The organism is Calditrichia bacterium (assembly GCA_020634975.1).
Lineage (GTDB): Bacteria > Calditrichota > Calditrichia > RBG-13-44-9 > J075 > JACKAQ01.
Genome location: JACKAQ010000005.1, coordinates 57672 through 115342 on the forward strand (window position 1 = coordinate 57672; position 57671 = coordinate 115342).

Below are 57671 nucleotides of genomic sequence, written 5' to 3' on the forward strand. Positions count from 1 at the left end.
GGCATGCGCGGTGGCAAAGGCGGACACGGTCGCGGAATGGGGCAGGGAAGAGGCTGCCCGAACTGTAATTAAACTGACATCACATCTGCAATAAAAGAAAAGCCCGGCAATTTACCGGGCTTTTTTATTGAGATACGCAAACTTCAGAAATTATTGCTGCGTAAAGTTGCGCAGCCTGATTTAATTCGTCAATCTGCACAAATTCTCCGCGCCGGTGGGCGGAAGTTAAACAACCGGGTCCGCAAATATACGGATTCATTCCGGCATCTAAAAACATCCTGGCATCGGAGTGGGATCGAAAAGCAGACGTATTTAGCGGCAGATGAGATGCATCAAAAGCAGTGTTAAATTTTTTCCAAATAGCTGTTTTTTCAAGATGATAGCCCGCGGACCAAAAGAGCATATCGTGCTGAAAATCCACTTCCGGGTGATGCTGTTGGACTTTTGTTTTGGCAGATTCGATAATGGCGCTTACGGAAGCCGCATCCGCTTCCGGCGGCAGATGAAAATCGAGCAGCGCCTCGCAGTTTTCGGCAACCACAAAATCCGGTTCGCCGCCATGTATTTCCCGGGGATTGATTGCTAATTCCCTGTGAAAGGGCAGTGTTTTTCGCAGGGTAAAAATTTCGCTCAGCCACGAGAGCATTGCTTCGATGGCATTTGCGCCAACTTCCGGCAACGCCGCATGCGCCCGTTTGCCTTTGCTGTGCAGCCGGCATTCCAGATAGCCAAAATGTGACGGACACAATTGCAACTGGGTGGGTTCGCCAATGACAACTTCCGGTGCAAAATACTCTTTCACCAATGCTTTGGAACCATCGCCGTATTCTTCCTCTCCGACAACCAGCGCCAGCGTAACACCTTGTTTTAATTCAACTTTGCTGTTGGCAACCGCAATAATCGCTTCCGTCATTGCGGTGCAGGCACTTTTCATATCTGCGGCGCCAAGCCCGTATAATTTGCCATTGGAAATGCGGGCGTGATGCCCTTCGTCGTGCCACAACGCAACGGTATCGATATGCCCGACCAGCATCAGCGCGGATGGCTGCGGTCCGAGTGTGACGATCAGATTGGCGCGTTTATCGCCGGCAGTTACGGGAACCGGTTGCCGGCCAACCGCGATATTTTCACGAATCAGGGCGTTTTCGAAAACCATCGCGGCGGCATTTTCCGCGTATGTCGGGCTGTATTCGTCAATAACGTTAACGGCTAAATTGAGCAGCCGTTGGTAATCCAAATTAGTTTGTATGATCTGGTGGCTTTTCATCAATATTCCGGGGGGAAACTTTGGTTTTGCGGTGGGTGGTTTTCCGCCCCTTCTTTTTCAGATATTGCGGGTGATTAGAGAGGTTGCGCGACAAATAAATTTGCCCGATTTCATTTTTGAAACCATGTTTGCGAAAAAAATTGAGCGCCGGGTGGTTTTCTTCTTCGGTGTCCACCAGCATCATCCGGCAGCCGCTTTCGATAAATAGCTCGGTAAGCCGATTAAACAGGCGCGAGCCCAAACCGCTGCGATTCAGCGCGGGTGAAACGCCCAGCCATTCCAGATAACCGTATCGCCAGGAGTTGTGGCGTTTTTCGATCAACGATCCGAGGGCGAATCCCACAATCTGATCATCTTTTTCCGCAACCAGACAAAATTCGCCGTCGCCGGCGAACAAATTGACCAATTCGTACTGATCCCAGGTGCGGTATAAATTTGGCCATTCGCTGGCGGTAAACAATTCTTCGCCCAGCGAATAAACGATGGGCAAATCTTCCAATTCCATTTCGCGAATCAGAATATTGCCGCCATTTTGTTTCGGAGTTGTTGCATTTGGTTTCATCGTTACGCCACCCAAAATGCAGCGGCAATTTTTGCCGTGTCCAAATATGTTTGACATCGTTTGATTTTTTGGTCTTTCAATTCAAAAATCATTGTCCATTCACTTTCGAATTCGTTTTCTGTTGAAATGGAATAGCCGCGAATAAAACCGGTTACGGCAACGCGTGTATCCTGTGCAATAAAGTCTTTTGTCGAAAATTCCAGCGTTTCTACAGAGCTGGCCAATCGTTTGAAAAATTCCGGTACAGCGGCTTTTCCGGTGAATGTTCCGGCGTAATAAATATCCGGTTCGCCGGGATAAATCCACTGCACGTCATCGGCCATTTCCTGCATCATGGCGGTTCGGTTGCCTTTTATGAAATTCTCGCAGAATTTTTTTACAATTTTTAAACTCTCATCCGTTTTCATCAATTATCCTCTTAAAATTTGGTCAAATTTAGTATAAATGATTTGCACAAAACAATACTATTTTTTTGTTCGGAACAGTAAAAATCCGACCCGAATTGGAAAAACAGCCACACTATTTTCGGGCGTTTTGTGAATGATATGAATGCGGATTTGTTCCGGGGAAAAAAATATTTGCGGTTTTGAAAAATGAGGATCAAAACATAGGGAACGGTGATTCCCAAAATGTGATCTTTTTATTGGACTGAATTTTGAGTGGCGATGTAAACAGCTGTATTTATAGTATTTATGGATTAACGCCGATAGAATAATTATCGCCATCGATCAGCGGAATGGTGCCGGTCCACTGCGCGGCAGATTCCCGCATATCATCTGCATCTTGCGGAAAACGATTGTCGTCGGGCAGCATTTGCCAGATTTTTACAAAATTGTCGCCATTCCAGGTTATAATTTTTTTGCCGCCATCCACAAAAAACGCGCCGGTTAACTGCTGCACCACTTCATCTGCCGGTAAATGTTGCAGCACTGCCGCCGGTTGCTCAGCTGTTGCGGATGCATCCCAAATCCGGAACGCGCCGTCGCTGCCGCCGGTTACCAGCCAGCGGTTGTCCGGCGAAATCAGCCCGAAAAATATGCCGTTGCTGGCTTCCGATTTGCTGTTCCGGTGGCGCATATTTCCGGCTATGGCTGTTGGCGGATTAACTTGCCAGAGCCGCGCCGTGTTGTCAAATCCCCACGAAAAAATGCGATTGTTCGCATCGTCGAGGATCGCGCCGAGCACCCAGCCATCGTGCGAAAATGGCGGTGTAATCGCATCACCGGTTTGGGAATCCCACATCCGGAGGGTTTCGTCGCTGCTCCACGATAAAATTGCCGCACCGTCGCGAACGTAGGTTGCGCCCAAAACGGCATCGTTGTGGCGCATGGTTTTGGCAAATTTTTGCTGCCCGGGCAGCGCCCATTGTTGAATGCTGCCATCTGTTGCCCAAATGAGCACGCGTTTTCCCGACGGATGATATTGCCCGCCGTTGAGCGAACCGGAATGGCGCATCGGGCGGGAAATTGGCGTGCCGCTGCGCGAATCTTCGCGAATTGCGGTGCTGTCGTCACTCCACATCAGGAATTCCTCACCGTCCGGCGAAAACGCGATGCCGCCGATCCAACCATCCTGCGGCGATTCGCTGATCAGTTTACCGGTTGAAATATCCCACAATCGCGCGGTGAAATCGTCTGCGGTTGTCACCAGTCGTTGCGCATCCGGCGACAGGTGTGCCTGCAAAATGCCCGATTGATCGGTGAAAATAATCTCGCTGTTGCCGGTGGTCCGGCTTGTCCGGCGAACCTCGCCGTTGTTGCTCCAGCTCAAAATGGCATCGCCATCGGGCAGCCACGCCACACCGCTGATTTTTTCGGAATGGGTGATGGTTGCGGGGCTGTTTTTTGCGGATTTGAGCTGCCAGATTTGAGCGGTGTTCCCGCCCCAAATCAGCAAATTGCTGCTGTCCGGCGATGGCAAAACGCCGGCAATTTGCGCCGGATGTTTGATGGTTTGATCCAATTTTGCAACCGGCCAAATTTCTTTTAATTGGCTGCTGATTTGCGCTATCAATCCGGATTCGGGCGACTGGTCGTACGCTGCCGCCAGCAAATGCAGCCGTAACAGCGGGTTGTTATCGAGCGTTGCCACCCGGCTTTCGTTGAGCAATTGTTGCGCGCGGGCGTTATTTAATTCCTGAGTAGCAGTGGCGCGTTGCTGCAACCACCAAAACAGCGTCAAAAATACCAGGCTCAGCGCGGCGCCGATAATCAGGCTCATGCGCAGTTTTTTGCTGCGATTTTGACGTTTTAACTCCAAATCAGACAATGTTTTAACATCGATAGTTGATAACCGGGAAAGCAGCGTCAGCCACGATTCAAACGTGCCGGCATCACTCGCGGGATGGGCCAGTTTTTCGATCTGCCGAATTACAACCGGACGGGTGGAAATACCGGCGTCCGCCATTGCCTCCGGCAACACATTTTCGCTTTCTCCGCTTTTTGCGAACAGAACAGGGACAATATCCGCAGCATCGCGAACAGCCAAAAAATCGCGGATTTGTTGATTCATTTGCGGATCGCGGCGCGTTTCCGGCGAATAGGCTGCCAGAAATTTTTTGGAATGTTGTAACGGTTGGGTAAAAATTTCTCCCTGATACATTTTGGCAACTTCCGGCGAATCCAGAAATATGCGCAAATGGCGATGGGCAAATCCCATTTCCGGGTGTGGTGCATAATTGGTCAGCGCGGTTTCGAGTATCTCGACGGCTTCCGCATCTGCGTCGCTAAAGCAAATATAAACATCATGTTGGAATTTCATTTCCTGCGGGTTCCCTGTTCTCAAAAATATTTTTTTGCTTTCCAAAACTTCGCCTCAAAGATAATCAATCCTTGAGCGAAAAAAAATACCGGTTTGTTAAACTAAACCGGTATTTTTTAAAATTTTAAACGATGTGATTTTTTGCGTTCCGCGATTGGAATTACTGCGTGCGACCGGGATAAACCGCCAGCGCTTTCGCCAAAATTTCCATCGAGCGGCGCATTGCCGGGGCATTCAGCACAAATGCGATGCGCACTTCGTCGGTGCCAAGTCCGGGCGTGGCGTAAAATCCGGCGGCGGGCGCCATCATCACGGTTTCTTTGTTATCGTGAAAATCGCTGAGCAGCCATTTGCAGAAATTGTCGGCGTCGTCCACCGGCAGTTTTACAACGGTGTAAAACGCACCGCTGGGTTTGTGAGCAAACGCGCCGGGAATTTTGGCGAGCCCCTCAAAAACGGCTTCGCGGCGGGCGAGGTATTCGCCCATCACTTCGTCAAAATAGGATTGCGGGGTATCCAGCGCGGCGGTTGCGGCAATCTGCTCCAGCGTCGGCGGGCAAAGCCGTGCCTGTCCGAAGCGCAGCGCGGTATCCAAAATCGCTTTGTTTTTAGTAACGATGCAGCCCACTCGTGCGCCACAGGCGCTGTATCGTTTGGAAATGCTGTCCACAATAATGGCGCGTTCGTCCATATCTTTCAGGTGCATCACCGAGTGGTGCTGTTTGCCGTCATACACAAATTCGCGATACACTTCGTCGCCGATCAAATACAAATCGTTGTTGATGGCTATATCGCGCAAAGTTTCCATTTCTGCTTTCGAATAGACGTATCCCGTGGGATTGTTTGGGTTGCAAATCATGATCGCTTTGGTTCGACGGGTAATTTTCTGTTCGATTTCCGATGCGTCCGGTAATTTGAAACCGTTTTCCGCGCTGCAGGTGAGCGGCACAACCCGTACGCCGGCCTCCACCGCAAAACCCAGATAATTGGTGTAAAACGGCTCGGGAATGAGAATTTCATCGCCGGGATCCATGCAGGCCAGCATCACAAAAATGATGGCTTCGCTTCCGGCGGTGGTCACCAGCACTTCGTCTTTGCTGACGTTGATGCCGTTTTTCTGGTAGTATTTCGCAAGCCCTTCACGATATTCCCACAAACCGGCGGAGTGTCCGTATTCCAGCACCGTGATGTCGTGATTGCGAAACGCATCCATCATCACTTTCGGGGTGGGAATATCCGGTTGACCGATGTTGAGGTGATACACTTTCACCCCACGGGATTTGGCGGCTTCCGCAAATGGCACCAGCTTGCGGATGGGCGAAGGCGGCATAATTCGGGCGCGTTCGGAAATTCCTGGCATGGTTGCACTCCTCTCATATTAAAAATTGAATATTGTAAATTTAATAATCACAATTATTTATGAATATAAGTCAGCCAATGGTCATACACCTGATGCTGACCGCGAACAATCTCGCCGTAAAGCGTGGCCAATTTTTGGGTGATTGCGCCGGGCTTGCCATCGCCGATGGCGTAGGTTTGCCAATCTGATTGGGGAATATCGCGATCCCGCGAATCAGTGATGCGGGAAATGGGCGTTACTTCCGCTGCTGTTCCGGTAAAAAATGCCTCGTCCGCGCCCAATAAATCGCTCACGGTGATCGGAGCGATTTCAGTGTTGTATCCCAAATTTTGGGCGATTTCCAAAATACTGGTTCGGGTAATGCCTTCCAGCACAGATTCGCTGCGGTCGTTGGTGCGCAGTGTATCGCCGTTAATAATGATGATATTTTCGCCCGGACCTTCGGAAACGCGATCTTCCAGATTCAAAAATATCGCTTCGTCAAACCCGCGTTTTCTGGCTTCAGTCGCAAATACGTTGGATTGCACATACAGCCCGCCGATTTTCACGGATGCATTGATCTGGCTCGGATGTAACCGTTTTTGCGGCAGCAGCAATGCATGAATCCCGTTTTGCAGCGACGCCTCGCCGAGGTAGCGTCCCCATTCCCAGCAGCCCACGGTCAGCTCTACCGGACAGGCTTTTGGCGTCAGTCCGAGATTGCCGTAACCGTAAAATAAATTGGGGCGAATATATGCGCTATCTAATTGATTTTTCTCAACTACCAGCCGGCATGCTTCCATGATTTCCGGATGAGAAAACGGCACTTTCATGTTGATGGCGTCGGCAGATTCGAAAAACCGGTCGATATGTTCTTTTAGCCGGAAAATGGCTGCGCCTTTGGGCGTTTTGTACGCGCGGATGCCTTCAAATACGGAACTTCCGTAATGCAAAACGTGCGCCATCGGATGGATGATTTGTTCTTGCCAGTCGTGAATTTTCCCGTTGTGCCAGTAACATGTTGCCCCGGGAAAGTGATCGTTAGAAATCATTTAACCTCCAGTTGTTTTGCTGATTCCGCAAATAAATTCTCAACAACGGAAATCATTTTCAGGTTAGCAAAGCATATTATTTTTTTATCGATATCAAGTCAAGCGGTTTTAACAAAAAGCAGTGCGATCCGTAAATATGGTTATTTTTTTCGATAAAATTTAATAACCGGAGGAATGAAATTTTGAAAACAATTGAATAAATTCGTCAATTTTTGATATATTTTCAGTGTTTCAATCGGTAAAACCGTATGGCTTTAAAAGGAACAAAATTGTTAATCAACAGTATTTTTGAAAAACATTGAAAAATGAGGTATCGAATGAAGACGTTTATAATTGCATTGCTGGCTATCGGTGTGGTTGCCTGCAATTCCGGCGAAAAAAAGCCGGCAGAAACAACCAAAACTACCGCTGAGGGCGAATTTGCTGTCCGCTTTGTGAACGGAAATTTTTCCGAAGCGCAGGCGCAGGCAAAATCCGCCGAAAAAATGATGCTGGTGGATGTGTTTGCCGATTGGTGCGTGCCCTGCAAAAAACTGGATAGAGCAGTTTTCAAAGATCCGGAATCGGGAAATTTTATTAACCATCATTTTGTCAGCGTAAAAATTGATGGCGAAAAAGGCGAAGGCCCGGAAATCATGGACCGGTTTAACATCACTGGTTATCCCACTATTCTGGTTCTGGATGCGGATGGTAACGAGATTGACCGCATCGTTGGGTTTGGTGAAAAACAAGAATTTTTGACCATTTTAAATGATTACATAAATGGCGTAAATACAATAGCTTATTGGCAGAAAAAAGCGGACGAAAATCCGGAAGATACGCAGGCACTGATCGTTGTTGCCGAAAAATTATGGGAAAAAAGCGATTTTGCCGCCGCCGTTCCGTATTACGAAAAGCTCGCATCCGTTACCAAAGATGACGAGCAATTGCAGGTTACCCAATTACGGTTGGCAGAATATGCACTCACAAATGATGATGTTCAGCCGTTCAAAAAATTGCTGGCCGGCAATACGCTTAATGAGGATTACCGGAAAAGAGCCAATCTGCGCATGTTGAGCTATTATCGCAAAAAAAGTGATCAAACCAACATTCTTAAAACGTATGATACGTTGATACAAGAAAATCCCGGCGATATTAGCTTGCTCAATAACTACTCATGGTATATTTTTGAAAATGAATTGACTGACAAATACGTGTTCGGTATTGAAATGGCACAAAAGGCTGTAAAAATTAATCCACAGGCAGATTACATTTGGGATACGCTGGCGCAATTACAGTTTGCAGCCGGAAATGTGGACGATGCGATCAAATCCATGAAAGAGGCGATTTCACTCAATCCGCAAGAAAATTCATACAAAGAATTACTCAATAAATACGAAGCTCAAAAATCCGCTGCGTAATGCATTGCAAAATTTTTAGTTTATCGAACGCCGGCTTATTCAGCCGGCGTTTTTTTTTTTCAGCCGTCAAAAGTGCTTCGTTGTTTTGTTAAAAATTGCGGATTTAGACCGGATTTCTGCCCGGACTTTTTTTTTCCAGTTGGTTTCGTGAATTTGCATCGCGCGTTTGCGGCAATGCTCGGCATTTTTTGTGTCGCCCAAACGGTCGTAAGCAATCGAAAGAGCTGTCCACGCCGGTTCGTAATACAAATCAATATTCAGGCATTGCTCAAATTCCTCGATGGCTTCTCGGAGAAATTCTTTTTCCAGCAGCTCGTTGCCTTCCGCATACAGCGATTGCAGGTCATTACGCTTTGCTTCGGTGATCACCTGAATCGGCTCATCCTGTTTTTCAACGATAAACGAACATGGCAGTTGCCGGGTAACTTTTTCCGCAACGCTGCCCAACAGCAACCGGGAAATGCCGACTCGTCCGGTGGAACCCATTATCAGCAAATCCGGTTTGTAACTGTCAATCGTTTCCAGAATGCTGGCGAAAGCCGGACCGCGTTTCAGCATGTGGTGCCACTGAATATTGAAGAAATCGAACTTCTCCAAAAATTCCAGAAACTGCTGCTGTTCCGTTTCGAAAATGTCATCCTGATCTTCTTCAAAAGCGATGCCGCCGATAAATCCGCCGGTTATCGGTTCAACAACATGGGTAACCAGCAATTCCGATTCAAAATTCCGTGCGAAATGAATGGCGTTTTGCAGTGCCTTTTCAGAAACTTCGGAAAAATCGACCGGGCAAATGATGCGCTGAATGCCTTTTTCCGGGTAATTTTTGACAACCCAAACCGGTTTCGCCGATTTCCGGACCACTTTTTGGGCGGTCAAGCCGAGCGGAAACGGCTCGTTTTTGGCAAAATCGCCGCTGCCGATGATCACCAGATTAACGTTGTAAAAATCCGCATATTTGATGATTTTGTCGAACGGAACGCCGTTGAGCACAAATTTGTGCGGTACTTTGATACCGTTCTGATGGAGGTCATAACCGATTTTTTCGAGTGCTTCGATCGCAGCAGATTTTACCATATTCAACGTCAGATCGGGCAGATGCCCGTTTTCGATAACGTGCAGCAAAAAAACCTGCGAACCGAGCGTTTTGGCAACATCGATGCACATCGATAGCGCCTGCGCCGATGATCGCGAAAAATCGGTCGCGAATAAAATATTCTTTAACAATTTCATTTCGCACCCCTTTCCGTTTAAATCTTGAACAATGCTTTGGCAAACGTCATGCACGAGTTGTGGCGTTTTACCGCCAAAACCGGCACGTTGGTGGTCTGGATCAGCCGTTCGGTGACGCTGCCCAACAAAATTGCCGCGCTGGGTGTGCGTCCCCGTGCACCGGTGATGATCAGATCGATATCATTTTGCCCGGCATAATGACGGATTACTGCCGCAGGATTATTGCCCAGCCGGTAGTGCATATGCACTTTGATATCGCCGAATTCGATTTTCCGGATAAATTCGCGGTAATCCGAAATGGCGTTATTTTTCATGATTTGCGCGAACTCCGTATGCGATTTTCCGGTGCGATGATAACCGGTTGGCACCGAATACACATTCAGTGCATGGATTTCCGGTAACCCGAACGCTTGCGCGAGGGCAATGCCCTGGCTGAGCGCATACGCCGAACACGGCGAAAAATCTACCGGCACCAACATGCGATCAACTTTCGGCGGAGAATTTACCGGAACAATCAGCACGGCGCAGGTTGCCTTGCGGGTGAGTTTGAGCGGGAGTTGCCGGGTTTCTTTTTCGTTGTGCTTCCGCCCCATGATGATCATATCAACATTTTTTTGTTGGGCGCGGCGCAGCAATTCATCGAGCGGGTTGCCTTCCACGACATCCACATCAATCATGTCCGGCAATTTTCTACCGGCGCTCTGTTTGATGGACGCCAGAATTTTATCTGCGGCGTATTCATCCGGCGGGCGCAACATGGTCGGGTAAGCCTTTGCGATTTTGGGAGGGATTGCAAGATTCCGCGTGACATGCATACAATACAGCCGTTCACCACCTGCCAGGCTAAAAACCATCGCCGCATAGGCGATTGTCGTGTGATCCATCTCGCTCAGGTTCAGACCAATGAGTATTTTTTTGTACTCGGACATGATCGAAACCTCCTGTTATAGGGTAGATTGATCTCTATATAAAAAGGGTAGGAGGGATGAACGGACAACTTATTGGCACAAATTACAGACGATCGACGGGTTGGCGGTTATCCCTCGGACCGCTGATATTCCATAACAGAAGTTCTCCAACAACTGCGTTTATAAATTCTGACAGCGACAACCGGGCGATCGCCGCTGTCGATATTTTCAACAAAAACAGATGTTTACGGCAAGGCTGTCATCGTGAACACCATTACAAACAGTGCCACTGTTTCGATCACACCCAAAACCATAATGTAGTTACCAAAGCCTTTACCGGTTTCCGCCAGTGCATCGGCCGCTTTTGCGCCGGCTTTGCCCTGCATGTAAGCAGATGCGCCCATTGCCAATCCGGCTGCCATTCCCAACACCATTTGGTAGGGATAGCTTTCCGGCGGCAAGTTCGCAGCCTGAATCGCGTTGCGTAAAATCATTCCGTAAATCGTTTGAGAAAGCGGTGCGCCCACAAACGCAACCAGAATAAAAGGTGCAGCCTTGTTTTGCGAAAATGCTTTTTTCCACGCGCCAACCGCAGCCATTCCAGCAAATCCGGTTCCGAAAGCGGAACCAATCGCGGCAAATGCCAGCGACAGGCTCATATCGCCTAAACCTTCTATCATTTTTAACTCTCCTTCATTTGGTTCAGTTCGCAAAAATTTTCCGAAAGATAATTTTTTTCGATCATTTAGCCGCAAACCGGCTCGAAAGCATTTAACGATGCCTGAATCATTGTTCTTTCTGTGATTCCCCGAACGGGCGATACGCTTTTCCCGACCACTGCATGCCCAAATGCCCGGAAAATTCCAGCATATTCAGCCGGATGCCATGCACGACCACCGCCATTAGCGCCAAAATAATGTTCAGCGCATGCCCGGCAAACAGCACTAGTGCTGCTAAAATGCCGCCGACAATTGTGCCCGCACCGATTGCGATGGCCATCTCGTTAAAACTTTGCGCAACGATAACCGTTGCCAGCCCCACCGCAAACAGCCGTATGTACGAAACCACATCCGAAAACGCGCTGATCATATCCAGAGGCAGGCTGGTAAGTGTTTGCAACATTCCTTTGAAAATATTTTTCTGGAAATTGCTGAACAGCAGCACCAGCAGTGCGCCGGAGGTGAGCAACATCAGCATGAAATCCGGCAGTGGATTGCCGAGCACCAGATTTCCGGCGAGAAAAAACAGCGCCCACAGCACGCCAATCCAGCCAAGTTGGGCAATCGCCTGCGGCGAATTGAGGCGGCTGAGTGCGACAGTCAGGTGCGCAATCGTGAGATGTACAACGCCGATCACAAAGCTGAGATACATGATAAATGTCTGATTTTCTGCAACATAGCTGTTTAATTGTTGAACAATCAAACTGCTTAAAACGGGCAATTTCGCGAAGGCCTCATATCCGAACCATGTGCCGGAAATAGCGCCCCAAATAACGGTGGCAATGCTCAACACTACCATCAGCACAAACGGCTCTCTTGGCGCATCGGGCATTTTCCGGCGAATGAAAAATGTGCAGATCAAAAAGATGATTCCGTATCCCGCATCGCCGATGAGCATGGCAAAAAAGAGGCTGAAAAACAATAAAAACCAGAAACTTACGTCAAATTCACGATAGCCGGGAATGGTGCCCATAAATTCAAAAACGGGATTGATAATCCGCAGCCATTTGGGAATTCGGATAAGTGTCGGCACGTCGTCCAACGCGTCCGGTTGTTCTACCAGATATGCCCAACCGGCGTTTTCGGCAGCTTTTTGCAGATTACCGGTTTCTGAAACCGGGCAAAATCCCTGCAGATACGCCACAGAATCGGCATTTGCCAGACTGCTTTTAACCGTTTCAAATTCCAGCCGCCGTGCCAGCGTTTGCCGAAAATCTGCCAGTTTTTCAGTTGCGCCGGCGTAACTCTCGAGCGTTTTTTGTTCCTCGGCAATTGCCGTTTTTGTTTCGCGAAGTTGTTTTTCGAGCGAATCGACATCCGTTTCCGGCAGAAAAACTTCCGGCAAATCCAGCCGCTCATCGGCGGATTCCGCAAAAAGCGCCAGATGGGCGATTTGTTTATTCTGTCTGGCGATCTGGATATTTTTGTCTGTCGGCAAATTTGCCAGCGCATCTTTTGGCGCAATGTAAAATCGAACGTAAACACCTGATTTTTCAAGCGTTTCCAGTGACGATTTCGAGATATGTCCCCACTCCTCGTACCACTGAAATTGGGTGGTTAATTCCTGCAATCTGCTTTCCAGCCGCATGATTTCCCGGCGGACGGTGAGCACATTTTGAACAATGTTTTCCGGTGAATCCGCTGGCGAACCGGCGTTTTTATCCAATGTTGAAATAATTTGCGTCGCTTCATCCAGCCGGGCGATCTCCGTTTCCAAAGCTGTTGCGCTGTCCGATGTGGTTTGCGGCAATTCCTGAACGTGCAAAATGCCCAAATCCCGTAAATTTTCGAGCGCGGCATCGCGATCTTTGGCGCTGACGATCAGGGTAATTTTGTCCATTTTGACAATCATTTTGCCTCCGCCGCCTGTTTTTTCTGGACAATTTTGGCTTTAGCGATTTTTCCGCGAACCACTTCGGCGGTCATCTGGTCGCCCAAAAAAATCTGGATAACCCGGATATTTTCCCGCGCCTGCGGGATTTTCACTTCCTCAAATAATTTGATACGCTGGATGGTCACGCGCAATTCTTCGCGCAGAATGTTGGTCTGCTCCGCCAAAACCCGGTGTTCCGCCCGTCGGGAAACTTGCGATTTTAGCACGTCGATGGCGCTATCTACCCACAATGGCGTGGTTTCCAGATCGTAATCGCTGATGCGGCAGCGCACATCGCGGAAAACCGGGATCGCTACACCGGCGATGTTGCTATGGTCGGTGATCACTTGCTCAATTTCAAACAGCGATTCCCATTCAACCGGTTCGCCGAAAACGGCTGCCCACTGACGAACCTGCCCGTCGGTTTGCTCGATCGCGCGGGTAACCTCGTCCATCTCGCTTTGCACCCGCTGGATTTCCTGCAGCAATTGGCGCTTTTTCAGCTCCAGCGTCGGCAAATAGCGCTGAAAACGCTTCAGGTCGTCTTTTTGCTTTTTGAGCTCGTTTTTGGTGTATTTGATTTTTGCCATGATAATTATTCTTCCGTTTGCGCGGTTTCCGCTGTTTTCGGCCAAAATTCTTCGATCAGATCGGAGCGCAGCCCGGTTTCGTCGGGATCAAAGCAATCGGCGAGAATTTGCCAGCCGCGATCCAGCGCCGCTTCCAGCGGAATATTCACGGACAAATCCATCATGTTCGCTTCGAACTGTTTGCCGTAGCTGAGCAATTTTTTATCCCAGTCGCTCATGCGGAAGCCCATCGCGCGTTTTTCTTCGGTGGTTTTGTAATCGGCGTAAAGCCGGATCATCCCGTCCATTATCGCACGGTGATCGTTCCGGGTTTTGCCGTTCACCAACTGTTTGAGCCGGCTGAGGGAGCCGAACGGCTCGATGTGCCCGCCGCGCAAATAAAATTGTCCCTCGGTGATGTAGCCGGTATTGTCCGGCACCGGATGGGTCACGTCATCGCCGGGCATGGTGGTTACCGCCAGCAATGTGATGGAGCCGGAGCCTTCGAAATCTACCGCTTTTTCGTAACGCGCGGCGAGCTGGCTGTACAAATCGCCGGGATAGCCGCGATTGGATGGCACCTGTTCCATCGTAATGGCGATTTCTTTCATCGCATCCGCGAAGTTGGTCATATCGGTGAGCAGCACCAGCACATCTTTGCCCTGCAGCGCGAACTTTTCCGCGACGGCGAGGCAGAGATCCGGCACCATCAATCCTTCCACAACCGGATCGGAAGCGGTGTTCACAAAAAATATCGAGCGATACAACGCGCCGCCGTTTTCCAGCGATTGCCGGAATCCCATATACTGGTCGTATTTCAGCTTGATACCGCCCAAAATGATCAGGTCAACTTCCGCCTGCAGTGCGATTCGCGCCAGCAATTCGTTATACGGCTCGCCGGAAACGGAGAAAATCGGGAGCTTTTGCGATTTCACCAACGAGTTGAAAACGTCGATCATCGGAATGTTGGTGCGGATCAAATCTTTCGGAATAATGCGCTTTACGGGATTCACGCTCGGTCCGGCAACCTCGATCAGCGATTCGTCGAGTGTCGGCCCGCCATCGCGGGGATTGCCCGCGCCGTCAAAAATCCGCCCGAGCAGATTTTCGGAGAACGTCACCTGCATCGGGTGACCGAGAAAGCGCACTTCGTCATTTACAGAAATGCCGCGTCCGCCGGCAAACACCTGCAGCGATACATTATCGTCTTCCAGTTTGATCACCTGCGCCAGCGATTTGCCCTGCGCCGTGCTGATTTCAGCCAATTCTTCGTAGGCAATACCCGCCGCTTTTACAGTGATGACGTTTCCGTTCACCTGATCAATTTTGGTATATATTTTTCGCATGAGTGGCAATCTCCCGTTTTTCAGGCGTTTTCTTCCAGATGCGACGCCAGCAACTCCTCGATCGCTTTTTCCTGTTTGCCGAATTCATCACTGTCGAATTTTTTGTAATTCCAGTCGATGAACAACTGCCGCAACCGGTTGAAAAATGTGCGGCAATCTTCTTTGCCGTCGAATGAAAATTCTTCTGTCAAAATTTGGTGAAGTTTATTAAAAACATGGGTTTGGCGTTCTTTCGAAGACGCCGCGTCCACATCGTCGAAGGCATTTTGCTGGAGGTAAACGCTGTCCAGAAATTCGCCTTTGAGGTAGGTTTCGAAATCTTCCAGCGATGTGCCTTCCTCGCCGACAACCATCATCATCTGGTTGATATCGTTGCTTTTGCGGAGGATTTCGCGGGAATCGTCGATTAGTTGATCGGCAATATGGCTATCGTATCGCGACCAGCTTTCCAGCGGATGAATGGAGGGATAGCGCCGGGCATTTGCGCGATCGCGCGATAATCCGAGAAATGCACCGACCACTTTTAGCGTTGCCTGCGTCACCGGTTCCTCAAAATTCCCGCCGGCGGGACTTACCGTTCCGCCGATGGTCAGGCTGCCGATGTTGCCGTCCGGCAATTCCACCAGACCGGCGCGTTCGTAAAATTCGGCAATCCGCGATTCCAGATAAGCGGGAAATGCTTCTTCGCCGGGAATTTCTTCCAATCGTCCGGAAAGTTCGCGCATCGCCTGCGCCCAGCGGGATGTGGAATCGGCCAGCAGCAGCACGTCCAGCCCCATCTGGCGATAGTATTCGCCGAGCGCCGCAGCCGTGTAAACGGACGCTTCGCGGGCGGCAACCGGCATGGAGCTGGTGTTGCAAATGATTATCGTTCGCTCCATCAGTGAGCGACCGGTGCGCGGATCGGTGAGTTCCGGGAATTCGCGGAGCAGTTCCACTACTTCGCCGGCACGCTCGCCGCAGGCTGCGACGATGACCACATCCACTTCCGCATAACGGCTGATGATGTGCTGCAACACGGTTTTCCCCGCGCCAAACGGTCCGGGCACGCAAAATGTGCCGCCTTTTGCCACGGGAATCAGCGTGTCGATGATGCGCACTTTGGTGCTCAGCGGTTCGACCGGCACAAATTTCTCGCGATATGCGGCGATGGGAATTTTCACCGCCCACGCGAAATTCATGGTAATATCGACGCTGCGGCCGCGGTCATCTTCGAGCGTTGCCATCACCTCGTCGATACTGTATTTTCCTGCTTTAGCAACGGATTTCACCGAAAAATCACCGGAAAACCCGAACGGCACCAAAATATTATGTTGAAAAATACCTTCCGGTACGTGCCCGACGGGCATTCCGGCGCGAACGGTATCGCCCGGTTTTGCCGTTGGCGTGAATTCCCATTTGTGCTGCGAATCCAGCGCCGGACGATCGACGCCGCGCGGCAGAAAAAAACCGAATTCCTCCGCCAAAACCGGCAACGGATTCTGCAATCCGTCATAAATTTGCCCGAGCAATCCCGGACCCAGTTGAACAGAAAGCAGTTGCCCGGAGAATTCAACTTCGTCACCAACGCGAACGCCTTTGGTGCTTTCGAAAACCTGCAAATTTGCCACGCCGTTGCTGATCCGCACGACCTCCGCTTTCAGCTTTTCCTCTGCTAATAAAATATATCCTACTTCATTCAACATCACTGCGCCGTTGAATGCAACCGTTATCATGTTGCCATTTATACCGGTAATTTTTCCCTTGTTGCCAATCATTTACTTTTCTCACTTAACAAGTTGTTTATTAACAGCTTCCGGAAAAAGAGAAACTAAATTTCCACGTTCGTTTGGCTGCGCTGTTGGTAAGTTTCGAAGCCTTTTTCTTTGTCGAACAGACTGAGCCGTTCGAGCAATTTGAGTTTCAGCGCGTAAATCACCAAAAAATCGATGTCGAAATGATGCCCGCTTTCCAGCGAATCCAGAAAATCCCATTGCAATCGAATGAGTTTTTGCTCGATTTCCAGCGGATTACCTTCTTTCAGAAAAGTTGCCGGGAGGTGCGCCGGTTTGTAATCGTGATTGGCGCGGCGTGCTTTTCGCCAATGGGCGATATCTTGCCGCAAATCCGCTTCGTACGCCCGAAATAGGCGGAATGCTGCGGAAGATTCCGACGCATCCCCATTTTCCGCGATGGAAAGCAGCAGTTGCCAATCGTTGCCTTTCACCCATTTTTGCGCCTCAGCAATAAAACCTGTCAGCCGAAGCGCCGGTTTTTCACCAAAAAAAAGAGTGGGCAATTGCGCAACCAGATAAAAATATTTATCCATCGGAGGCGTCCATAATTTTTTTCAACTGCGGATTGAGGAAAATTTTCAGCGCCTCGGTGATACTCTCATCGCTGAAATCGTAGGTCAGCGCATCTTCAGTTTTGTTGAGGCGAAAACCGCCGGTTAAATTCGGATTGATTTTTATGGTAATTGATTCATCCTTTTGGTGCTTTAAACGGGTTAGGAGCATGTCGTTTAATTCGGATGCATTTTTTTCCGAAAGGGAGATTTCGAACGCCCCGTCTGGTTTCCATTGGTTGACAATCTGTGCAATAATTGTGGTTAAAAATTCAGGACTGAGTTGGGTTTGCACTTCCCGGAGCAAAACGCGGTCGAACAATTTTCCGAGCTGTTCTTTTACCAGCAAACGGGTGTTTTGTGCAGCGTGCTTCAGTGCAGTTTCCCCATTTTCCTGAAATTTTTCGGCGTCGGTTTTTGCTTTTTCGCGGACGGCATCTGCTTCTTTTTGGGCATTTTCCACAATTGTGCGGGCTTTTTCGCGGGCTTCCTGCAATAGTTTATCTGCGGATTGCTGTGCTTCTTCAACACCATCCCGCTTTATTTTTTCAATCAAGTGATCCAGTTTAGCATCCATCTTTCGCGTTCTCCTTTTTGATGAACCATCGTTTGGCTACGGTGAATCATTGCTACTTGCTGCACGGCAACCGGAAAAAATAGCTGAGAAATTGGTAGTGTGAGTCAGAATGGGGTAAATACAACGGGGATATGAGTAAGGGTATTTTTACAACACTACCAAAAAATTAATGATCATTAATCTGCTGATCGAACAATATTTTTTAAGAAAATCTTCACAAATTATTTGAAACAAAATATGATAAATATAGCACTGAAATTCAACCATTTTATGGATTTTATACTAATCGATGTGAAATTTTGGGGTGAGCTACAGATATCCGACGTCGCTTTTTTCCACTTTTAAACAGAAAAATCGCGAGTGAATTTGTTAAAAATAACGGAACCCGGATTGTCTAAAAAAACAATGTCGGGTTCCTCAAGTCCGCAAAATATAACGCTCAAACGACGATAAATTCCCGACACCAAATTACTTGCCGCATCTGAAATTTGCCGCATAAACTATTGTTTATGTGGCTTTTGTGTTGCCAAATGTTCGGATCAGCTTTCCGGTATCGTGGCTGAATAATTTAACGGTCACTTCGTCGATCAGTGTTACTTCGTATTTGGTGCCATCGGGCAGAACAACAATAATCGCAACCGGTTTTTTAGCAACCAATTTTACGATGGCTTCAACCTTGTCATAACGTTCCATATCCGACCAGGCATACTCGATGGTTACATCCACATTTTTGTAAATCGGGTAACCTTCTTTGGTCGTATCCTGTTGGGCCCCCTGGGCATAGGCCGGATTAAATAAACACGTGCCAATTGCCAGGAAAATAAATGCAATGAAAAATATCGATTGTTTCATGACACAATCTCCTGTTTTACACGAAAAATTTGCACCGTTATTCGGGCAATTATCTAATTGCAAATTCGCACATTTTATGCAAGTGAAAAATGATACTTAATAGCTTTAAATATGATTTAGATCAGTTTGTTCGCTGATCCGCCTCATTGAACGACTATGATATAAATGCCTATTTTTCAAATGGTGTAATGTCACCAACAACATATCACGAAGGAGGTCTTATGAAACGCGACAGACTGCCTTTGGCAAAATGGACCTACCAGATTCCCGAAGGGGAAATTCGCAGATTACTCAAATATCAGGTCAAGTATTACTTTGGCGGCGGGTTACCCGGAGCCCTTCCCGTAGAAAAATTAGCCACAATTGTCCGGGATATCGGTGAAGATTTGCTTCGGGAAATTGGTAACGGGCAAACTGCAACCGCCAACCGGCTGTTCAATTATGCTAAATCTCCGGGATCGGACAGCTTGCGCAAACTATTGTTAAAACAATTGGTTAAGCGTCAGGAGCTGGCATTCGATCCGGAGAGTGATTTCGAGAAAATGCTCATTACTGCCGGCGCACAGCAGAGCATTTACGGGCTTCTGGATGCCACGGTTAATCCCGGTGATTACATCCTCTCTGCCGGTCCTAGCTATTTGGGATTTGTGACGCCTGCAGTAAAAATGGGCGGAAAAGTGGTGCTTTGCCCCAGCGATGAAAACGGATTAACGGTCGATGGGGTTGAGCGGGCTATCCGTGCTGTCAAAAAACAAAGCGGTGCAGCACCCAAAATGCTGTATGTGATCTCAGACAGCGATAACCCGAAAGGCACAACCCTGCCGTGGAACCGGCGCAAAGCGTTGTTTGATATCGCGGAAAAAGAAGGCATGCTCATCGTTGAGGATGCAGCTTACAAAGAAATCCAGTTTACCCGCCAACGGGTGAAGCCGATCAAATCGCTGGATGTGGACAACCGGCGCGTTGCCTACCTTTGCTCCACCAGCAAAGAAGCCGGCGTCCTGCGGCTCGGTTACAGCATTTTTCCGGATTATATTCGCCCGAATGTGGAAAAAGCCCGCGGATTTTATGATTTGTGCTCACCCACAATCACCCAGGAAATTGCCGAGCGGTATTACAGCCTGAATATCGATGAAATTTTAACCGACGTGCTGACCACCTACCGCAAACGCTGCACAACAATGACAGAAGCCGTCGGATTTTATTTTCCGAAAGGTGAACAAACACACCCGACCGGCGGATTTTTTGTGTGGTGGGAAGCCAGCCATCAACCGGATTTCGATGCCAAATTGTTTAACGAAACCATTGGTATTCCCAATGAAGTTCTGTTTGTACCATCCCGGGCGTTTTATCCGCCGGAAGGCTGGATTGTCGGGGCTGACGAAAAACTCCACGCTGTTGCCCCGCGAAACAACGGAATGCGGCTATCTTTTTCTGCTGTACCGCCCGAAAAAATTACCGAGGGAATTCAGCTGTTGGGCAGTTTGTTAAAATCGCATCTCAATTCATAACTGAAAAATGATTTAAAACAAGAAAAGACCGCAAGTTAACTTGCGGTCTTTTTCGTTTTTTTACCCGTAACCATGGAGGTGTTATTTACAATAATCCTGCAATTTGTTGCAGTTGAATCGGTTCCAGCAAGCGGATGCGTTTGTCATTTCTGTCAATCAGGTGCATTCGCCGAAAATCATTCATCAACCGGGACATGGTTTCGCTGGTTACGCCGGCAAAATCGGCTAATTCCTGTAACGTCAGCCGCACGTTGAGGTAGGACTCCGGATCTTGTCCGAACAAATTTTCCAGTTCCAGCAACATTTCCGCCACCCGTTCCCGGGCTTTTTTGCTGGCAAGCCGGTGCATTCGTTTTTCAGCGCATTTGATGTCTTCGCACATGCTGCGCAAAATATCGATAGAAAAATTGAAATTGCGCTCCAACAATCTTAACATTTCATCTTTGCTGATAAATGACGCAAAAACCGGTTCCAGTGCAATAGCGCTGGCATTGTAGCGGATATTTTTCAGATCGTCCAGCCCCAGCCAGTCACCCGCTTTTTTGAGCCGCACGATATGCGGTTTGCTGTATTTTCCCCGTCGCATAATTTTTACTTTACCTGCATGCAGTATATATATGCCCTGCATTTGAGTGCCTTCACGAAACAGGTATTCCCGACGTTGATATTGGAGCAATTGACCATCTGAAATGCCGATTGGTGCATTCATAGTTTGATCCACCTTATTTTCAACGATACTACTCATTCGATCCAAAATGCCAAAAATTGACGGCTAATAATTCATTCGTGGATAAATTATAGCCGAAAATCGGGGCAAAAAATGATCTTAATCAGCATTTTCTATGATATTAAAAAGGTTTGATGCAAATACGGAAGGACAATCAAACGGCAAAAAAAGCGACAATTGTTAATTTTTTTTAAGCGGATAACCCGTTTTTCACGGGTCAGACACTGTTCAATGCTGCACAACTATAGTTCTTGTAAACCTATAAAAAATAGTTGTTTAATCAAAATATTTTTATTCGTAAATGTTGGCAACCTGCGTCAGTTTTCGGTTTTGCAAAATTTTAATGGAACGCCCGTTTACTTCAATCAATCCTTCATGTTTGAATTCAGAGAGAAAACGGATCGCTGTTTCGGTGGTTGTGCCAACAAGATGGGCAAAATCCTCACGTTTCAGCCGAACATCGAGTGTTTCGCCATCATTTTCAACGCCAAAAACATCCTGCAGCACCAGCAGCGCCTCTGCCAGTCGTTCGCGAACCGGTTTTTGAGCCATCTCCGCCAACCGGCGTTCGGCAGATTTTAGTTCTTTGGATAGCCGGATCATCATCTGCATGGAAAGCTGACCGTTGCTGGTTAACAATTCCAGAAAAACGCTGCGGGGAATAAAGCAGATTAGCGAATCTTCCAGTGCGGCGGCAAATGAGGCATACAATTCGTTGCTGACAACCGAGCGATAACCCAAAATATCGCCATCTTTCGCCAGCCGGACGATTTGTTCATTGCCGGTGTGGTCAATTTTGTAAATTTTTACTTTGCCTTTGTGTATGCAAAAAACGCCGGACGGTCGTGTCCCCTCGAAAAAAATATGTTGGCCCCGTTTGTAGAAATTGCCGCCTTTGTTGTCGGAAATTTTATCCTGCTCATCGCAACTGAGCACGTTGAAAATCGAGCATGTTTGCGCATTACAATCCTTGCAACTGGGAATGACCGTTCTTTGCCTCATGATTTTCCTCTTAATTTTTCATTCAATATATTGCAAACAACCTGCCACTTTTTTCTTTCAACTTAAACAGTGTATTTACAATGATTTGGAATAGCTCCTTTCGTCATCATCCGTAAAAAGCACTGCCACACATTGGCGTTTTATCGCAAAAACGAAGGTTTAATATGATAAAAAACATATATTTACAGATATTATATCTTTGTGGCAAAATGCGGTTTTGTGGCAGGCGTTTGGAGCGATTTTCGGTTGTTTTTAAGTCAAATTAGCTTTTTATCAACAATTACCCTGATACAGATCATGTTTTGTGCTGATCTGCCTCATTTTTGCAAATGACCGTATTCCCTAAATTATTTTTGCGGATACCTGAAAAGGTTATGGCATGCCTGATTTGCAGTTGAAACTACCTTGCTGCAAAAGTGACGTGCCGGTTTGTCGAACAAACATTAATTTTTTCACAAACAGTGACGAAGGAGGTCAGTATGGATCTCACAACAAGATATATGGGATTGACGCTAAAAAACCCCATTGTCCCATCTGCCTCGCCGCTTTCTGCAAGTCTGGATATGGCTAAAAGACTGGAAGATGCGGGCGCATCCGCAATCGTGATGTATTCCCTTTTTGAAGAACAAATTATGCGTCATACGCAGGAGTTGGATTATTATCTGACAACTTATAACGAAAGTTATGCAGAGGCGAACAGCTATTTTCCTGAACCGGACAAATTTTTTAATTACGACGCCGATGGCTATTTGGAGCAATTGCATTTACTTAAAGAGTCGCTGGATATTCCGGTAATTGCCAGCCTTAACGGCGTTTCTGTGGGTGGCTGGATGAATCAAGCCAAAAAAATTGAGGAAGCCGGTGCAGACGGTTTGGAGCTGAACATTTATTATGTGCCAACAGATCCGACAATTAGCGGGTTGGAGGTTGAACGCATTTATCTCGACGATTTGACGCATGTAAAAAGCACTATCGATATTCCGGTGGCGGTGAAACTGAACCCGTATTTCAGCGCAATTGCCAATATGGCGATGAAACTGGACCAGGGCGGGGCAAATGCGCTGGTGCTGTTTAATCGTTTTTATCAGCCGGATATCGATTTGGAAGAACGGAATATTGTGCCGAATCTCAAACTCAGCCAATCGTATGATATCCGGTTGCCGCTGCGTTGGATCGCAATTTTATATGGCACGATAAACGCAAGCCTCGCGGCAAGTTCGGGTATTCATAACGCAGAAGATGCCCTAAAACTAATCATGGCCGGCGCAGATGTAACAATGTTGACATCCGTGATCTATAAAAAAGGTCCGGAGGTTATCAAAATTATGTTGGAAGAAATGCAGCAGTGGATGGACGAGCACGAAATAGGCTCGTTAAAAGAGATGAAAGGTTCGATGAGCTATTTGTCTGCGGCTGAGCCGGCGGCATTGGTTCGGGCGAACTACATCAAAACATTGCAAAGCATGAAATAATAGAGGTTAAATATGTTTGTGCCAGCCCTTTCCGATTCAAATGATCTGCGGAAGGGGAAACGGTTGCAACGAAAACACATCAACTTTGTGGTTGACGCGCTCGGATTTGCGCTGTTTACCTTTCTGATCGGAACAGGTTTTTTGTTGAGATACGCCCTGCCGCCCGGCAGCGGTGGCGAAGCCGGCAGCCACGGTGGCGAGCGTGTCGTGAAAGTGCTGTGGGGATTAACCCGGCATGAGTGGGGCAGTATTCATTTCTGGATATCTGTCGGGCTGATGGCTGCGATGGCGCTACATCTCATTTTGCACTGGCGCTGGATTGTCGCCATGGTTCAGGGCAGAGCCGCTTCGGGTTCCGGTATGCGCGTTGCCTTCGGCATTCTCGGCGCTGCCGGAATTATTTTTTTGGCAGCGCTCCCTCCGCTTTCTGATGTTCAGAAACTGACCTTCAATGAATTGCGCGATATGCGCAAAGCTGAAAGAGAATCGGCAAATCCTGCTGTATCGTCTCATAAAGCTGATCCAACACATCAACAAACAATTTCAAATAAAACACAACAACACATTGCGGATTCACAATCTATCGACACGGAAGTGGATGTTTTTACAGAAATTGACGGCTCTGCGACCATTGTATCCATTCACCAAAAATACGATGTGCCGATCGATTATCTGATCCGCAAATTAGGGGTAAACGCATCGGACGCGGAAATTCAACTTGGGCAATTGGGCAAAACCAACGGTTTTACAATGGTTCAGGTTCAGGAATTCGTGCGTCGGTATGCGGCAAAATCCCATCACTGATTTCTAAAAAAATAATTTGGAGGGCTCCAATGTCAACTGTCAAAATAAGACCTAAACCAGTGGTAATTCCCGAATTATGCAAAGGGTGCGGACGCTGCATCGATGCGTGCCCAAAGCATTGTTTTCATTACGGAACGGATATCAATCCGCTTTCCGGGTTGATCCCGGTTGAGGTGGATCTGGATATTTGCAACGGCTGCGGGCTGTGTTTCGAAGCCTGTCCCGAGCCGTTCGGGATGCAACAGATGTTCGATTCCCAAAAAGGGTATGAAAACGGCGAAGTTTACAAACCCGCCACCAATCACCGCGAAATGTTAAAACCGCACACCATTCCCGACGAAAGAATTCCGTTGCCGGAAATGCCGCCGCTATTTATCAAAGGCACTTACGCTGCCGCGATTGGCGCGTTGATGGCCGGCTGCCGCCATTTTTACGGCTATCCGATTACGCCATCCACCGAAGGTGCGGAGCTTATGGCAAAATTGCTGCCCAAAATGGACGGCGTGTTTGTGCAAGCCGTTAGCGAGGTTGCCACGGTAAATATGATGTATGGCTGCGGCGGAGCTGGTTTGCCGTGCATGACTTTTACATCGTCACCCGGATTTAGCCTGATGTTGGAAGGCATTTCGTACATGATCGGTGCGGAAGTGCCGGGCGTTTTTGTGAATATCATGCGCGGCGGTCCCGGATTGGGCAATATCGGCCCGGAACAATCGGATATCAAGTTGGTGTGCCGGGGATTGGGACACGGAAATACCCACGCCATTTCGCTGGCGGCATCTTCGCCGCAGGAAATGATGGAATTGAGCATTTTAGCGTTCGAGCTCGCGTTTAAATATCGCAATCCGGTGATTTTGCTCGGCGATGGTTACCTCGGGCAAATTTCCGGAAAAGTGAATTTACCGGAATATCTCGTAAAACCCGGACTGCCGGAATGGGCAGTTTTCGGCGATGCCGAACATCGCGGTAACCTTATTTGCTCCATTGCCATTTCCGAAGCGGAGCTGGAACAGCACAACCGCGATCTCAATCGCAAATACCGCGAAATGAGCGAAAACGAACAACGCGCCGATCTGTTCTGCTGTGACGATGCCGAAGTGCTGATTGTCGCGGCAAACACGCCCGCGCGAATGGCAAAAGGCGCGGTTCAGGCGTTGCGCGAAAAAGGTGTGAAAGCCGGATTGTTCCGCCCGATAACCATGTGGCCGTTCCCGATCGATTTTCTGGTGCCGCTGTTGGATCACGTTCAGGAAATTCTGGTGGTCGAAGCCAGCAACGGTCAACTGGAAGACGAGCTCCGGCTGGCGTTAAGCCACGCACATGTGCCGGATACGCCGTTTATCGATGACATCCGGCATTTTGGCGGCGTGCTGCCGCAGAAACAGGAAATCATCGATAAAGTGCTGCACACGTTTATTCCTGTTTCCAAATGAGCGAAAAACGGCTGCCGCAGTACCTAATTTATTGATGAAAAAACGAAAACATTCGCCGGATTTGATGCCGGCGGGAGGATATAAAATGAGCGTCTATTATGAAAAATTTTCCCGGCACGCCAGCGGACAGGGGCTAAAAGGGCAAACCACCCATTATTGCCCCGGTTGCGGTCACGGGTTGGCACATAATTATTTATCGGAAACCATCGAAGAACTGGATATTCAGGATCGCACTGTGGCCATTTCGCCGGTGGGTTGCAGCGTTTTCCTCTACTATTATATGGACGTCGGCAATACGCAGGCGGCACACGGTCGAGCTCCGGCAGTGGCGATCGGACACAAAACGGCGAATCCAAATTCCATCGTTATCAGCTATCAGGGCGATGGCGATTTGGCGTCGATCGGGCTTGCGGAAATTATGCAAGCGGCGCAAATGGGAATCCCGATAACCGTTATCTTTATCAATAATGCAACTTACGCGATGACCGGCGGACAGCTTGCGCCAACCACGCTCACCGGAATGAAAACCGCAACAACGCCATACGGTCGCGACCGCTTCACCGGACAACCGCTGAAAATGGCGGAACTGATCGCCCAACTGGAAGGCCCGGTTTATGTGGAACGCGTGGCGCTGTTTGATAACAAACAACGCAATCGCGCCAAAAAAGCGATCAAAAAAGCAGTGCAGATGCAGGTGGAAAATCGCGGATTTGCATTTGTGGAAGTGCTTTCCGAATGCCCGACACACCTGAAACTATCGCCGGCCGATTCCCAAAAATGGGTGAAAGAAAATATGGTGCCGGTGTTTCCGCTCGGTGTAAAAAAGGATGTGGAAACGGAACCGTGGTTCGATTTGAAACCGCCAAAATTCGATCCGCAACTGATGGTCGATAAAATTTGCTGGGACAAAGAAACGCCCGAAAAATTTGCCGAAAAATTCCCGGATCACATCGACAGCGAAGATATTTCGCTAAAACTGGCCGGTGCCGGCGGCGACGGTGCGCAAACGGCTGCATCGCTGATCGCCCGCTCCGCGGTGAACGAGGGATTCGACGCCACTCATATACCCAGCTACGGGCCGGAATCGCGCGGCGGCACATCGTACGCGGATGTGCACATCGCCAAAAGCGAAGTGCTTTCGCCGTCTGCTTTGCATCCGCATATTTTGCTGGCGTTCAACAGCCCCAGCATGATGAAATTTGGTCCGCAGGTTCGGGAAAACGGCATTATTATTTACGATAGCTCGGTTATTTCCGATTTGCCGGCGCTGGAAAAAGGGGTACGCGCTTTCGGCGTGCCGTTCTCACAAATTGCCAAAGACCTCGGCAAAGTGATGGTGAAAAATATTGTGGCGCTGGGCGCGTTGCAGGCGGTTACCCAAATGTTCCCGAAGGAAACATTTTTGAACACTGTCCGCAGTGCGCTGCACGATAAATGTGCCATGATTCCGTTGAACGAACAGGCTTTTGAATCCGGTCAGCAGTTTATCGCGAAATCGAAATTCAGCGAAAATTAATTTTTTCCGTTTCACCCGAAATCGATTTTTAAACCACAAAGTGCCATCCGAACCGGGTGGCACTTTTTTTTCAATCTGCTATTGCCGCTGCTTCTTTTTTCACCCGGATGCACAACCGTCCCTTCTCATCGGTCAGCGAGAAATAACAGGTGCCACAATTTACATAAGCATCATCTGTTGTTTCCGCAATTAACAGTTTGATTTTACGAAGCTTAACTGATTTTTTTTGATGATTTCGGTAGAAATGTGGCAGGTATTCAAAAAATAAAGACATGAAAAAAATACAGATAAGCTACTGTTTAATTTGTGTTTATGGATTCACAAAATATGTGGCAAATGTTTTGCTAACACATCAGGTGCTTTAACAATTAATGAGAAACAAAATGCAAAAAGAAACACATACTACACACAGCAGCATAAAAGACGACCTTGCAGGGTTAAACCCATGACACTATTTATTACATCTGTAACTGCTTTGGGCGGGTTAACCGTTCTCCTCGCGATCATCCTGATTTTTGCCAATAAAAAACTCTTCGTTTATGAAGATCCACGAATTGATGTTGTGGAGGATATGTTACCGCACGCCAATTGTGGTGCTTGCGGTTTTCCCGGCTGCCGCCCGTTTGCGGAAGCGTTGGTGAAAAGCGAAGCGTTGCCCGGAAAATGCACCGTCAGTTCCGATGAAGGGCGCGAAAGTATCGCCAAATATTTGGGCGTGGATGTCGGTTCGGCAGAAAAAATAGTTGCCCGGTTAGCTTGTGCCGGCGGCATCAACGTTGCCCGCAATCGCGCAAAATACGAAGGCATGAATTCCTGCCGTGCGGCTGCGGTGGTAACCGGCGGCGGCAAAGGCTGTTTTTGGGGATGTTTGGGACTCGCCGATTGCGAAGTTTCCTGCGATTTTGGCGCGATAACGATGAACAAATTTTCGCTGCCGGTGGTGGATGAAGCCAAATGCACTGCCTGCAACGACTGTGTGGAAGTTTGCCCGAAAGGGCTGTTTTCGTTGCAGCCAGCCAACCGCAGATTGTGGGTGGCCTGCAAAAACGAGGAATTCGGCGACGGCATTCTGGAGGATTGCGAAGTGGGCTGCACCGCCTGCGGACGCTGCGCAATGGATGCCCCCGGCGATCTCATCGTAATGAAAAATAACCTGCCACATGTTGATTATAGCAGAAATCACAACACCCGCGTGCCCATCGAGCGATGCCCGACCGGTGCCATCGTTTGGCTGGATAAAGAGAAAGGTCCCCAAAAGGGAAGGGAAAGCAAAAAAGTGATCCGCAAAGAAGCCATGCGTCCGGGAACAACATAATTGCAACGGCGCAGCCGCCAAAAAAATCGGCTGTATTTGATATAAATTATTGAAAAATAGATAGATAAATCCACTGATAATATTTCATAAGGATGGGAACCATGTTCAAAAAATCCAAAGAAAAACAAACGTTTAAATATCCGGGAACGCGTGCTGCGATGGATGGCAACACTGCCGCCATTATGTGCGAGCGGGAATCGACCGATGCTGCTGGCGCGTATCCCATCACGCCATCCACCCAAATGGGTGAATATTGGGCGGAAGAAACCGCAAAAGGGCACATTAATATATCTGACCGTCCGCTGATTTTTGTTGAGCCGGAAGGCGAACATGCTGCCGCAGCTGTAACCGCCGGTTTATCGATGACCGGATTGCGGGCATCAAACTTTTCCTCCGGACAGGGTATTGCCTACATGCACGAATCGCTGTATGCCGCGGTTGGCAAGCGCCTCACTTATGTGCTGAACATCGGCGCACGCGCCATGACCAAATCGACATTAAACGTGCACGCCGGTCACGATGATTACCACTGCGTGGACGATACCGGATTTTTCCAACTGTTCGCCAAAAATGCCCAGCAGGTTGCGGATTTGAACATCATTTCGCACCGTGTTGCGGAACTGGCGCTAACGCCCGGCATTATTGCGCAGGATGGATTTTTGACGACCCACCTCATCGAATCGCTGATGATTCCCGAACGCGAACTGATTGCCGAATACCTCGGTCGTCCGGATGATATTATTGATACGCCGACAGCCGCTCAGCGCATCATTTACGGCCCGCAACGCCGCCGCATTCCCGAACTGTGGGATGTGGACAATCCGGTGATGGCCGGCATCGTGCAAAACCAGGATTCGTATATGCAATCTGTTGCTGCACAACGTCCGTTCTTTTTCGATCACATTCAGCAATTGACTGATCAGGCGATGGAAGAATTCTACGCATTGACCGGCCGCGATTACCGACGGGTAATGACCTATCGCACGGAAGACGCGGATTATCTGATTCTCGGTCAGGGCAGCGTTGTTTCCAGCGCCGAAGTGGTTGCCGATTACCTGCGCGAAACCCGCGGACTGAAAGTGGGCGTGGTCAATATGGTCATGTTCCGTCCCTTCCCCGGCGATCTGCTCGGTGGCGTTCTCAAAGGTAAAAAAGGCGTTGCCGTTCTGGAACGACTCGACCAACCCTTGGCAGTAGACCTGCCGCTGATGCGCGAAATTCGCGCCACGGTCACCAAATGCCTCGAAAATGGTCAGGAAAAAGGCAAAAACCTGCCGTATCCCGAACTGGAAGTTTACAAATCATCCGCCGATGCACCGAAACTCTACTCCGGTTCATTCGGTATGGGCAGCCGCGATTTGCAGCCGGAAGGTCTGATCGGCACTATCGAAAACATGCTGCCGGACGGCAAACAGAAAAAATTATTCTACCTCGGCATTGATTTTATCCGCGAAACAGCGATGACGCCGAAACAGGAAATTTATCAGCAAACCATCGAAGAATCGTATCCGAAAGTGAAGGAACTGGCGATTCGCGGCAGCGAAAATCCCAACCTGATTCCTCCCGGCGGCATCACCATCCGTTTGCACTCTGTTGGCGGTTGGGGCATGGTAACCACCGGTAAAAACATGGCGATGACCTTGTTTGACCTGCTCGGCTATCACATCAAAGCCAATCCCAAATACGGTTCGGAGAAAAAAGGCCAGCCGACCACATTTTATCTCTCCGCAGCGCCGGAACCGATCCGCGTGAACTGCGAATATTACTTTGTGGACGTTGTGCTCTCGCCGGATCCGAACGTGTTCCATCATACCAACGCGCTTTCCGGATTGAAAAAAGGCGGCGTGTTCATTATCCAAAGCGAATACGAAAACGCAGACAAAGTGTGGTCGGAAATCCCGGTTCACTATCAGAAATTTATTGTTGATAACGATATTAAAATTTTCTACATCGACGCGTTCAAAATTGCCCGCGAAGAAGCATCCGATCCGGAATTGCAATTCCGGATGCAGGGTAACGCCTTCCAGGGCGCATTTTTCGCTGCATCACCGACCATGGAAAAAACCGGTTTGAGCGAAGAAACATTGTTCAAATCGATTGAAGAACAATTGAATTACAAATTCGGTGGCAAAGGTCGCCGGGTTGTGGAAGATAACTTGCGAGTTGTGCGTCGCGGATTTGACGAAGTGCACGAAATCACCAACAAAACCGTTGGTGCCGGTGTTGCTGCCAACGGCAACGGCAAAGCATCCAACGAACCCGCATTGCCGATGATGCTGAAACACATTCCGCAAAGCGAAGCGCCGACCACCGATATCCATCGTTTTTGGGAACAAACCGGCAGTTTTTATGCCCGTGGCATGGGTAACGATGTGATTACCGATCCGTTTATCGGGCTGAGCGTAATGCCGGCGGTCACCAGCGTTTTCCGCGATATGACCGGTATTCGTTTCAATCACCCGGAATGGGTGCCCGAAAATTGCACCGCTTGCGGCGATTGTTACACGGTTTGCCCGGATACGGCAATTCCCGGTTTGGTCAACGAAGTCGGCGAAGTGCTGGATACGGTCGTCAGCCGGGTGAAAAAAGCCGGTCACAGCGTCAAACACCTGCCCAAAGCCGTGCGCAAAATGGAAAGCAAACTGCACGAAATTCTCGGCGAAGCCTCGGAAAAAGACAACGTTCGCAAAATGATTTCGCAGGCGATCCAAAGCACGATTAAAGACAGCGGCCTGAGCGGCGACGAACGGTCGGAATTGCAAAAAGAATTCCAGTTGTTCGAAGAAATGCTGGGCGATTTCCAGTTCAGCATCACCCGTCCGTATTTCACGCTGTATGAAAAGAAACAGAAAAACAGCGGTGGATTGTTCAGCATCACTGTTAATCCGTATACCTGCAAAGGCTGTATGGAATGCGTTCAGGTATGTAACGACGACGCGTTGCGCGCTATCCCGCAGACCGGAACCACCGTCAAACGTATGCAGGATGAATGGGATTTCTGGATGGATCTGCCGAACTCGGCGAAAAAATTCTCCCGCATTGATGATCTGGAAGAAGGCGTTGGCGCACTGCAAACCCTGCTGATGGACAAAAAGAACTACACTGCATTCGCCAGCGGCGACGGTGCATGTTTGGGTTGCGGCGAGAAAACCGTGGTTCACCTGTTTGTCGCAACTGTGGAAGCGCTCATGCAGCCGCGCGTTGCCAAACATATCGAACGCATCGATGAACTGATTGGCAAACTGGAAAAACACATCCAGTTTAAACTCGTGCAAAATATGGATGTTAGCGATGCATCGGCAATGGGCAAAATAGTCGAAGAATTGCAAGATGGCGACATCACGCTTGCCGGTATTGCCAGCAAAATGGAAAAAATGCGCGGCAGCAACCCGATCGATCAGGATTGGTTGCGCCGGGTTACCCAGCTTATCGCCAAACTGAAAAACCTGAAATGGAAATATACCCAGGGCACGGTCGGCAAAGGCCGTTCAAATATGGGTATGCTCAACTCCACCGGTTGTACCTCAGTTTGGGGCGGCACCTATCCGTTCAACCCGTATCCGTTCCCGTGGGCAAACCACCTGTTCCAGGATGCCACATCGGTTGCGTTGGGTATTTTCGAAGGCCACATGGCTAAAATGGCGGAAGGCTTTAAAGCTGTTCGCATGGCGGAATTGGAACTTGAGGGCAAATTCAAAGCCGAAGAGCATGAAAATTATTTCCGTTATTTCAACTGGAAACAATTCAGCGATGCCGAATGGCTACTCTGCCCGCCGGTAGTTGCATTGGGTGGCGACGGTGCGATGTATGACATCGGATTCCAGAACCTTTCCCGCGCGTTGATGTCCGGCAAGCCGATTAAAATTGTGGTGGTGGATACGCAAGTATACTCCAACACGGGCGGACAAGCCTGTACCTCCGGCTTCTTCGGACAGGTTTCGGACATGGCGCAATACGGCAAAGCCATTCAGGGTAAACAGGAAATTCGTAAAGAAATCGGGCTGATTGGTATGGCGCACCGCACCTCGTATGTGATGCAGGCAACTGCCGCCAATCCCAACCACATGATCGAAGGATTTGTGCAGGGATTGATGGCTCGTCGTCCGGCACTGTTCAACCTGTATACGCCTTGCCAGCCGGAACACGGTATCGGCGACGATATGTCCGCACATCAGGCAAAACTGGCTGTGGAAAGCCGGGCGTATCCGTTGTTCCGTTACAATCCTGATAAAGGCAAAACGCCGCAGGAATGCTTCGAACTCGACGGAAACCCGGAAATGGACAAAATCTGGCCGAATTACACCCTCAATTATGTTGACGGTGGCCGCGAAAAAACGCTGGAAGTGCCGATGACGTTCGCCGATTTCGCACTGACCGAAGCACGTTTCCGGAAGCATTTCCGCAAAGTGCCGCAAGATGCATGGAATGAAAACATGGTTCCGTTCAGCGAATTTCTGGATATGGACAAAGACGAACGCGAAGGCAAAGTGCCGTTTATCTGGGCTGTGGATCGCAAAAAACACCTCAGCCGGGTGATGGTCGCCAGCGCGATTGTGGAATCCGCAGAAGATCGCCGTGATTTCTGGATCATGCTGAAAGCAATGGCCGGCGTTAAAGAAGCGGAAGCTCCGGCAGAAAATCTGGAAGAAAAGATTCGCAGAGAAGTTGTTGGCAACATTGCAGCCGGTTTGATGAAAATGGCCGGCGGCAGCGGCAACGGTTTTGAAGCTTTGGCAAACGGTTCTGCGGCATCCGTCGCACCTGCGGAAGCTGCACAGGCAACCAACGGGGAGCACATGTCTCCATGGATTGATACCGACGAATGCACCTCCTGCGATGAGTGCATCAAGCTGAATAACAAAATCTTTGCGTATAACGAGAACAAAAAAGCCTTTATCAAAGATCCCAACGCCGGTCCGTATCAGGATCTCGTGAAAGCGGCGGAAAAATGCACCGCGCAAGTGATCCACCCCGGACTGCCGGCAGATCGCTCCCAAAAGGACATCGAAAAATGGGTCAAACGGGCTGAAAAGTATAACTAAAGAAGCTAAACAGCGGGGCGGCCAAACCGGTCGCCCCAATTATTACGGAAACTGAAACGAACGACGAAATGTCTGTAAATACTAAATTTAAATCATTTCCTCACGGTGTTCATCCGCCGGAAGCGAAAACGGAAACCAGCGCAATGCCCATTCGCCGATTCCCGTTCGCACCGGTGATGATTATCCCGCTTTCGCAACACGCCGGTAAACCGGCAAAGCCCATTGTCAAGGAAGGGCAGGAAGTGGCACGCGGACAAAAAATTGCCGAACCGGACGGTTTTATGTCCGTTGCGATGCATGCACCGGCTTCCGGAACCATCAAACGGATCAACTGGGCGCCCGCTTCCAATGGCAAAATGGTGATGAGCATTTATCTCCAGCCGTTTCCCGCATCCGGACAGGATGTTGCGGAAGGCACGCCCTGCGATTGGAAAACCGCAACGCCATCCGAAATTCTGAACGCGATTCAGGATGCAGGCATCGTGGGGCTCGGCGGCGCCGCGTTCCCGACCCATGTGAAGTTAAAAATTCCCGAGGGGAAATCGGCGGATACGGTGATTATCAACGGCATCGAATGCGAACCGTTTCTCACCACAGATCACCGGGTGATGCTGGAGCAAACCGACGATATTTTTATGGGCATCCGCTATCTGATGAAAGTGACCGGTGTGCAGAAATGCATCATTGGCATTGAATCCAACAAACTGGATGCCGCCGAACGGCTGAGAAACGCGATTCCTGCTGACCTCGCCGGGAACACGACTGTTGAAGTTCTGACCGTAAAATATCCGCAGGGCGCAGAAAAAATGCTCATCAAAGCATTGCTGAATCGCGAAGTGCCATCCGGCGGTTTGCCGGTGGATGTGCAGGCGGTGGTTATCAACGTAGCCACGACTGCGGAAATCGGGCGATTACTGCCGCACGGTCGCGGTATTCAGGAACGCGTGATCACGATTACCGGTCCGGGCATTACCAAAAAAGGCAATTATTTGATTCCGATCGGCACGCCGCTGCGTTACGCGCTGGAGCAAGCCGGCGTGAAAGCGGATGTCAGCCGGGTTTTTCTCGGTGGCCCGATGATGGGGCAATCTGTTTCCAGTCTCGATATTCCGATCACCAAAGGCACATCCGGTGTGGTTGCGTTCACCGAAGCGGAAACAGCGAGCACTCAGCAAAAAGTATTTCCGTGCATCAAATGCGCTTATTGTGTGGATGCATGCCCGATTTTCCTCAATCCATCGCGGTTGGGGATGCTCGCCAAAAACGGCGATTACGAGAAAATGATGGAAGAGTACCACTTATTCGACTGTTTTGAGTGCGGCTCCTGTTCGTATGTCTGTCCGTCGCATATCCCGCTGGTGCAGTATTTTCGCATCGCCAAAGGCGTTTTGCGCGAGAAAAAGGCATCCTGATACGTTCAGTCGGGGCATGGCGTTGACATACCCAAATGGCGTTTACTTGCTCAACAAATAAAATAGGGTAGTTGAGCGGCGCCTCAATACAATTTTGATTCGGTAATAGCACAAAACGAAAAACTAATTATGAGCATCAACAAAACACTGGAAATACACACTTCACCGCATATCAGCAGCGGATCGAGCACCGATGTTATCATGCGCAATGTCGTTTTCGCGCTGCTGCCGGTTGCCGGATTTGCGATTTATGCATTCGGGTTGGTGGCGCTGTTATCGCTGACGATGGCAACGGCATCCGCTGTGCTGACAGAACATTTTTTGTGCAGATTTAACGGCAAAGAAAGCACAATCGGCGATTGGTCAGCCGCTATCACCGGATTGATTTACGGGTTGACCCTGCCGCCCGGGCTGCCGCTGTGGATGGTCGCGTTTGGTGGCATTATCGCAATTGCGCTGGGCAAATTTTTGTTCGGCGGACTTGGCATGAATATGTTCAACCCGGCGTTGGTAGGGCGGGCGTTTTTGCAGGCTGCTTTTCCGGTAGCGATAACCACCTGGCATCCCGTTTTTGCGGCAGATCGCTTTACATCGTTGCCCAGTTCAACATTCACATTTCCGTTTACCGTTCCGGTTTACGATGCAATTACCGGCGCAACGCCGCTTTCTGCAATGAAATTCGATCACCAGTTTGCCACGGCATACGATCTCGCTTTTGGATTGACCACCGGCTCACTCGGCGAAACCAGCGGACTAATTATTTTACTGGGTGGTATTTATCTGGCTGCCCGGAAAATGCTCAATTGGCGAATTCCGGCATCTATTTTTGTGACGGTGGCAGCGTTGAGCGGGGTATTTTATCTGATCAATCCGGAAATTTATCCTTCGCCAATGTTCATGTTGTTCTCCGGCGGATTGATGTATGGCGCTGTTTTTATGGCAACGGATATGGTAGCATCGCCGGTTACAACGCCTGGCGTAATTATTTACGGTGCAATTATCGGGCTGTTGGTGGTGGTAATCCGGCTGTGGGGCGGTTTGCCGGAAGGCGTGATGTATGCCATTTTGTTCGCCAATGCAGCGTCGCCACAAATTGACCGGTTGATTCAACCGAGGGTTTACGGCACAAAAAAAGTTGCCAAAAGGGCGTAAGCCAAATTTTATTGAAATTTAAAAATGCGATTAACTGCAGAATAAATAATAGGTTAAAACATGAGTCAACCAGACTTGCAAAACATGACGGATCAGCCAAACACCTGGCATATGTTGCGGGCGATGGGCGGCGTGGGAATTCTGTGTGCGGTTTTGATTGTGTTCACTTTTCAGGCGACACTCCCGGCAATCGAAACCAATAAAGCTGCTGCATTGGAAAAAGCTATTTTTGCCGTAATTCCTGGCGCTTCAACAAAAATTGCCTTTAAGCTGAATGAAAACAAACAGTTCGAAGAAGTTGAAAAAGCCGAAAAAGGGGTGCGTGTTGTTTACGCCGGATACAATGATCAAAATGAATTGGTTGGTGTTGCCATCGAAGCCAATGGTCAGGGATTTCAGGATATTATCCGGGTTATTTATGGCTACTCGCCCGAATCGCAAGCCATCATCGGGTTTCAGGTGCTCGAAAGCAAAGAAACACCGGGCTTGGGTGATAAGATCGAAAAAGATGAACATTTTCTGCAAAATTTTGACGGATTGGATATTTCTGTAACGGATGATCAAAATGCCATCAAAAATCCTATTGTGCCGGTCAAAAAAGGTGAAAAGGTGAATCCGTGGGAGATCGATTGCATTACCGGTGCAACCATTTCATCTAAAGCAGTAGCCAATTTGCTGCGCAATAATACCGGCGAATTAATTCCGTTGCTGGTCCAAAATATCGAAACATTGAAAAAAGCCAAAACCGCAACGGATTTATCCGCGGTTCAGCACTGAAAAACAATCAGGTAATGACATATGAATACATCGAAAGACACATCCACCCTTTCCACAGATGAATTTATCAAAGGGTTGTGGCGGGAAAACCCGGTATTTGTCCAGGTGTTGGGCATGTGCCCGACTCTCGCGGTTTCAAACTCCGCTATCAACGCGCTGGCAATGGGGCTGGCAACTACATTTGTTTTGTTGATGTCAAATATTCTGGTTTCTGCGTTGCGAAAATTCATCCCTAAACAGGTACGGATTGCAACCTACATTTTGATCATCGCGACATTCGTAACGATTGTTGAATTCGTTATTCAGGCGATCAGCCTGGATATTCACAAAGCATTGGGCGCGTTCATTTCGCTGATCGTGGTGAACTGCGTGATTTTGGGACGGGCAGAAGCTTTCGCATCCAAAAATACCATCGGCAACTCGGTGATGGACGGTTTGGGAATGGGACTTGGTTTCACCTTTGCGTTGTTGTGCCTCGGTGTTGTGCGCGAAATTTTGGGCAGCGGCAGCCTGTTTGGTTTCCCGGTTTTTGCGGAAAGTTTTGAACCGTGGATAGTCATGATTTTACCCGGCGGCGGATTTTTTACGCTCGGCGCATGGTTGCTCTTTTTTAACGCGATGAAAGAACGCAATGCCAAAAAACAAAAAGCAGAATTGGCAGCGAGCTAAATTTAAGGTTCATCGAAATTAAATTTTGAAAACATACAGGACATATCATGGTTGACGAATCGTTAGGTTATATTTTTCTAAATGCCTGTTTAATCAACAACTTCGTGCTGGCATATTTTCTCGGTATCTGCCCGTTTTTGGGGGTTTCCGGCAAAATTGAAACGGCTTCGCGAATGGGCGGCGCTGTCATTTTTGTGATGCTCGTCAGTTCCGTTTGTGCGTATGGCATCCACTCGCTGCTAATGGCGATCAACGCGCCATATTTGCAGTTGATTTCGTATATCGTGGTGATCGCTTCAACCGTGCAATTGGTGGAAATGATCATCAAAAAAATCAGCCCGGCGCTGTTTCGCGCATTGGGTATTTTTCTACCGCTGATTACCACCAACTGCGCCATTTTGGGGTTGGCACTGTTTCAAACCAGCAAAGGCTATAGTTTTGTGCAGTCCATCGTTTATGCGCTGGGTGCCGGCGTTGGATTCACATTGGCGCTGGTGCTGATGGCCGGCTTACGCGAAGAACTCGAATTGGCAGAAGTACCCAACGTCGTAAAAGGCACAGCGCTTACGCTGATGCTGGCGGGTATCCTCTCTTTAACGTTTATGGGTTTCGCCGGATTGGGCGGTTGATTTTTCAAAATGAACAATAATTAAACATGAGTTTTAAGTTATGATAATGCATTATTTGTTTGCGATTTTGGCAGTATTTGTAATGATGGGAATCTGGTTAATCGTGCAGAAAGCATGGCAAAAAAGCTTCTCCGATTATTCGACAGATGAGGACGCACTCGCCGGACGCGGTGGTTGCCAGGGCTGCAGTTGTTCGCTCATTTGCGAAAAAAAATTAACGGTAATCAATACAGAAAATGAATAAATCAAAATAACGATACCTAGCCCTCGTTAAATCTACGGAGGAAAGAAATGAAGAGTTTATCAGATTATAGTACCGAGAATCAATTCAAAGCCAAAATTAAAAAATCTACGCGCATCACGCCTTACGATACCGTTGAAGTGCGCGATTTGATTCTTGAAGTGAGCAACGGCGATGTGGAATTTGAAGCCGGTCAAAGTGTTGGCGTTCTGGTTCCCGGACCGCACGCCTATGGCAACGATGTGCATTTCCGGTTGTACACCATTGCGGATTTACCCAAAAAGTTGAAATCCGGTAAAACCGAGTTGAACCTCTGCGTCCGGCGTTGCAATTACATTGATGAATTCAGCGGCGAAGAATTTGCCGGTGTAGCATCAAATTATTTGTGCGAACGCGGCGTTGGGGAAGAAATCACCCTGTCCGGACCCTACGGATTGCCGTTCGAAGTGCCGGAAGATAAATCATCCAATCTGTTGATGATCGGGATGGGAACCGGTATTGCGCCGTTCCGGGCGTTCACCAAACATATTTACAACAATGTTGGCGATTGGAAAGGGCAAGTTCGTTTGTTCTACGGTGCCCGCACCGGTTTGGAACTGCTTTACATGAATGACAAAAACGACGATTTCGCCAATTATTACGATGAAGAAACCTTTAAAGCATTCAAAGCGCTCAGCCCGCGCCCGCATTGGGATGATCCGATTGCACTGGACTATGCGATCGAGGAACGCAGCAACGAAATTTGGAAGATGCTAAACGATTCAAAAACATATGTTTACATTGTTGGATCGGAAAAAATTCGCGAAGTGCTCGAATCTGTATTTTCGCGAATGGCGGGTTCCAAAGAAAAATGGCAACGTAAACATGCCGAACTGGTCGCCGGAAAACGGTGGGCGGAAGTCCTGTATTAATCCAAAAATGTGAATCCAAAATTGCGTTATCAGCCTTCAGGATGCCTTCGCCATCGGCGTCTTCCTGAAGGCTTTTTTTATTTTGGCCGGAGAACTTTTTATCCAGCTTGCGCTTTAGTGCGGTGTCGCGTAAACTACCCACAAACTTAGAAAACGCTTGTTCAACAGCTGTTTTTGAATTTTATTTTTTGGGAGAAAACAGCTAAATTTTGTTATAAAACACTCATTTTACAGAAGGATCCAGCCATGAAAGATGCCATAAAAGGGCTTAAGCCGGAATTAATGTGGGAACATTTTTATCAAATCAGCCAGATCCCGCGCTGCTCCCGGCATGAGGACGCAGTGCGCCAATATGTGATCAGCGTTGCCGAACGCAACGGATTGAGCTACAAATCAGATCGTGTGAAAAATATCGTCATCAGCAAACCAGCAACCGCCGGCTGCGAAAAAGCGCCAATTGCCGTGCTGCAAAGCCACCTCGATATGGTTTGCGAAAAAAATAAAGATACCCAACACGATTTCAGCAAAGACCCGATTCGCCTGCTCCGCAAAGATGACTGGATTACCGCAGACGGCACCACCCTCGGCTCGGACAACGGCATCGGTGTGGCGGCGGCACTGGCAGTGCTGGAAAGCACCGATCTGGTGCATGGTCCGCTGGAATTCCTGTTCACCATCGACGAAGAAACCGGGCTAACCGGCGCCATCGAACTTGGCGATGATATGCTCGAAGGTCGTATTCTGATCAACATGGATTCCGAAGAAGACGGCGATATTTACATCGGTTGCGCGGGCGGGAAAGATACCGAACTGTTTATCGATCTCGAAAACGAAGCCGTGCCGGCAAATTATAGCGTCGTTCGCGTTCGTGTCGGCGGATTGCAGGGCGGGCACTCCGGTTTGCAAATTGATGCCGGACTTGGCAACGCCATCAAATTGATCACCCGGTTGTTGAAAGATGTAGATGATACGCTTTCGCTGCGGGTGATGCACCTCGATGGCGGCAGCAAACACAACGCAATCCCTCGCGAATGCGATGCAATTGTTGCGTTGCCCACCGCAAAACTGGGCGAGCTGAAAGCCGCCGCAGCCAAATATCAGGATATTTTCCGCGATGAATTAAAATTGACCGATGCCGGTGTTTTTGTTCAAATCGCCGAAAACGGTTTCGAAAAACCGGGTGAAATGCTCACCCAAAAACAGCACAACACCTTGCTGAATATGCTTTACGCCATGCCACATGGCGTTTTGGCGATGAGCCACGCCGTTCCCGGTTTGGTGGAAACATCCACAAATCTGGCAGTTGTCAAAACAAACGAAGAGAATATCAGCGTTTTAACCAGCCAACGCAGTTCTGTCGGTTCCAGCCTTTCCGGTATCGCGCAAAGTGTTTCGGCGCTCGGGCAATTGGCCGGCACCAGGATTCATCAGGGCGGCGGTTATCCTGCATGGCAACCCAATCCCGATTCCCAATTATTGCACATCGCAAAAGAAGTGTATCGCGAGCTGTTCAACACAGAAATTCATGTAAAAGCAATTCACGCCGGACTGGAATGCGGTATCATCGGCGATAAATATGACGGAATGGATATGATCTCGTTTGGCCCCACAATTCTGGGTGCGCACTCTCCGGATGAACGGGTGCAGATTTCCACGGTCGAAAAATTCTGGAAATATCTCGAAGGCATTTTAAATCATCTGGCGAAACAAAACAGCAATTAATCGAGGAAAAACAAATGTTTACGAAAGACACGCTTTCCGGAAAAAACATTCTGGTCACCGGTGGTGGCAGCGGATTGGGTTTGGCAATGGCAACCCATTTTGCCGAACACGGCGCAAATGTGGCGATCTGCGGTCGCACCGAAGAAAAGTTGAAAACCGCCGCCGCGCAAATAGGGGAGAAGGGCGGAAAAGTTGTTTACAAAACGGTTGATGTGCGCGATTACGAGGCTGTCGGAAAAATGATCGCCGAGCTTTCCGAAGAATTTGGTGAGCTGAACGGGCTGGTCAACAATGCGGCGGGTAATTTTTACTGCCCGTCGGAGGATCTCTCCGCCAACGGGTTCAAAACTGTGGTGGATATCGTGCTGCACGGCACGTTTAATTGCAGCCAGCATTTCGGCAAGAAATTGATTGAAAATAAAACCGGTGGCTCTATTTTGAACATCGTGACCACTTACACGGAAACCGGCTCCGCGTTTGTGCTGCCTTCCGCTTGCGCCAAAGCAGGCGTTTACGCGATGACCAACACATTGGCATTCGAATGGGCAACTTACGGTATTCGTGTAAATGCGATCGCACCTGGACCTTTTCCCACAGAAGGCGCATGGCAACGGTTGATGCCCAGTCCGGAAATTGAAAAACATTATCTCAAACGATTACCAACCGGACGTTTCGGGAAATCGGAAGAACTGGGAAATTTGGCAGTGTTCATGATGTCCGATATGTCGCCATATTTAACCGGCGAATGTGTGACAATTGACGGTGCGGAAAAGTTACAGGGCGGGCAGTTTAATTTTGTGGCGCAAATGATGCCGCGAGAGCAGCTAAAAGGCATGTTCGCGATGATTCGTCCGAAAAAATAGCGCTGTTATTTGCGCTGATCCAACTTTTTTTTCATCGCTTCTTCAATCAGCGGTGGCACAAAATATGAGATATCGCCTCCAAAAGAGGCGATTTCTTTTACAATGCTGGAGTTGAGGTAGGTATATTTTTCATGCGGCATCAAAAAAACGGTGGTGATGCCGTTGGACAGCCGCCGGTTGACCAGCGCCATCTGAAATTCATATTCAAAATCGGAAATCGCACGCAATCCGCGAATAATAGCTGTCGCGTTGACTCTTTTTGCATAATCAACAATCAATCCATCGAAACTTTCCACTTCCAAAACAGCTTTTGTGTCTAACTGATTTATCACTTCCCGAATGAGTTCGATGCGTTCGTCTGTGGGAAACAGCGGTGCTTTGGAGGTGTTTTTTCCGACCGTAACTACAATTTTATCAAATAGTTTCGTGGCGCGTTCCAAAACGTCGAGATGCCCATTGGTTATCGGATCGAAAGTCCCCGGATAGATTGCCGTTCTCATTCAACAATCCCTTTTCGGCTGAAAAAGCTGATGACCGTTCGGTCAAAATGTTTTTGGCGAAGCAATTCCCATTTATCGCTATTTACCGGGAGCTCTACCGTTTTTTCGCATTCCAACACAAATAATCCTGTTTCGCTGAGGTTGGTTTTTTTGAACATCATCGAAAACAGACGATCAAAATCGGCCCATTGATATGGCGGATCGGCAAAAACCAGGTCGAATGGCTGGCGATTGCTTTTCAAAAACATGAGCGAATCTTTTCGTAGAATTTTGAATGGCTCTTCCACTTTCAGAATGCCGATATTTCGGCGCAATACCCGCAAAGAAGACTGGGCGCTATCCACAAATGTCACATTGCTTGCGCCACGGCTCAACGATTCCAGCCCTAAACTGCCGGAGCCACAAAATAAATCAAGTGCAACGGATTCGTTAACAAACCCGCCGATAAGCTCAAAAATATACTCTTTGATTTTGTTTGTTGTTGGTCGGATGGATTGGTCTTTCGCAGACTGAAGTTGCCTGCCTTTGTACTTACCGGATATAATCCTCATAAAACTCTCGTATTTAAATTTGTATAAAATAGCGAATTATTTTCGTTCACTTTCGGCAAAAAACAGCATGCAAAGCGGGTGACATTCCCGGAACAATTCCATCGTTTACCAAGGTTGAAAAGTTAACAAATTGCAGCCGTATAACAAAAGGCTAAACAAAATTCATTTTGCCTTCCGTTGGCTCAGGAAAAGCGATACGAAAATAAATTAGGTTGGGAAAATGAACCACTCAAATTCCCGAAGGTGCCGATTTATGCGAATCGGCGCCCCGGATTGTGTATCAGAAACTTATCGAACCGGTGAATAAAATACCAGTTCCAGATTTGCAGTTACGGCGTTGCTGTTAATGGATGTAGCATTGGGTGTAAATAACGACATTTTTAGCAGGTTGACTGAGGGGAATTGTTTTGCCAAATCACCAATAAAAGCGGTAACGGATTTTTGTGTACCGCTGATCCGCACATAATAATTGGTTGCCGTTAACGTGCCCTGACGGGATTGATCGCCACGTTTCAAATATGTGATTCGTGTATTGTGCTGTTTGCCCAATGCTTTTGTTGTTGCGTCAAAATTCTGGTCGTTTAAAACGGTGTTAAAAGATTGCGCCTGCGGCGAACCGGATGTTTCGGATAACCGCATCGAGAAATTGGCGATCACTTTCGATCTTCCGGAAACCGTTGTTGCTTCGGTGCTTTCCAGTTTTGGTGAAATATTACCGCCCAACGTGCTTTTGAGGCTGGTGCTGTAGCGATTGGCGGCATCTCGCGAGTCCGCCAGAATGCTGGTGTAGGCGTATCCATCCGTAACCACCACCATTTGGTGGTTGCCGCCGGTTGCCCGCGATTCCAGCAAACGATTCGCAAGATTGATCCGATAGCTGTTTTCTGCCGAATTCAGGCGATATTGCGCAGCAATTTCCGGCGGAATATTGGATTGCGGCTGAGTAGGTGTTTCGGTTGCAACCGGTGTTTGTGTTTCAACGGTTTGCGGCACTGTTTCAGGTTGGGGCTCATCTCCGCCTGTTATCAGCGGTAAAACAGCATAATAGAGTATCGCAAGTAGCAATATAACAGCCGCTGCGATGCCCAGCATTTTTACCCAAGACCCCTTATTTTCATCTGTTTTTGGTGCAAAATCTTCATCGAAAGATTCCACATGTTCTTCGGTAGTTTTTAATGTTTTCGAAAATGAATCATCAACCGGTTCCGAGTCTATATCATCGATTGCAAATAGTTGGTTGTCGTCAACGGTTTCCTCCGGTCTGGGCTGGAATGTTTCTCGCTCGGATTCAAAAAAATCCAGCGATTCATCCAAAAGGGTTACGTCACTATCTGTTTTTGGGCCTGTAAATTCCGGTGCTTTTTGACCCTTCGGAATATCCAGTAAGTTGAGATTTATCATAGTTTTTCTCACATTTAAAGTGATAATGTGCGGATAGCATTTGTTAGCATGCTATCAATTTACATTATTGCATTTGCCAAAGGTTCGATAAAGCGATAGAGTTCGTCTTCCAGATTCTTTTCGTTCAAAATTATCTGCCAGTCGTTGACTTCCATTGGATTTAGGATTCGGGTAGTCGGAAGGTTTTCTGATTGCAGGGCATCTACCAGTTTTTCCCGGAGATGTGTGCCAAACAGGTAAATTTGGGAAATCGAATACAGCGGGAAATCTACCGAACCCGGACGTTGGATGTCGTCAACCATTGCAACAAAAAAATCGGTAAGTTGTTGATCATCCAGTTCATCAATTTTTTGCAGCGATTTCGTATACGGTTTGAAAGCATAATTCAAAAAATTGCTCTGTGCGGAAAGCGTAACTTCTACACCGTGTTCTGTAAAATTTGCCAGCATGGTTTCGCCAAGCATGTTAGGGTAAAGGCGGCGGAACAGTGCATCCAGCGCAAATGTATTCAGGTTGATCTGGGTCAGGCTCATTTTTGCATTTGCGGCAACATCGCGGAACAGGGCAAATAATTTTTTCCGGAAAGCGACTACCAGCCGTTCCTCCAGAAAATTATTTTCCCGGGAATATTGTGGCGTATAAATCAGGTAATCATCCAACGGCGAAACCAGTGTTTCAGATAGCTCGCTATGGATGATCTGCTCGTGCACAGCCTCTGGAACATATTGATCCAGCAACACTTTTTTAACCAGCCCGAAACGGGCAGGTAACAAAAATCGCACATTCTCGGTGGTCATTCCGTTTCTGCTGGCCAGCGATGTTAAACGATTGGCAATTTCGAGCGCAGCGGCGGGTTTGGTGAGGTTTTCGTAACTAATAACAAAGGGTAGTGGTGCTTCCACTACCCTTTTGATGTGTATAGACTGATCGGAATCTGCTTCTGCGAGCAGCCAAATGAGGTAATTATCTTGAAAACTTATGCTATTGACTAATTCTGCCATTCCAGCGTTTCTCCTGTTCCGTCGTCCGGCGGTTCAGTATCAACACAACCGTGTTAATTACAGTAAGTTATGATTTTGGCAAATATAAATTAGGATTTAAGCCCAATCTACATTTTTTTCATATTTTCGTAATTAACGCAGCAGAATTATGCAAAACTACTACTCAGCTTCCCAACTTTTCTGACCGTTTTCGATATACCCATGATTTTCATGAGATTTGCTGAAAACATAATGCACGGTTTCATTCTGTCCGTTGAGTGTTTCCAAAAGTGCTTTTTCAATTTCTTTTGCCGAGGCAACCATCTGGTCTGCATCTGCAGCATTGAAAGAGGATTTCATTTCTTCAATAATGCTGTACACGTTTTGGAAAGAGGCGGAAAATGACGGCACGTCACGCTTAACCCTGGCGGGAATTTTATTGTTGTTCTGAATCAGCGAATCCAATTGTTTGGTTTTGGTATCAAAATAATTCATTCGTTCCACCAGATCGCTGACATCTTTGGTTTTGATCCGTGCGGCCAATGTATCCATTGGATTAAGGATATCTTCGATAACCGGTTTCATCACGGAAAGGCGTTTTTCGTTATTCACTTTATCCACAAAATTTTTGAAATTGGTGACATAACGATAAAACTTAATGTTACCCAAATCCTTCATTTCTGCAGATACTTCTTTGATTCCCAACAAAATATCCGTGCTGTAGCGGCTCAATCGATATTCGTTTTTGGCGTCATCCATTACTTTGATGGTGCTATCCAACGAATTGTGGATCTGGTCGATATATTGCACAAACGGAATATTCATCAACGGCTGCGATGCGGATTTCAATTCATTTTGGAAGTTGTCCAGCAGATTCGGTGATTCAACTGTCAGGTTGGAGCTGCCTTCTTCGTAGCTAACCAGATATTTTTGCTCACCATCGAATACATCCGGATCGTAAAAATTGCTTTTATCCAGTTTCACCAGAATCGAATCGATTTCGTTAAGTTGCATAATACCGTTGTTTTCGGTTGTCAAGAAGTTGTCGGGTTCCAAAAATGTGTTGTACACTTTGCCGACGCCGGATTTGTATTTCTGGAGTGTATTAACATCCTGCTGGCGATTGAGTGTTGCTAATTCCGACATTGCGGTGTTGATACGATCGATAAATTTTTTCAAACGGTCAGCAACGCTGGAAACCTGCATGATATCGGTTTTTTTAATATCTTTGACCATATCGTTGATGAGCGAATATTGACCGGACCAATAGGACTGAACCCGATCCATTTCAATTTTGGGCAGATAAACCACCATTGAATCCACATAGCGTTGCGCCATTTGGGCAACATTTTGCAATTTGTACTCGTTCATGCGTTCCTGAAGTGTGCTGAGCGAATCGATATAATTACGCAATTTGCTGAAATTTGGGAATTCGGCTGATGCAGTAATTTTGTTCAGGTTTTCCACAACTTTGGCTTTGTGTTCCATAATGTTGTCGTGGCGCTCGAAATAACGGGTGTTAAATTCCAGATCACCACTGATTTCCCGCAGCGAACTGGAAATGGGAATCATCGCGCGAATGGTGGGAACATCCAGAATGCGGTTAACGCTGTCGTTGAGGACATGGGTCAGCCGACCAATTTTTTGACGCTGATTTAATGCGGAGTCAGATTTGATAAAATCAACAAGGTATTCCAGCGAATCTTCGGGCATGAAACGCTTTGTTTTGCCGTAGTAATACATCTGAGCTTCGTAAATCGAGTTCATGTTGTCGCGGCTGGTTTTTTCGAGATGTTGTTCTTCCGACCAAATTTTCCCGGGTAAAGATATCACCTGCCACAAAGCGAGCGCACACACTACAATCAATAATTTTAAAATGATTGATCCTTTGGCCGCCATGAGTTTCCTCCAATAATGATTATGTTAATCGGGGTTATCGCAATGGTTTAATTTCAAAAAATACAAAGCCTCCAATCGGGCAAGTTTAACAAAATATGCGGAAAATGTCAAACCCATTTTGAAAATTAAAATCCAAGTGATTTATTTTCTTTGAGTTGGGTGCGCTAAAAATCAGTGCTGAATTTCGTTGATAAACAGCTCAATCTGGTTAAAAATTTTCTGTTTTTCGCCGTCAACGGAAATTACGTGATACGAGTTTTCCAGCGTGAGTAACTTCTTTTTTGTCGATGAAATTTTGCCGGAAATATGGGCCAGATTTTCATAAGTGATCGTGTGATCGCGGCGGGAATGTACCAGCAAACAGGGTGCGTTTACGGCGGGCAACTCACCGTCCACATGCTCAATCAAATGCAAAAATTCTGTTAAACTGGTCAGAGGATAGTAGGGATAAGATGCACTTTTGGCTTTCGCCGCTTTATCGCGAATATCCGGTCCTTTGGATTTGTAATAAAAGCGCAACACCTGTTTGGCCAACGGCAGAAACGGTAGACGCCAGTCTTTCACGAAAATGGCAGCAGCCATGGTCACCAGCCCATCCACCGCAAAATTGGCGGCAACGTGCAACGCCAGTGCGCCACCCATCGATTGCCCGGCGACGATCACGGTTTTGTATTGTGATTTCATCGTCAGATAATATTGTTCCGCTGTTTCCAGCCAAGTTTTGAACGAAATGCCTTCCAGGTCATCCGGCTTTGTGCCGTGTCCGGGTATCAGCGGGACCCAAACTGCATAGCCTTTGCTGGCGAAATGATACGCTAAATCCCGCCCTTCGTATGGCGAGCCGGTAAATCCGTGAAAAAAAAGGATGCCAGTGTTGCCCTGATCGATAAAAATGGGTTCTGCCCCGTTCATCACTTCCGGCGGTGTTGCCGGAAGTTGTGGCAAAGTTTGTTCAGGCATGAACGCGTTGCTCCTGCATTTTCAATAAGTATTCGGCAATTTGGACAGCATTTGTGGCGGCGCCTTTGCGCAGATTATCGCTGACAACCCACAGGTTCAGCCCGTTTTCGATGGATGGATCACGGCGGATCCGCCCGACGAAAACCTCATCGCGATTGTGGGCGAAGCGGGGGAGCGGATAGTGATTGTGCTTCGGGTCATCCTGCAAAATAATACCGGGGAAAACGCCCAGCACTTCGCGAACTTCTTCCAGCGAGAACGGCTTTTCCGTTTCGATATTCACCGATTCCGAATGCCCGCCGATCACCGGCACCCGAACGCAGGTCGCGCTAATCTTTATGCTGTCATCACCCAAAATTTTTCGGGTTTCGTTGACCATTTTCATTTCTTCTTTGGTGTAGCCATCTTCATAAAAAACATCGATATGCGGCAGGCAATTGTATGCGATGGGATGCGGATACGCACCCACATTTTTTTTGCCGCCGTTGTGCAATTCATCTTCCAACTGGTCGACAGCTTTTTTGCCGCTGCCGGTTACGCCCTGATAGGTGGAAACCACAATTCGGCGAATGCCGAACGCATCGTAAAGCGGTTTGAGCGCCACCACCATTTGGATGGTTGAGCAGTTCGGGTTGGCAATAATGCCCTGATGTGCGGTAATTGTCTCCGGATTCACTTCCGGCACTACCAGCGGAACATCCGCATGCATGCGCCATGCGCTGGAATTGTCGATCACAATTGCACCGGCTGCGGCAGCCGGTTTTGCCCATTCGCTGCTGACGCTGCCACCGGCGGAAAAAAGCGCGTAAGTTACGCCATCAAAAACAGTGCTGCTCAGCGGTTGCACGGTAACGGGTTTTCCGCGAAAAGTCACCTGCTTTCCGGCGGAGCGTTCCGACGCCACCGGCACCAGTTCCGACACTGGGAAGTTGCGTTCTTCCAGAACCTGAATCATCTTTTGACCGACCAAACCGGTCGCTCCGACAACCGCAACGCGAACATTTTTCATAATAAAATTCTCCATCTAAAACGGTTAAAATAAACGCACTTAGGCGTTGGCTTTCGGATGGGACCTCCGGTAACCGTTTTTTTCGTGGCTAAAAATCCAAAATTTTTGGATGTAATGCAAGGATGATTTGTTCGTAAACGAATTCTGCAAAGTTCAATTTTGGATTTATCCGGCAGTGGGCGCATATTTACACATTCGGGTGTTTTTTGATATTTGAATGTAAATTGTGACGTGCATTGCGATTAAAAGGAATTATTTTGGATATGTTTAAACGCCCATTCAGGAAAAATTATTGCCGGAGTGCAACCGATGAAAGCCCATGTTTGCCAAAATCATACAGACAGGATCACCAAAACCCGCTGCTATCGCTGCAAAACGTATATTTGCACAGATTGCATTTTGCATCTGGATCGCCATTATTTTTGCAGCAAAAAATGCTTTTGGCTAAACCGTTGGGATGAATTTTGGCAAAACCTGTCCAAACGAAAACTGGAGCTGCTCGCCGGCTGGAATGTGTTGCTAACGCTTGCGTTGATCGGCGCTTTTCTGCTGATCTGGCGTGGTGCGGGACATGCGGATTCCGTTGAAAATAATGAGACTGAAGTATCGGAAAATCAACCGTTTATGCTGGCTGCGCCGCTCGATTCGCTCAAAAAAATCAGTGGCGATATTTTCACAGAAAACAGCACTTCCAGCGAATACACACTAAGCCTGAAAGTGCAGCGCGGCTGGATTATCAACATCTGGCGAAATGACTGGCCGGTAGTCAGCGAGATTGCCACGAAAGACAGTAATCGCCAGTTTGTCATTCCGCTAACCTACGATGTGAACGATATCCGCGTGGGCGTTTGGAACAACCGGCAGCAATTGGCAATGGATCGCCAGTTTCAGGTCATATACCGGAGCATGATGGTAGAAACGCTAAACCGTTCAGTTGCCCGGGGAAATCCGGTACAGCGGCGGGTGTCGCTCACGTTCGACGGCGGATCGCTGAATACCGGCGCAACGGAAATTCTCGATATTTTGGCGGAAAACGACATCCGCACCACGGTTTTTCTCACCGGACAATTTGTTGAAAAATACCCGGATTTGGTGAACCGCATTTTGGCAGACGGGCACGAAATCGGGAATCACACATACAATCACCCGCATCTCACGCAATACGACAGTCTGAAAAAACATATCACCGCACCGGAGGTAACGCGGGAATTTTTGCAGCACCAGCTTCGCCGGACGGACAGCCTGTTTTTCGCGCTCACCGGCAAAAAAATGCAGCCGTACTGGCGTGCGCCATTCGGCGAAATTAATCCGGATATCATCAAATGGGCTGCAGAAGTTGGGTATATGCATATTTACTGGAGTCGCGGACTGGACACGCGGGACTGGATTTCTGATCCCTCGACACTTGGATTTCAAACGCCATCGGAAGCTTATTTCAAAATCATCGAAAAAGACAACGCCCGCAGCGAACTCAACGGCGGCATCGTGCTGATGCATCTCGGCACCGAGCGTGAAACAGAGCCGATGTACAGCATGCTTCCCGGGCTGATTCGCGATTTAAAAGATCGCAACTTCGAAATCGTCAGCATTTCAAAATTATTAAATCCCTGAACATTTTGTGAAAATTATGGTTTATATTCTTGCATGCGTATTCCGCGCAGCGAATCAGATGTTTCACAGATGTAACGGGTAAGGACGTACAGTTTTTCAATGGAAAATAAAGAACCAAAACAGCCACATCGCATCCACTTTTCAAAGCCGCCGAGCTGGTTGTTCTATACATTTATTATTACGTTTTCCGTGCTTCTGATTTTTTTTCTGGTGTGGCGATACACGCCGGTAAAAGATGAGGTAGAGGCGCGGATTATCCGCCAGTTGCAGCCGTATCTGGGCGAGTCGTTTTACATCACCGATTTTTCGATCGGCTCGGATAATCTCTCCTTTTACAACGTTCGCGCGGCCAATCCGGGTGCCGGATTCTCGGTTGAATTTGCGGAAATCCGTTTCAGCTTTGCGCCCTCCAAATTGCTCACGTACAATTTTGATCCCGTCAAAACCATCAACAACGTAAAGCTGATTCGCCCGCAGGTAACATTATATTACAGCGATGAACCGCGACAAATTAATCCCGATTTATCGCTGGAAAAAGTGTTCGAAGAAATCATCACCAACATCAAAAAATTTCCGGAAATCGATCACGTAAAAATTCGCGATGGCAGTGTTGTGCTGCAAATGCCCTGGCAAACCACGCTAGCGGAAAAGCAAATTCCGCTGTTCAGTGGATTGAACGGGCGGCTGGATTACCTCGCCAGCAACGAAGAAGTAACGCTGGCACTCGATGGCGAGCTGCTCGGCACGGAAAATTCCGGCATCAAATTAACCGGTTATGTGGATTTCGGATTCAAACGTTGGGAAGCAACAGTTGATTTTCTGGAAAGTTATGTGACATCCAACCTTCCGTTCTGGAAAATCAATTTCTGGCAAATTGAAAACGCCCGGCTCAGTGGCAGCGTGCAGGTAATCAACGAACATTTTGATATGGACAGCCTGATGTTTAACGGCGATGTGCAGGTGAAAGATATGCGCATGGCCATTTACAATCAGCACACCGAAATTGATAGTTTTTATCTGCGGTTCGAAGGGCAGGATGTGCTGATCGATACATTCGATTGCCGGATTGAGGACGGACGCGCCCGTTTCGGCGGGATGTTGTATAACGTGCTCCATCCGGAAGCGGACTGGCGACTGTCGGTTTGGGATTTTTCCGCGAGCCATCTAAAGCAATCGCATAGCATATTTGAATATGCATACGAAGGAAAAGTTGCCGGAAACGCCCATTTTTCCGGTCCGATCAAAACAATGGATATTCACGCGGAAGCGCGTTGCCCGGACCTGCTTTACGCCGTGGTACCGTTCAACACAGTCCGGACGCGGCTGGATTACAATGTTCGCGAGAAAATTTTGCGGTTCCCGTATTTGCGGGCGGATTTTTTTGAATTCCGAACACAAGGCACCGGTTACGTCAATTTTAATACTGATACGCTCAGCCTCGATCTCGCATCGGACATCGAAGTGCCTGACGATTATTTCAACTGGATGACTGGTTTGAACAACGGCAAAGTGTTGGTGGATACCGATTTTTACGGCAATTTTCGCCAGAAAGATTTTCGCGGCGGATTCGTTTATCAGGGCGTTGGTGTGGATACGCTGCTGGCGATCGGGCGCGGACCGTTTACGCTGGATGACCAGTTGCTGCGCTTCAACGTCCGAACGGATGATGTGGACGACGATTTTCAGCTGAGCGGTGTGATCCACAAATTATTCAGCGGCCCGCAAATCGAAATTCTCGATTTCAACGATTTCCCGATGTCGCAGCTCAGCTACAATCCGGTGGTGAAATCTTTTCTGGACAAACGGCACATCCACATGTTTTTTTCCGGTCCGTATTATTCGCTGGCAACCAAAGCCAAGCTCGTTCCCGAAGATGATCAGTTGCGCCAGATTGTGATGGCGTTCGGTAACATCACCGATATTTTTCTGGATAACCAACGCTATCGAGGAAAATTCCGCGTCAACAGCGAGCCGAAAGAAATCAACGGCGATTTCGATGTGGCATTCGATGTTTCCGGCGTAAATATTCGCGTTAACGCGCCGGATGTTTTGCAGGCAAATGTGTTTCAGGGTTCCAAATCCGATTCGCCGTACACCGGCACCGTGAAGCTGGAAAAATTCAGTCTGCAGGATTATCTCGCCAACAGTCCCGAGTGGTCCAATGTATTGCAGGAAGGCAATTTGCAGGGTGAACTGCGCATTGATGGCACCGTTGAAAATCCCGGGTTGCGGTTCAATCTGGGCGTTCAGGATTTGGTGGTTAACGGCGTTGGTTATTACAACGCAATCGTGGATGGCGCATTTAACAATCACCGGCTCGATTTCAGTGATTTGTGGGTGCGGTTGAACAGCGATACTGTCGCCAACGCACTGCTCAGTTGGGATGCCGTTTCGGACAGTTTGTCGTTCCGGATGAATGGCAGTAATCTGGAAAGCAATTTTTTGGCGGAAACCATTTTTGGCGATCCCGATGTGATTGACGGCTCGCTATCTTATGCAATAAAAGCAAATGGATTGTTGGCGCAGCCGCAGTTAACGGGATCGCTGCATATCGGCGAAGGGCATTTGCTGGATGAAAACGTGTTTCACGGCATCGAACTGGCGGTGGCGGATTCGCTCATCGAGGGCGGTAATTTTTGGCAAATTGATCACCACATCGTCAATGTCCGGCGATTTTTGTATCACAATCGCGATGCGTATGATGTGAACGTTGCCGGATTTATCGGCATTCAGGAATACGCCCCGATGGATTTGAAAGTGAATGCGCGCGGCAACGTGCTGGCAGAATTACCGCAAATTTTACCGTATTTTATCGATCCGAAAACCGACGGCAAGCTTTACGCCCGCATCGTCGGTTCGCGCGGAAACCCGCTACTCGATGAAATTGATCTCCAGGTTTACGATGGCAGCATGGCGTTCGATGGCGTTGTTCCGCCGATCACCAATTTGAAAGTGGATGTAAAGCTTTCGGAAAATGATAATTTTATTCACATCCGCAATATTGAAGCGCTGGTTCAGGGACGCCGCGCCAGAATTTACAACCAGCCGTCGGTGACCACCACAGACGGGCAGGTGCTGGAGCCGTGGTTTTTTGAAGATGTCGGGCTGAATTTGGGCGTGCTGTCGCTGGAAACGGCGGAAAACGGCATTCCGCTGCACTTTCCGGGAATGATGGAAGAAGGTGATATCGGCTTTTTTACCGCATCAGGCAGGTTGCCCGGCGAGGCGTTTTATTTTGCCGGACCACCGGATTTACCGCTGTGTCGCGGCACAACCCAGCTCTTTAATTGTCGGGTAACTTTCCCGTTTATCGGGATGTACGACGAATCGGGCGAATATGTTTATGATGAAAATGACCGCGTTATCGAATTTATGATGAACATGCGCTGGGATATGAAATCGTTGCCCGGCAACAACAATCGCTATTTTGTGAGCATTCCCGGTTACGTTGGCGAAGTGTTTATGGATTTGAATATCGATAACAATTCCGAAGGTTTTGTTTACACCGGACGGTTGATTGATGAATCGTTCCGGGTGGATGGCAGTGTAGAATCTTCCCGTGGACGAGTGGAATATCTCGATGTGAATTTCCGGGTGGAGCGATTTGGCGCAGAGTTCAACGTTTACGAAATTTATCCGGAAGTTTACGGCACAGCGTACACCACCGTTCGAACGGAAGAATATGATCCCGTTTTTGGCGTCACCGGCGGCGATACATCGGCTGCGGCCATCGGCGGGGAAAGTGTCCCGCGCGACATCCTCCTAAAATTATACGTTACCGATCCGGTCACCGGAAAAGAAGTGTCCAAAGGTCGCTGGGAGGATTTCCGATTTAAGCTGATTTCCCGGGAAAATCCCTATGGCGAAACGCAGGAACAGTTGCTGGCCAGCCTCGGTTACAGCTTTCGCAACCTGCAATACAAAGCCGGAGAAGTGGGATTAACGCTCACCCAAAATTTCCTGATCCGCCCGCTGTTCCGCCCGATCGAACGGCAGTTGGAGCGCAAACTCAAGCTGGATTATGTGCGGGTTCGCTCCAATTTTGCATCGTATTTGCTGTATCTCAGTTTTCAGGATCGAACCAAAATTTTCAATCGACCCACGTTTTTGTTGGTGAACAACAATCTCGATCCGGCGTTACAATTGTTACAAAGTTCGGAACTTACGCTCGGCAAATATGTTCTAAAGGACGTGTATATGTCTTACACCGGACAGTTGGTTGCCGGCGTTGACGACTCCAAACTGGGCGTCAACCACACGCTTGGTGTGGAATATCGCCTGCTTTACAACTGGCTGCTGGAAGTGGAAATGAGCAAATTCCAGTTCGATCCGTTTTACAATATAGATAACTCACGTGATCTCAGTCGCGATTTCAGAATTCGCCTGCGCCGGTCGATCACTTTTTAGAAAATTATATTTTTTTTGCATGATAAGTTACGAAAAAACAACAACTAAAATAGCCGCCCCAAAAGACGCTCCCATTTTGACAACCATTAGCCACGCCGCAAAAATGCACTGGAATTATCCGCCGGAGTGGATGGATTTGTGGAAAAATGATCTGGTAATTTCCGCTGAATATATCCGTAAACATTCGGTGATGAAGCTGGTTGCCGGTGATGAAATCGCCGGATTTTGCGCCATCGAATCCGCCGAAAACAGTTATGAAATTACCCATCTTTGGATTCATCCGAAATTTATCGGAAACGGATTTGGAACAAAATTATTAAACGAAACTATAATGGCTGTTGTAAAACCGGGTGCAACGATTTATGTGGTTGCGGATCCGAATGCGGAAGCTTTCTATCGTCGAATGGCATTTGAAACCGTTGGTAAAACGGAAAGCCTTCCCAAAGGTCGATTTCTACCGGTAATGCAAAAAATTTACCGGGCTACCGGCGACGCATGAATGTAACTTGTGATTTTTGTTTTGGAAAAATTAAGGAAATCGATTAATTTGAAAGTCTGTGTACTAAAACATAAAATTGGTCTATTCAATATGAATTTTCGAGAACGCTGGAAACATTTTTTAATCATTTTCGCATGTGTTGCGGTAGCTGGAATATCTACTGCTCATGCGCAGCAAACACAGCAATTCCGCATTAATACTATCAAAATCGAGGGAAATGAAACCGCAGACAGCACCCTCATTTTGCTCAACAGTGGTCTGATACGAAGCAGTTACGTTTCGGGTGATAATATTCAACGGGCGATCCGAAATTTGTGGCAGTTGAATATTTTTTCCAACGTTCAGGTGTTGGCAGAACGCCAGTCCGGAAATAATATCGATCTGATCATCCGCGTTGAGGAATATCCGCGATTGGAAGGTTGGACCGTCGTCGGAAACGATAAGCTGAAGAAAAAAGAAATCGATAAAGAGATCGGTTTTTACCGGGGAATGGTGTTCACGCCGTTTGCGGTGTATAAAGCCCAGCGCGATCTCGTCAAAAAATATAAGGATGAAGGCTATTTGCTGGCAACGGTGAGTATCGATACATCCTTTTCTGAAAATGACCGCGTCATTGCCAACCTGAATGTGAAGGAAGGCAAAAAAGTGCAGATCAAGCGTATCCAGGTGCTCGGTGCAGAGGAACTGGATCCCAAAGATTTGCGCAAATCGTTTAAAGAAATCAAAGAAAAACGCTGGTGGCGCGGCGCGGATTTCGATCGCGAAAAATATGAAACGGATCAGCAAAATTTGCTGGCGTTTTGCCGCAAAAACGGCTTCCGCGATGCCGAGATTGTCCGCGATTCCATTTATTACAGTGAAGACAAACGCGATTTATTTATCGATGTATATATTGAAGAAGGCCGCCGTTATTACTTTGGCGATGTTTCCTTCGAAGGTAACACGGTTTTTACTGAGCCGATCTTGCGCACCCAACTGCTGTTTGAAAAAGGTGACATCTACAATCAGGAAGATTTCGAAAAAAGCATCCGAGAAAATATCCAGAACCTCTATTACAACCAGGGCTATTTGTTTGCTAACATTTTGCCGTTGGAAGTGCCTGTCAGTGAAGATACGGTAGATATCAAAATTCGTATCAACGAAGGCAATGTGGTGCGGATTAAAGAAATCATTGTAAAGGGCAACACCAAAACCAACGAAAAAGTGGTTCGTCGCGAATTCAAGATTTTTCCCGGCGATGTGTTCAACCGCAGCAAACTGGAACGCAGTGTCCGCGATGTGTGGGTGCTGAATTATTTTGCGAACGTTGTGCCGGATGTAAAACTGTTGCCGGATGACGAAGAGCACGTAAACCTCGAAGTAACCATCGAAGAACGTTCCACAGACACCGCCAACATGAGCGCCGGTTACAGCCAGCGCGACGGGTTTATCGGTAGTGTCGGATTTTCACTGAATAATTTTTCGCTGAAACGCCCGCTTACCGGCGGCGACGGCCAGCGATTGACATTCCAGTGGGATTTCGGACGATACTACCGCAACCTCTCGCTCAGTTTTATTGAACCGTGGACATTTGGCAGCACAACGCTCACCGGTTTTTCAATTTTCAGCACGCGATACAACGGCTCTTTCCGTCCGTGGGATGGGGAAGAACGCGGTGGTTCGGTTCAATTGGGACGCCGTTTCCGCTGGCCGGACAACTACTTTCGCGGTGACTGGATTTTGCGAATTGCCGAAAACCGCATTCTGGAAGTACGCAACGAAGAACTGCTGAACCGCTTTCTTTTCGCTAGAGAAAACTCGATGCAGATCAGTTTAACGCAAGTTATCCGGCGGGATAGCCGGAACCGTCCGGAATTCCCGACAGCCGGTTCCGTGT

48 protein-coding genes (2 of these 48 cut by a window edge) are annotated in these 57671 nt (G+C 48.1%); 22 read left to right on the plus strand and 26 right to left on the minus strand.

Annotated features, from left to right (window positions below):
* On the plus strand, positions 1-72 hold the 3' end of the coding sequence (locus H6629_21860) for a Spy/CpxP family protein refolding chaperone (GenBank protein MCB9070428.1). It extends 456 nt beyond the left edge of the window; 72 of the gene's 528 nt are visible here — the last part of the coding sequence; its start codon lies off the left edge, out of view; it ends in the stop codon at positions 70-72.
* 52 nt (positions 73-124) lie between these two features.
* On the opposite strand, the gene H6629_21865 is transcribed toward H6629_21860, so the two are convergent.
* The 6 genes from H6629_21865 to H6629_21890 form a co-directional block, all read right to left on the minus strand.
* Complete coding sequence (locus tag H6629_21865) at positions 125-1267, minus strand: M20/M25/M40 family metallo-hydrolase (GenBank protein ID MCB9070429.1); 1143 nt, start codon at positions 1265-1267, stop codon at positions 125-127.
* The gene (locus H6629_21870; protein ID MCB9070430.1) at positions 1239-1829 is read right to left on the minus strand and encodes a GNAT family N-acetyltransferase; all 591 of its coding nucleotides are present in this window, start codon (positions 1827-1829) and stop codon (positions 1239-1241) included. The genes H6629_21865 and H6629_21870 overlap by 29 nt, the downstream gene beginning before the upstream one ends.
* A gap of 2 nt (positions 1830-1831) precedes the next feature.
* A complete protein-coding gene (locus H6629_21875) occupies positions 1832-2236 on the minus strand; it encodes a nuclear transport factor 2 family protein (protein ID MCB9070431.1) in 405 nt (134 codons plus the stop codon).
* A gap of 283 nt (positions 2237-2519) precedes the next feature.
* Entirely contained in the window at positions 2520-4589 is a 2070-nt protein-coding gene (locus tag H6629_21880) for a hypothetical protein (protein ID MCB9070432.1), read from the minus strand.
* A gap of 160 nt (positions 4590-4749) precedes the next feature.
* On the minus strand, positions 4750-5949 hold the full coding sequence (locus H6629_21885; protein ID MCB9070433.1) for a pyridoxal phosphate-dependent aminotransferase: 1200 nt from the start codon (positions 5947-5949) through the stop codon (positions 4750-4752).
* Positions 5950-6002: 53 nt separating this feature from the next.
* A complete protein-coding gene (locus H6629_21890; protein MCB9070434.1) occupies positions 6003-6980 on the minus strand; it encodes a branched-chain amino acid transaminase in 978 nt (325 codons plus the stop codon).
* Positions 6981-7297: 317 nt separating this feature from the next.
* Here H6629_21890 and H6629_21895 point away from each other — a divergent pair, with 317 nt between their 5' ends.
* Positions 7298-8380, plus strand: coding sequence for a thioredoxin family protein (locus H6629_21895; protein MCB9070435.1), 1083 nt, complete (start codon positions 7298-7300; stop codon positions 8378-8380).
* 66 nt (positions 8381-8446) lie between these two features.
* Here H6629_21895 and H6629_21900 read toward each other — a convergent pair whose 3' ends face one another.
* From H6629_21900 to H6629_21945, 10 genes are all read right to left on the minus strand, one after another.
* Positions 8447-9610, minus strand: a complete 1164-nt coding sequence (locus tag H6629_21900) for a universal stress protein (protein ID MCB9070436.1) — start codon at positions 9608-9610, stop codon at positions 8447-8449.
* A 17-nt stretch (positions 9611-9627) separates the two neighbouring features.
* Positions 9628-10539, minus strand: coding sequence for a universal stress protein (locus H6629_21905; GenBank protein MCB9070437.1), 912 nt, complete (start codon positions 10537-10539; stop codon positions 9628-9630).
* Positions 10540-10763: 224 nt separating this feature from the next.
* The gene (locus tag H6629_21910; protein ID MCB9070438.1) at positions 10764-11198 is read right to left on the minus strand and encodes a V-type ATP synthase subunit K; all 435 of its coding nucleotides are present in this window, start codon (positions 11196-11198) and stop codon (positions 10764-10766) included.
* A 106-nt stretch (positions 11199-11304) separates the two neighbouring features.
* Positions 11305-13089: a hypothetical protein gene (locus tag H6629_21915; GenBank protein MCB9070439.1), complete on the minus strand. Its 1785-nt coding sequence runs from the start codon at positions 13087-13089 to the stop codon at positions 11305-11307.
* Entirely contained in the window at positions 13086-13700 is a 615-nt protein-coding gene (locus H6629_21920) for a V-type ATP synthase subunit D (GenBank protein MCB9070440.1), read from the minus strand. Before H6629_21920 ends, H6629_21915 begins: the two co-directional genes overlap by 4 nt.
* 5 nt (positions 13701-13705) lie before the next feature.
* Positions 13706-15025, minus strand: coding sequence for a V-type ATP synthase subunit B (locus H6629_21925; protein ID MCB9070441.1), 1320 nt, complete (start codon positions 15023-15025; stop codon positions 13706-13708).
* A 20-nt stretch (positions 15026-15045) separates the two neighbouring features.
* Entirely contained in the window at positions 15046-16782 is a 1737-nt protein-coding gene (locus H6629_21930; GenBank protein MCB9070442.1) for a V-type ATP synthase subunit A, read from the minus strand.
* A gap of 53 nt (positions 16783-16835) precedes the next feature.
* The gene (locus H6629_21935) at positions 16836-17333 is read right to left on the minus strand and encodes a DUF2764 family protein (protein ID MCB9070443.1); all 498 of its coding nucleotides are present in this window, start codon (positions 17331-17333) and stop codon (positions 16836-16838) included.
* Positions 17326-17928 carry a hypothetical protein gene (locus H6629_21940; protein ID MCB9070444.1) on the minus strand — a complete coding sequence of 201 codons (603 nt, stop codon included), beginning with the start codon at positions 17926-17928 and terminating at the stop codon, positions 17326-17328. The genes H6629_21935 and H6629_21940 overlap by 8 nt, the downstream gene beginning before the upstream one ends.
* A 507-nt stretch (positions 17929-18435) precedes the next feature.
* A complete protein-coding gene (locus H6629_21945) occupies positions 18436-18780 on the minus strand; it encodes a hypothetical protein (protein MCB9070445.1) in 345 nt (114 codons plus the stop codon).
* A gap of 221 nt (positions 18781-19001) precedes the next feature.
* On the opposite strand from H6629_21945, the gene H6629_21950 reads away from it, so the two are divergent.
* A complete protein-coding gene (locus H6629_21950) occupies positions 19002-20291 on the plus strand; it encodes a PLP-dependent aminotransferase family protein (protein ID MCB9070446.1) in 1290 nt (429 codons plus the stop codon).
* An 85-nt stretch (positions 20292-20376) separates the two neighbouring features.
* Here H6629_21950 and H6629_21955 read toward each other — a convergent pair whose 3' ends face one another.
* Both H6629_21955 and H6629_21960 read right to left on the minus strand, forming a co-directional pair.
* A complete protein-coding gene (locus H6629_21955; protein ID MCB9070447.1) occupies positions 20377-21000 on the minus strand; it encodes a Crp/Fnr family transcriptional regulator in 624 nt (207 codons plus the stop codon).
* 309 nt (positions 21001-21309) lie between these two features.
* A complete protein-coding gene (locus H6629_21960; protein MCB9070448.1) occupies positions 21310-22020 on the minus strand; it encodes a Crp/Fnr family transcriptional regulator in 711 nt (236 codons plus the stop codon).
* Between the two features lie 479 nt (positions 22021-22499).
* Here H6629_21960 and H6629_21965 point away from each other — a divergent pair, with 479 nt between their 5' ends.
* The 4 genes from H6629_21965 (at position 22500) to H6629_21980 (ending at position 27245) form a co-directional block, all read left to right on the plus strand.
* The gene (locus H6629_21965; GenBank protein ID MCB9070449.1) at positions 22500-23492 is read left to right on the plus strand and encodes a dihydroorotate dehydrogenase-like protein; all 993 of its coding nucleotides are present in this window, start codon (positions 22500-22502) and stop codon (positions 23490-23492) included.
* 63 nt (positions 23493-23555) lie between these two features.
* Positions 23556-24296 (plus strand): DUF4405 domain-containing protein, encoded by a 741-nt coding sequence (locus H6629_21970; GenBank protein ID MCB9070450.1) that lies wholly within the window; start codon positions 23556-23558, stop codon positions 24294-24296.
* Between the two features lie 29 nt (positions 24297-24325).
* Positions 24326-25729, plus strand: a complete 1404-nt coding sequence (vorB, locus tag H6629_21975; GenBank protein MCB9070451.1) for a 3-methyl-2-oxobutanoate dehydrogenase subunit VorB — start codon at positions 24326-24328, stop codon at positions 25727-25729.
* Between the two features lie 85 nt (positions 25730-25814).
* Complete coding sequence (locus H6629_21980; protein MCB9070452.1) at positions 25815-27245, plus strand: 2-oxoacid:acceptor oxidoreductase family protein; 1431 nt, start codon at positions 25815-25817, stop codon at positions 27243-27245.
* Positions 27246-27315: 70 nt separating this feature from the next.
* Here H6629_21980 and H6629_21985 read toward each other — a convergent pair whose 3' ends face one another.
* Positions 27316-27519 carry a hypothetical protein gene (locus H6629_21985; GenBank protein ID MCB9070453.1) on the minus strand — a complete coding sequence of 68 codons (204 nt, stop codon included), beginning with the start codon at positions 27517-27519 and terminating at the stop codon, positions 27316-27318.
* Between the two features lie 171 nt (positions 27520-27690).
* On the opposite strand from H6629_21985, the gene H6629_21990 reads away from it, so the two are divergent.
* The 11 genes from H6629_21990 (at position 27691) to H6629_22040 (ending at position 41978) form a co-directional block, all read left to right on the plus strand.
* Positions 27691-28560 (plus strand): RnfABCDGE type electron transport complex subunit B, encoded by an 870-nt coding sequence (locus H6629_21990; GenBank protein MCB9070454.1) that lies wholly within the window; start codon positions 27691-27693, stop codon positions 28558-28560.
* Positions 28561-28661: 101 nt separating this feature from the next.
* Positions 28662-33602, plus strand: a complete 4941-nt coding sequence (locus tag H6629_21995; protein MCB9070455.1) for a 2-oxoacid:acceptor oxidoreductase family protein — start codon at positions 28662-28664, stop codon at positions 33600-33602.
* Between the two features lie 68 nt (positions 33603-33670).
* Positions 33671-35014, plus strand: a complete 1344-nt coding sequence (gene rsxC / locus H6629_22000; GenBank protein MCB9070456.1) for an electron transport complex subunit RsxC — start codon at positions 33671-33673, stop codon at positions 35012-35014.
* A 129-nt stretch (positions 35015-35143) separates the two neighbouring features.
* Positions 35144-36166, plus strand: coding sequence for an RnfABCDGE type electron transport complex subunit D (locus H6629_22005; GenBank protein MCB9070457.1), 1023 nt, complete (start codon positions 35144-35146; stop codon positions 36164-36166).
* 60 nt (positions 36167-36226) lie between these two features.
* Entirely contained in the window at positions 36227-36943 is a 717-nt protein-coding gene (locus tag H6629_22010) for an FMN-binding protein (protein MCB9070458.1), read from the plus strand.
* Positions 36944-36964: 21 nt separating this feature from the next.
* The gene (locus tag H6629_22015) at positions 36965-37612 is read left to right on the plus strand and encodes an electron transport complex subunit E (GenBank protein ID MCB9070459.1); all 648 of its coding nucleotides are present in this window, start codon (positions 36965-36967) and stop codon (positions 37610-37612) included.
* Between the two features lie 47 nt (positions 37613-37659).
* A complete protein-coding gene (locus H6629_22020) occupies positions 37660-38241 on the plus strand; it encodes an RnfABCDGE type electron transport complex subunit A (protein MCB9070460.1) in 582 nt (193 codons plus the stop codon).
* Between the two features lie 40 nt (positions 38242-38281).
* A complete protein-coding gene (locus H6629_22025) occupies positions 38282-38485 on the plus strand; it encodes a hypothetical protein (protein MCB9070461.1) in 204 nt (67 codons plus the stop codon).
* Between the two features lie 47 nt (positions 38486-38532).
* Complete coding sequence (locus H6629_22030; protein ID MCB9070462.1) at positions 38533-39393, plus strand: ferredoxin-NADP reductase; 861 nt, start codon at positions 38533-38535, stop codon at positions 39391-39393.
* Positions 39394-39639: 246 nt separating this feature from the next.
* Positions 39640-41115: an aminoacyl-histidine dipeptidase gene (locus H6629_22035; GenBank protein MCB9070463.1), complete on the plus strand. Its 1476-nt coding sequence runs from the start codon at positions 39640-39642 to the stop codon at positions 41113-41115.
* Positions 41116-41129: 14 nt separating this feature from the next.
* On the plus strand, positions 41130-41978 hold the full coding sequence (locus tag H6629_22040) for an SDR family oxidoreductase (protein ID MCB9070464.1): 849 nt from the start codon (positions 41130-41132) through the stop codon (positions 41976-41978).
* A gap of 5 nt (positions 41979-41983) precedes the next feature.
* On the opposite strand, the gene coaD is transcribed toward H6629_22040, so the two are convergent.
* The 7 genes from coaD to H6629_22075 form a co-directional block, all read right to left on the minus strand.
* Positions 41984-42478: a pantetheine-phosphate adenylyltransferase gene (gene coaD, locus H6629_22045; protein MCB9070465.1), complete on the minus strand. Its 495-nt coding sequence runs from the start codon at positions 42476-42478 to the stop codon at positions 41984-41986.
* Positions 42475-43029, minus strand: a complete 555-nt coding sequence (rsmD, locus tag H6629_22050) for a 16S rRNA (guanine(966)-N(2))-methyltransferase RsmD (GenBank protein MCB9070466.1) — start codon at positions 43027-43029, stop codon at positions 42475-42477. Before rsmD ends, coaD begins: the two co-directional genes overlap by 4 nt.
* Before the next feature lie 288 nt (positions 43030-43317).
* Positions 43318-44430, minus strand: a complete 1113-nt coding sequence (locus tag H6629_22055; GenBank protein MCB9070467.1) for a hypothetical protein — start codon at positions 44428-44430, stop codon at positions 43318-43320.
* Between the two features lie 59 nt (positions 44431-44489).
* The gene (locus H6629_22060; GenBank protein MCB9070468.1) at positions 44490-45431 is read right to left on the minus strand and encodes a hypothetical protein; all 942 of its coding nucleotides are present in this window, start codon (positions 45429-45431) and stop codon (positions 44490-44492) included.
* 159 nt (positions 45432-45590) lie between these two features.
* Complete coding sequence (locus H6629_22065) at positions 45591-47309, minus strand: hypothetical protein (protein MCB9070469.1); 1719 nt, start codon at positions 47307-47309, stop codon at positions 45591-45593.
* 171 nt (positions 47310-47480) lie between these two features.
* Entirely contained in the window at positions 47481-48269 is a 789-nt protein-coding gene (locus H6629_22070) for an alpha/beta fold hydrolase (protein MCB9070470.1), read from the minus strand.
* Positions 48262-49278: an aspartate-semialdehyde dehydrogenase gene (locus H6629_22075; GenBank protein MCB9070471.1), complete on the minus strand. Its 1017-nt coding sequence runs from the start codon at positions 49276-49278 to the stop codon at positions 48262-48264. The genes H6629_22070 and H6629_22075 overlap by 8 nt, the downstream gene beginning before the upstream one ends.
* Before the next feature lie 309 nt (positions 49279-49587).
* Here H6629_22075 and H6629_22080 point away from each other — a divergent pair, with 309 nt between their 5' ends.
* From H6629_22080 to bamA, 4 genes are all read left to right on the plus strand, one after another.
* Positions 49588-50889, plus strand: coding sequence for a polysaccharide deacetylase family protein (locus tag H6629_22080; protein MCB9070472.1), 1302 nt, complete (start codon positions 49588-49590; stop codon positions 50887-50889).
* A 99-nt stretch (positions 50890-50988) separates the two neighbouring features.
* Positions 50989-55296 carry a hypothetical protein gene (locus H6629_22085; GenBank protein MCB9070473.1) on the plus strand — a complete coding sequence of 1436 codons (4308 nt, stop codon included), beginning with the start codon at positions 50989-50991 and terminating at the stop codon, positions 55294-55296.
* Between the two features lie 76 nt (positions 55297-55372).
* Positions 55373-55795, plus strand: coding sequence for a GNAT family N-acetyltransferase (locus tag H6629_22090; GenBank protein MCB9070474.1), 423 nt, complete (start codon positions 55373-55375; stop codon positions 55793-55795).
* A 90-nt stretch (positions 55796-55885) separates the two neighbouring features.
* Positions 55886-57671: the 5' portion of an outer membrane protein assembly factor BamA gene (gene bamA / locus H6629_22095; GenBank protein MCB9070475.1), read on the plus strand. The gene runs 539 nt beyond the window's last position; the window shows 1786 of its 2325 coding nt (coding positions 1-1786); the start codon lies at positions 55886-55888; its stop codon lies beyond the right edge, outside the window.

What these genes read in the sequence shown, in the direction of transcription:
- H6629_21950 (MCB9070446.1), top strand. Translation starts at nt 19,002, where the DNA reads ATGAAACGCGACAGACTGCCTTTGGCAAAATGGACCTACCAGATTCCC.
- H6629_22080 (MCB9070472.1), top strand. Translation starts at nt 49,588, where the DNA reads ATGAAAGCCCATGTTTGCCAAAATCATACAGACAGGATCACCAAAACC.
- rsmD (MCB9070466.1), bottom strand. Translation starts at nt 43,029, where the DNA reads ATGAGGATTATATCCGGTAAGTACAAAGGCAGGCAACTTCAGTCTGCG.
- H6629_22010 (MCB9070458.1), top strand. Translation starts at nt 36,227, where the DNA reads ATGAGTCAACCAGACTTGCAAAACATGACGGATCAGCCAAACACCTGG.
- H6629_22065 (MCB9070469.1), bottom strand. Translation starts at nt 47,309, where the DNA reads ATGGCGGCCAAAGGATCAATCATTTTAAAATTATTGATTGTAGTGTGT.
- H6629_21870 (MCB9070430.1), bottom strand. Translation starts at nt 1,829, where the DNA reads ATGAAACCAAATGCAACAACTCCGAAACAAAATGGCGGCAATATTCTG.
- H6629_21960 (MCB9070448.1), bottom strand. Translation starts at nt 22,020, where the DNA reads ATGAGGCAAAGAACGGTCATTCCCAGTTGCAAGGATTGTAATGCGCAA.
- H6629_21940 (MCB9070444.1), bottom strand. Translation starts at nt 17,928, where the DNA reads ATGGATGCTAAACTGGATCACTTGATTGAAAAAATAAAGCGGGATGGT.
- H6629_21905 (MCB9070437.1), bottom strand. Translation starts at nt 10,539, where the DNA reads ATGTCCGAGTACAAAAAAATACTCATTGGTCTGAACCTGAGCGAGATG.
- H6629_21955 (MCB9070447.1), bottom strand. Translation starts at nt 21,000, where the DNA reads ATGAATGCACCAATCGGCATTTCAGATGGTCAATTGCTCCAATATCAA.
- H6629_21885 (MCB9070433.1), bottom strand. Translation starts at nt 5,949, where the DNA reads ATGCCAGGAATTTCCGAACGCGCCCGAATTATGCCGCCTTCGCCCATC.
- H6629_21925 (MCB9070441.1), bottom strand. Translation starts at nt 15,025, where the DNA reads ATGCGAAAAATATATACCAAAATTGATCAGGTGAACGGAAACGTCATC.
- H6629_21875 (MCB9070431.1), bottom strand. Translation starts at nt 2,236, where the DNA reads ATGAAAACGGATGAGAGTTTAAAAATTGTAAAAAAATTCTGCGAGAAT.
- H6629_22015 (MCB9070459.1), top strand. Translation starts at nt 36,965, where the DNA reads ATGAATACATCGAAAGACACATCCACCCTTTCCACAGATGAATTTATC.
- H6629_22085 (MCB9070473.1), top strand. Translation starts at nt 50,989, where the DNA reads ATGGAAAATAAAGAACCAAAACAGCCACATCGCATCCACTTTTCAAAG.
- rsxC (MCB9070456.1), top strand. Translation starts at nt 33,671, where the DNA reads ATGTCTGTAAATACTAAATTTAAATCATTTCCTCACGGTGTTCATCCG.
- H6629_21985 (MCB9070453.1), bottom strand. Translation starts at nt 27,519, where the DNA reads ATGTCTTTATTTTTTGAATACCTGCCACATTTCTACCGAAATCATCAA.
- coaD (MCB9070465.1), bottom strand. Translation starts at nt 42,478, where the DNA reads ATGAGAACGGCAATCTATCCGGGGACTTTCGATCCGATAACCAATGGG.
- H6629_21920 (MCB9070440.1), bottom strand. Translation starts at nt 13,700, where the DNA reads ATGGCAAAAATCAAATACACCAAAAACGAGCTCAAAAAGCAAAAAGAC.
- H6629_22070 (MCB9070470.1), bottom strand. Translation starts at nt 48,269, where the DNA reads ATGCCTGAACAAACTTTGCCACAACTTCCGGCAACACCGCCGGAAGTG.
- H6629_22030 (MCB9070462.1), top strand. Translation starts at nt 38,533, where the DNA reads ATGAAGAGTTTATCAGATTATAGTACCGAGAATCAATTCAAAGCCAAA.
- H6629_22055 (MCB9070467.1), bottom strand. Translation starts at nt 44,430, where the DNA reads ATGATAAATCTCAACTTACTGGATATTCCGAAGGGTCAAAAAGCACCG.
- H6629_21910 (MCB9070438.1), bottom strand. Translation starts at nt 11,198, where the DNA reads ATGATAGAAGGTTTAGGCGATATGAGCCTGTCGCTGGCATTTGCCGCG.
- H6629_22075 (MCB9070471.1), bottom strand. Translation starts at nt 49,278, where the DNA reads ATGAAAAATGTTCGCGTTGCGGTTGTCGGAGCGACCGGTTTGGTCGGT.
- H6629_21945 (MCB9070445.1), bottom strand. Translation starts at nt 18,780, where the DNA reads ATGAAACAATCGATATTTTTCATTGCATTTATTTTCCTGGCAATTGGC.
- H6629_21915 (MCB9070439.1), bottom strand. Translation starts at nt 13,089, where the DNA reads ATGATTGTCAAAATGGACAAAATTACCCTGATCGTCAGCGCCAAAGAT.
- H6629_21990 (MCB9070454.1), top strand. Translation starts at nt 27,691, where the DNA reads ATGACACTATTTATTACATCTGTAACTGCTTTGGGCGGGTTAACCGTT.
- H6629_21880 (MCB9070432.1), bottom strand. Translation starts at nt 4,589, where the DNA reads ATGAAATTCCAACATGATGTTTATATTTGCTTTAGCGACGCAGATGCG.
- H6629_21895 (MCB9070435.1), top strand. Translation starts at nt 7,298, where the DNA reads ATGAAGACGTTTATAATTGCATTGCTGGCTATCGGTGTGGTTGCCTGC.
- H6629_21890 (MCB9070434.1), bottom strand. Translation starts at nt 6,980, where the DNA reads ATGATTTCTAACGATCACTTTCCCGGGGCAACATGTTACTGGCACAAC.
- vorB (MCB9070451.1), top strand. Translation starts at nt 24,326, where the DNA reads ATGTCAACTGTCAAAATAAGACCTAAACCAGTGGTAATTCCCGAATTA.
- H6629_22025 (MCB9070461.1), top strand. Translation starts at nt 38,282, where the DNA reads ATGATAATGCATTATTTGTTTGCGATTTTGGCAGTATTTGTAATGATG.
- H6629_21980 (MCB9070452.1), top strand. Translation starts at nt 25,815, where the DNA reads ATGAGCGTCTATTATGAAAAATTTTCCCGGCACGCCAGCGGACAGGGG.
- H6629_21995 (MCB9070455.1), top strand. Translation starts at nt 28,662, where the DNA reads ATGTTCAAAAAATCCAAAGAAAAACAAACGTTTAAATATCCGGGAACG.
- H6629_21930 (MCB9070442.1), bottom strand. Translation starts at nt 16,782, where the DNA reads ATGATTGGCAACAAGGGAAAAATTACCGGTATAAATGGCAACATGATA.
- H6629_21935 (MCB9070443.1), bottom strand. Translation starts at nt 17,333, where the DNA reads ATGGATAAATATTTTTATCTGGTTGCGCAATTGCCCACTCTTTTTTTT.
- H6629_22020 (MCB9070460.1), top strand. Translation starts at nt 37,660, where the DNA reads ATGGTTGACGAATCGTTAGGTTATATTTTTCTAAATGCCTGTTTAATC.
- H6629_22060 (MCB9070468.1), bottom strand. Translation starts at nt 45,431, where the DNA reads ATGGCAGAATTAGTCAATAGCATAAGTTTTCAAGATAATTACCTCATT.
- H6629_22035 (MCB9070463.1), top strand. Translation starts at nt 39,640, where the DNA reads ATGAAAGATGCCATAAAAGGGCTTAAGCCGGAATTAATGTGGGAACAT.
- H6629_21965 (MCB9070449.1), top strand. Translation starts at nt 22,500, where the DNA reads ATGGATCTCACAACAAGATATATGGGATTGACGCTAAAAAACCCCATT.
- H6629_22040 (MCB9070464.1), top strand. Translation starts at nt 41,130, where the DNA reads ATGTTTACGAAAGACACGCTTTCCGGAAAAAACATTCTGGTCACCGGT.
- H6629_21865 (MCB9070429.1), bottom strand. Translation starts at nt 1,267, where the DNA reads ATGAAAAGCCACCAGATCATACAAACTAATTTGGATTACCAACGGCTG.
- H6629_22005 (MCB9070457.1), top strand. Translation starts at nt 35,144, where the DNA reads ATGAGCATCAACAAAACACTGGAAATACACACTTCACCGCATATCAGC.
- H6629_21900 (MCB9070436.1), bottom strand. Translation starts at nt 9,610, where the DNA reads ATGAAATTGTTAAAGAATATTTTATTCGCGACCGATTTTTCGCGATCA.